Consider the following 56,886-nt stretch of genomic DNA (forward strand, 5'->3'; position numbering starts at 1 on the left):
AGGAGGCGGCCCGCCGGTTTGCGGGGACTTCATGCGCTATGCGATGGCCTCGCTCCCCACGGTGTAGTCCCCCCAGGACCCGTCGGCGGACTGGAGGGCGGTGCAGTCGAGGAGGAAATAGGCCCCCAGGCCGCTGCGCCACTTCTCCGCGTCGAAGGTGACGGGGAGCAGGGAGTAGGAACCCTCCATGGGCTGCTCCGCGATGGAGAAGAGGCAGCCGTCCGCCCAGCTGTAGAACAGGGCGTCGGTGCCCTCCAGGGGCTCGCCGGTGATGTACCCCTGCTGCACCAGCTCCTCGTAGGTCCCCTGGATCGGGAGGGCGCCGTGGGCCTCGCCGAAGGCCCAGGCCACCGCCGCCCGCTCGCTCTCCGGGAGGCTGGTCTGGGACAGGTCCACTCCCACCTGGGTGACGTCCGCGTTCAGGCCCTCGTCCACCGCCCACAGGTCCGCCAGCACATCCAGGTACAGGCGGCACCGGTCGTCAAAGCCCCAGGAGAGGGCCGTCACGGAGGAGACATCCCCCAACTGGGCGGGGAAGGTCTCCTGGATGTTGCCGTTGTAGCCCACCTCCACCAGCGCCCCGTCCCGCAGGTCCTCCGATTCCCAGGCCAGGCGGTACACCCCGGGGCCGTCCAGCTCCGCCAGCAGGAGATGGCCCTCCGCCGCGCCGGAGACGATGCGGCAGACCGTTGACGCCTCGGACGGAGAAACCTCCCCGCCGGACGGGGGCGCTTCCGGCGGCGCGCCGCCGGGGGCGGGATCGCTGCCCGCCGCCCCGCAGGACGCCAGCAGGCAGAGACAGAGAGATACACTTAAGAATAGACACCATTTTTTCATAAAAACCGCCTCCTCTACCCGGTTAGTCGGCAGGGGAGGCGGTTTGGTTCCCTTTCAGGGCATTTTTTCCACCGGCGGAGAAGGGACAGGCGGTTGAAACCCGGCGGATTTTTTGCGGCGGGGACTTGACTTTTGGCGGAAATGGGGTATGATAAGCACAAGATTACAAATGCTAACTTTTGCTTAGAAGGAGGCGGTTCCATGACCCAGCGGGAGCGGCAGCTGCTGAACTGGATTGAGGAGAATCCCCTCATCTCCCAGCAGGAGCTGGCGGACAAGGCGGGCATCACCCGCTCCTCCGTGGCGGTGCACATCTCCAACCTGATGAAAAAGGGCTACATCACCGGCAAGGGCTACATTGTCCACACGGCGCCCTACGTCACCGTGGTGGGGGGCGTGAACATGGACATCGGCGGCCAGCCGGGGGAGGACCCGGTGCCCCGGGACTCCAACCCCGGCACGGTGCGGATGAGCCTGGGGGGCGTGGGGCGGAACATCGCCCACAACCTGGCGCTGCTGGGGGTGGACACCCGGCTGCTGACGGTGTTCGGGGACGATCTGAACGCCCAGAAGATCGCCGCCAGCTGCGGGGAACTGGGCATCGACATCTCCCAGTCCCCGGTGGTCCCCGGCGGGCGGACCTCCACCTACCTCTTCATCAACGACCGGCGGGGGGACATGGCCCTGGCGGTCAGCGACATGGACATCTACCGCCACCTGACGCCCCAGGTCCTGGCCCAGCGGCAGAAGCTGCTGGGGGCCAGCCAGGCGGTGGTGCTGGACACCAACATCCCCGAGGAGAGCATCCGGTACCTGGCGGAGAACTGCCCGGCCCCCCTCTTCGCCGACCCGGTGTCCACCGCCAAGGCGGGGAAGCTGCGGCCCGTGCTGGGCAGGCTCCACACCCTCAAGCCCAACCGCATGGAGGCGGAGCTGCTCTCCGGCGTCCCCATCACCGACGGGCAGAGCCTCCGCCGGGCGGCGCAGACCCTGCTGGACACGGGGCTGCGGCGGGTGTTCATCTCCCTGGGGGCGGAGGGCGTGTTCGCCGCGGACCACAGCGGGGAGGTCCACCTGCCGGTGCTGGAGGCGGAGATGGTGAACACCACCGGCTGCGGGGACGCCTTCATGGCCGCCATCGCCTGGGCCTATCTCCAGGGCACGGACCTCGCCGGCACCGCCCGGGCGGGGCTGGCGGCCAGCGCCGTCGCCATGGAGGGGCGGGAGACCATCAACCCCGCCATGAGCGCGGACATCCTGAAAACCCGGGCGGGCCTGGCCCTGTGAGGGCGGAGGCCCGTCGCCGGAACCATATCAAACAAGCGGAGGAAGACAGTATGGCTTTGCAGAACTATTTGGACGTTGCGCCGGAGGTGCGCCGGGCGCTGGAGGAGGGCCGCCCCGTGGTGGCGCTGGAATCCACCATCATCTCCCACGGCATGCCCTATCCCCAGAACGTGGAGACGGCCCTGAACGTGGAGCGGATCGTCCGGGAAAACGGCGCCGTGCCCGCCACCATCGCCGTCATCGGCGGGCGGCTGAAGGCGGGCCTCAGCCCCGAGGAGATCGACTACCTGGGCCGGACCGGCACCGCCGTGGCCAAGGCCAGCCGCCGGGACCTGGCGGTGCTGGCGGCCCGGGGGGCGGACGGCGCCACCACCGTCACCACCACCATGATGATCGCCCACATGGCGGGCATCTCCGTGTTCGCCACCGGCGGCATCGGCGGCGTCCACCGGGGGGCGGAGACCACCATGGACATCTCCGCCGACCTGGAGGAGCTGGCCCGCACCCCCGTCATGGTGGTGTGCGCCGGGGCCAAGTCCATCCTGGACCTGGGGCTGACCCTGGAGTATCTGGAGACCCACGGCGTGCCGGTCATCGGCTACGGCACGGAGGAGCTGCCCGCCTTCTACACCCGGAGCAGCGGCTTCCGGGTGGACTACCGCATGGACACCCCCCGGGAGCTGGCCAGGGCCTTCTTCGTCCAGCAGGACCTGGGCCTGGGCGGGGGTATGCTGGTGACCAACCCCATCCCGGAGGAATACTCCATGGATGCGGACGTCATCAGCCGGGCCATCGACGCGGCGGTGGCGGAGGCCGGGGCGCTGGGCATCCACGGCAAGGAGACCACCCCCTTCCTGCTGGCGAAAATCAAGGATTTGACCGGCGGGGACTCCCTTGCCAGCAACATCCAATTGGTGTACAACAATGCCCGCCTGGCGGCCCAGACCGCCGGGGAGCTGGCGGCCCTTGCCAAAGGCGGAACCATCTGATAAACTGGACTGGCCGGGGCGGACCCCGGCCAGTCTTTTTTGCGGGAGTGCATGACGATGAACGAAAAGACCCTGTATCTGCCGGAGGCCTCCGGGCCCACCGTGCTGTTTGCCGCGGTGGGCTCCCCCTGGGGGCTGCTGGCGGCGTGGCTGGCGCTGGTGAACCTGGCGGCGTTTCTGGTGTTCGGCCTGGACAAGTGGAAGGCCAAGCGGAAGGAGCGGCGGGAGCGCGTGCGGCGGGTGCCGGAGAAGACGCTGTTTCTGCTGGCGGCCCTGGGGGGCGGCGCGGGGGCGCTGCTGGGGATGCGGGTGTTCCATCACAAGACGCTGCACAGGAGCTTCCGCTATGGCATCCCGGCGATTTTGATCGGGGAGACGCTCCTGGGGCTGGGGCTGTACGTGTACTGGAATTTCATACGATAGGGAAAAAGGACCGCCGGAAGGCGGTCCTTTTTATGGGTATTTTATCCTCTTTTGAAAAATTTTGTTCACCGCATTTTCACCACTGTGCCACCATTTTTGTTATGGAACAAAAAAATCAGTACAATAGGGGAGAACATAGATGGTTTCAGGGTGGTGAACATATCGTGGATGACATTTTGAGATACACATTGCGCGTGAACCGCACGCTTTTTGCAAAATTTCGTTATATTGCAGAATCGGAGGGACGATCTGCAAATAAGGAAATTGAGCAGTTCATAAAACGGAGTGTTCGGAATTTTGAGGAAGAACACGGCAAAATTGTGTTGACCGATGATGAAGCCATCGCTTTTGGTCAGAATCGCATTAGGAGGATATAGCCATGCCGAAGGACGTCTTTCAACCCATGTACAAAAAAATGTACATCCACCTGTTCAACGCGCTGCTGGATGCCCAGGATGAGCTGGAGGGCCGCAATTACGGCCAGGCGGCGAGCACCCTGCGGGAGGCCCAGCTCTGGTGCGAGGACCAGTATATGAAATGGCCGGAGACGGACTGCATCCGGTTAGACGAGGACGAGGACGAAGACGAGGAGTAACGGGAAACTGTCCCCTTGACAGGGACAAATCCAGGTGATATGATCTAACGGAATGAAAAAAGGCATCGAAAAGGACACTGCCCGGGAAAGACACCAGAGAGAGGCCGCCTATGGCTGGAAGCGGCGTTTGCCCCCTCCCGGGACCAGTCACCGCCTTGGAGCCGCCCACCGATATGTAGGCTGGGACGGGACCTCCCGTTACAGAGGACACGAGCGGCGCCCGCAGGGGCGCAAGCAGGGTGGAACCGTGGAATACGCATGCCGTATCTCACCCCTGATACCGTCAGGGGTGGGATTTTTTTCTGCCCCTCAATACAAGGAGGAATCAACATGGCGGACGAAAACAACCAGTATACCTTTGAAAACGAGACCTACCGCAAGACCTATTGGCACACCTGCTCCCACGTCCTGGCCCAGGCCGTGAAGCGGCTGTGGCCGGAGGTGAAGCTGGCCATTGGCCCCTCCATCGACAACGGCTTCTACTACGACATGGACGCCCCCTTCGCCTTCACCCCGGAGCACATGGAGAAGATCGAGGCGGAGATGCGGAAGATCTGCAAGGAGAAGCTGAAGCTGGAGCGGTTCGAGCTGCCCCGGGCGGAGGCCGTCCGGTTCATGGAGGAGAGGGGCGAGCCCTACAAGGTGGAGCTGATTCGGGACCTGCCCGAGGACGCCCGCATCTCCTTCTACACCCAGGGGGAGTTCACCGACCTGTGCGCCGGCCCCCACCTGGACTCCACCGGCCGCATCAAGGGCAACGGCATCAAGCTCACCGCCTGCAACGCCGCCTACTGGCGGGGCGACTCCAACCGGGAGACCCTCCAGCGCATCTACGGCGTGGCCTTCCCCAAGAAGGAGGAGCTGGACGCCTATCTGGAGCGGCTGGAGGAGGCCAAGCGCCGGGACCACCGGAGACTGGGCAAGGAGCTGGGTCTGTTCACCCTGATGGAGGAGGGCCCCGGCTTCCCCTTCTTCCTGCCCAAGGGCATGGTGCTGCGCAATACCCTGCTGGACTACTGGCGCCAGGTCCACAAGAAGTACGGCTACGTGGAGATCGCCACCCCCATCATCCTCAACCAGGAGCTGTGGCACCGCAGCGGCCACTGGGACCACTATAAGGACAACATGTACACCACCGTCATCGACGGCGAGGACTACGCGGTGAAGCCCATGAACTGCCCCGGCGGCATGCTGGTGTACAAGACCGAGCCCCACTCCTACCGGGACCTGCCCCTGCGGATGGCGGAGCTGGGCCTGGTCCACCGCCACGAGCTCTCCGGCGCCCTCCACGGGCTGTTCCGGGTGCGCTGCTTCACCCAGGACGACGCCCACATCTTCATGACCTGGGACCAGATGGAGGCGGAGATTCAAAATGTGGTGCGGCTGTTTGACGAGGTGTACTCCGTCTTCGGCCTCAGCTATCAGATCGAGGTCTCCACCATGCCCGAGGACCACATCGGCGAGAAGGAGACCTGGGACTTCGCCACCGAGACCCTGAAGCGGGCCATTGAGCACATGGGCAAGACCTACGTCATCAACGAGGGCGACGGCGCCTTCTACGGCCCCAAGCTGGACTTCCACCTGGCGGACTCCCTGGGCCGGACCTGGCAGTGCGGCACCATCCAATTGGATATGCAGATGCCGGAGCGGTTCGACCTGGAGTACGTGGGCGAGGACGGGCAGAAGCACCGCCCCGTCATGATTCACCGGGTGGTGCTGGGCTCCATCGAGCGGTTCATCGGCGTCATCACCGAGCATTTCGCCGGCGCCTTCCCCGCCTGGCTGAACCCCGTCCAGGTGAAGGTGCTGCCCATCACGGACCGGGCCGCCGGTTACGCCAAGGAGACCGCCGCCCGCCTGGACGCCCTGGGCTTCCGGGTGGAGGTGGACTACCGCAACGAGAAGATCGGCAAGAAGATCCGGGAGGCCCAGCTGGAGAAGATTCCCTATATGCTGGTGATGGGCGACCGGGACGTGGAGAACCAGACCGTCTCCGTCCGGCACCGCTCCGGCGAGGACCTGGGCGCCATGGGGCTGGACGCCTTCGCCGCGCTGCTGCGGGCGGAAGTGGACGCCAAGGAGCGCAAATAAGAGCAAAGAGCCAAGCCGCCGGGGGATGCCCCGGCGGCTTTTTGCCCGGGAGTGGCCGCTGATGACGGACATTAGTCCTGCTTAAATAGACAAATGGATAACTAAATTTACGCAAAAAAACTGGAGGCTTATCCGAATTTGCAAATCCGGTGGCAGAAGCCATTGCATCCGGCAAATTCCGGGGAGTATACTATGTAGAACAAGGGAACGTATCATCCCGCGGAAAGAGGAGGATATCCTATGAGCAAGACATTTAAGAAGGTACTGGTGGCCAACCGGGGGGAGATCGCCATGCGCATCTTCCGGGCCTGCCACGATCTGGGGCTCCAGACCATCGCCATCTACTCCAACGAGGACATGTACAGCGCGTTCCGAACCGCTGCCGACGAATCCTATCTCATTGGTGAAAACGAGAGCCCCCTGGGGGCCTATCTGAACATTCCCCGCATCATCCAGCTGGCCCGCAAGCACGGCGCCGACGCCATCCACCCCGGCTACGGCTTCCTCAGCGAGAACGGGGACTTTGCCCGGGCCTGCGAGGAGGCGGGCATCCAGTTCATCGGCCCCAGCTCCCGGGTGCTGGACCTGATGGGCGACAAGCTCTCCGCCAAGCAGATGGCGGTGGAGTGCGGCGTGCCCACCACGCCGGGCACCACCGAGCCGCTGAAGAGCCGGGCGGAGGCCCAGCGCCTGGCCCAGGAATTCGGCTTCCCCGTGATTTTGAAGGCCGCCGCCGGCGGCGGCGGGCGGGGCATGCGCCGGTGCGACACCGTGGAGGAGGTGGGCGTCAACTTCGACCTGGTGAAGGCGGAGGCCAAGAAGGCCTTCGGCAACGACGACATCTTCATGGAGAAGTTCCTGGTGGAGCCCAAGCACATCGAGGTGCAGGTCCTGGGCGACGAGCAGGGGAATGTGGTCCACCTCTTCGAGCGGGACTGCTCCCTCCAGCGGCGGTATCAGAAGGTGGTGGAGTTCACCCCCGCCTTCTCCGTGGCCCAGGAGGTGCGCCAGGCGCTGTACGATGACGCGGTGAAGATCGCCAGGCAGGTGGGCTATGTGAACGCCGGCACCCTGGAGTTCCTGGTGGACCGGGAGGGGCACCACTACTTCATCGAGATGAACCCCCGCATCCAGGTGGAGCACACCGTCACGGAGATGGTGACGGGCGTGGACCTGGTGCGCTCCCAGATTCTCATTGCGGAGGGCCGCCCCCTCAGCGACCCGGACATCGGCATCACCAGCCAGGCGGACGTCCGGCTGAACGGCTACGCCATCCAGTGCCGCGTCACCACCGAGGACCCGGCCAACAATTTCGCCCCCGACACCGGCAAGATCACCGCCTACCGCTCCGCCGGCGGCTTCGGCATCCGGCTGGACGGCGGCAACGCCTACACCGGCGCCGTCATCTCCCCCTACTACGACTCGCTGCTGGTGAAAATCACCACCTGGGACAACACCTTCCCGGGGGTCTGCCGCAAGGCGGCCCGGGCCATCAACGAGGTCCACGTCCGGGGGGTCAAGACCAACATCGCCTTCATCACCAACATCCTGAAAAACCCTGTCTTCATGGCGGGGAACTGCCACACCAAGTTCATCGACGAGACCCCGGAGCTGTTCCAGCTGGACGAGAGCCAGGACCGGGCCACCAAGATGCTGAAATATATCGGCAACATCGTGGTGAAGGAGCGGGAGGGCCACAAGTTCTACGACGCGCCCCGCTTCCCCCCCGTCACCGGCCAGCGGCCCGACGGGCTCAAGCAGCTGCTGGACGCCAAGGGCCCCAAGGCCGTGGCGGACTGGGTGAAGGACCAGAAGAAGCTCCTCATCACCGACACCACCTGCCGGGACGCCCACCAGTCCCTCCTGGCCACCCGGGTCCGCACCCGGGACATCGTGAAGGGCATGGACGCCACCAGCGAGATTCTGGCGGACGCCTTCTCCCTGGAGTGCTGGGGCGGCGCCACCTTCGACGTGGCCTACCGCTTCCTCCACGAGTCCCCCTGGGAGCGGCTGGACCTGATCCGTCAGAAGGCCCCCAACCTCCTGCTGCAAATGCTCCTCCGGGGCGCCAACGCCGTGGGCTACACCAACTATCCGGACAACGTGATCCGGGAGTTCATCAAGGAGGCCGCCCGGTCCGGCATCGACGTGTTCCGGGTGTTCGACTCCCTGAACTGGCTGCCGGGCATGGAGGTGGCCATGGACGAGGTGCTCCAGCAGAACAAGATCTGCCAGGCCACCATTTGCTACACCGGCGACATCCTGGACCCCAAGCGGGACAAATACCCCCTGACGTACTATGTGAACCTGGCCAAGGAGCTGGAGCGCCGGGGCGCCCACATGCTGTGCATCAAGGACATGTCCGGCGTGCTGAAGCCCTACGCCGCCAAGAAGCTGGTGGCGGAGCTGAAGCAGGAGATCGGCATTCCCGTCCAGCTCCACACCCACGACACCTCCGGCAACCAGGTGGCCGCCTACCTGATGGCGGCGGAGGCCGGGGTGGACGTGGTGGACTGCGCCATCAGCTCCATGGCGGGCCTCACCAGCCAGCCCTCCCTCAACGCCGTGGCGGCGGCCCTCCAGGGCACGGAGCGGGACACCGGACTGGACCTCCAGCGCCTCCAGAGCCTGACGGACTACTGGGAGGACGTGCGCAAGCGCTACGACTCCTTCGAGGCGGGCATCCAGTGCTCCTCCACCGACATCTACCGCTATGAGATTCCCGGCGGCCAGTACACCAACCTCAAGCCCCAGGTGGAGTCCCTGGGCCTGGGCAGCCGCTTCCAGGAGGTGCGGGAGAACTACCGCAAGGTCAACGACATGCTGGGGGACATCGTGAAGGTGACGCCCTCCAGCAAGATGGTGGGGGATCTGGCCATCTTCATGACCCAGAACGGCCTGACGCCGGAGAACATCGTGGAGAAGGGGGAGAGCCTGGCCTTCCCGGATTCCGCCGTCAGCTACTTCTCCGGCATGATGGGCCAGCCCGCCGGCGGCTTCCCCAAGGACCTCCAGCGGGTGGTGCTGAAGGGCAAGACCCCTATCACCTGCCGCCCCGGCGAGCTGCTGGAGCCGGTGGACTTTGAGGAGATGAAGCGGAAGATGGCCGCCTTCGACCCGGACCCCTCCTGGCGGGCGGTGCTCAGCTACTGCCTGTACCCCAAGGTGGTGGAGGAGTTTGTGAAGAGCCGGAAGGAGTACGGCTATATCATGCGCCTGGGCAGCCACGTGTTCTTCCACGGCCTGGCGGTGGGGGAGACCAACAAGGTCAACATCGCCGACGGCAAGACCCTCGTCATCAAGTACCTGGGCCTGGGCGAGGTGGACAGCGAGGGCATGCGCACCGTCAGCTTTGAGCTCAACGGCATCCGCCGGGACGTGCAGGTGCCCGACGAGGCGGCCCAGAAGAACATTGTCAAGGTGCCCATGGCGGACCCGGAGGACAAGAGCCAGGTGGGCGCCTCCATCCCCGGCGCCGTCAGCAAGGTCAACGTGAAACCCGGCGACCGGGTGGAGAAGAACGACACCCTGGTGACCATCGAGGCCATGAAGATGGAGACCGCCGTCACCGCCCGGATGGGCGGCACCGTGGCCTCCGTGGAGGTCCGGGAGGGCGACACCGTGAAGGGCGGCCAGCTGCTGCTGACCATCCAGTAACCGGAAGAGGACCGGTTCCCCCGGCGTTATGGCCAAATCCGGGCCGGGACGCCGGGGGAAGTTTTATGCACAATACCGCCTCCCCGGCCCTCCGGGGCGCCTGAAGGGGGGAACCCCCGGGCAGAAATGCAAGCTGCGATTCAGGGACTTGCAGAAACCATCGGATACAGGAAAAATAATACTTGAAAAATGACGGGCAATCCTGTATGATATGCAAGTAAACTTTGATAGCCAAGCGGAAAAACAAGAGGAAAAGAGGATGTAACATCATGAAAAAGTATTTGTCTTTGCTGATGGCCGCCCTGATGATGGCCAGTGTGCTGGCCGGCTGCGGCGGCAGCAAGAAGAGTGAGCTGAAGTTCACCACCGGCGGCGACCAGGGCACCTATTACGGCTTTGGCAGCGTGCTGGCCGGGCAGATCAGCAACGCCACCGATACCACCGTCACCGCCATCACCTCCGGCGGCTCCCAGGCCAACATCGAGGCCATGGAGAGCGGCGACGCCCAGCTGGGCTTCGTCCAGTCCGACGTGATGAGCTACGCCTATGAGGGCACCAACCTCTTCGCCGAGAGCGGCAAGGTGGAGGGCTTCTCCACGGTGGCCGCGCTGTACATGGAGCAGGTGCAGATCGTGACCCTGGATCCCTCCATCCAGAGCGTGGCGGACCTGGCGGGGAAGACCGTCTCCGTGGGCGACGCCGGCTCCGGCGTGTTCTACAACGCCGTGGACGTGCTGGGCGCCTACGGCCTGGACGTGGAGAAGGACATCAACCCCGTGTATGAGTCCTTCGGCACCAGCGCCGAGAGCCTCCAGGACGGCAAGATCGACGCCGCCTTCGTGGTGGCCGGCGCTCCCACCACCGCCATCACCTCCCTGGCCGCCACCAAGGACGTGTACCTGGTGAGCCTGGACGACGCGCACATCGACGCCCTGATCGCCTCCTCCCCCTACTACAGCAAGTACGTCATCACCGCCGACACCTACGGCATGGCCGCCGACGCCACCACCGTGGCGGTGGGCGCCGTGGTCATCGCCCGGGACGACGTGTCCGAGGACGACGTGTACAACGTGGTCTCCGGCATCTTCGAGAACCTGGAGACCATCACCAACTCCCACGCCAAGGGCGCCGAGCTGAGCCTGGACTTTGCCGCCAGCGTGAAGTCCGTGCCCTACCATCCCGGCGCGGCCAAGTACTTCTCTGAGAAGGGCCTGGAAGTCCCCGCGAAGTAACCGGCACCAAGACGAGCCACAGACTGCGGCGGGCGGAGCCCGCCGCAGTCTCAAACCGTTTTGCGGGGCGGATGCGTCCCCCTGCCGCCGGCTGGGGAGGCATGCACGCCGCAGAAAAACTACGGAGTAAGGGAGAGAGAAAACGCACATGAGCTTTTGGAAAAAAAGCCTGAAGCCGGAGGCGGCGGAGGATACCGGCGTCGGCACGGCGGCGGACGTGGAAGCCGTCATGAAAAAATACGACCGGGAGTCCAACACCCGCATCTGGGAGGGCACGCCCAAAACCGTGATCCGGGTCCTGATGGCCCTGTTCTCGGTCTACTGCATCGTCATCACCCTTACCTTCCGGGGCATGAAGGAGATCACCCTCACCGCCTTTTTGGCGCTGATCCTGGTGATCGGCTACCTGACCTACCCCGCCCGGAAGAACACCACCCGGGTGAACTACATGCCCTGGTACGACATCGCCATCATGGTCCTGGGCGCCGGATCTTTGCTGTTCTACACCTTCAACGCCAAGTCCATCGTGGACCAGGCCACCAAGATCACCGACAATCTGCTGATGGTGGCCATGGCGGTGATGGCCATTCTGGCGCTGATGGAGCTGTGCCGCCGCAGCGTGGGGCTGCCCATCCTGGTGGTGGTGGGGCTGCTGCTGGTCTACACCTTCTACACCACCCGCTTCGGCAAGGTCATCTACGACCTCTACTACGCCAAGACCGGCATCATGAACACCCCCATCGACGTGTGCGCCAAGTACATCGTGGTGTTCATCATCTTCGGCGCCTTCCTGGAGCGGACCGGTATCTCCAACTTCTTCATCAACCTGGCCAACTCCCTGGCCGGCGCCTCCGCCGGCGGCCCCGCCAAGGTGGCGGTCATCTCCTCCGCCCTGTGCGGCATGGTGTCCGGCTCCTCCGTGGGCAACACCGTCACCACCGGCTCCGTCACCATCCCCATGATGAAGCGGACCGGGTACAAGGGCGAGTTCGCCGGCGCCGTGGAGGCCGCCGCCTCCACCGGCGGCCAGATCATGCCCCCCATCATGGGCGCCGCCGCCTTCCTGATGGCGGAGTACATGGGTATCAGCTACGCCCAGGTGGCCCTCACGGCCATTCTGCCCGCCGTGCTGTACTTCACCGGCATCTACATCGCCGTCCACCTGGAGGCCCGGAAGCTGGGCCTGCGGGGCATCCCCCGGGAGGAGCTGCCCCAGTTCCGCCACCTGGTGAAGAAGATCTACCTGCTGCTGCCGCTGGTGGTGCTGGTGGTGCTGGTGTCCACCAGCACCCGCTCCATGGCCTACTCCGCCGCCATCGCCATTCTGGTGACCATCATCGTGGGTCTCTTGAACGGCCTGTTCTACAAGGAGGAGAAGCTGACCTTCGGCAAGTTTGTGGACGCGCTGGAGGCCGGCAGCAAGGGTGCCATCACCGTGGCCGTGGCCTGCGCCATGGCGGGCATTGTGGCCGGGTGCATCACCTCCACCGGCCTGGCCTCCAAGCTCATCACCGCCATTGTCTCCGTCTCCGGCGGACAGAAGATGATCGCCCTGGTGCTGACCATGCTGTGCTGCATCGTGCTGGGCATGGGTGTGCCCACCACCGCCAATTACTGCATCATGGCCGCCACCTGCGCCCCCATCCTGACCAACGAGGCCATCGGCATCCCCATCATGGCGGCCCACTTCTTCGTGTTCTACTTCGGCATCGTGGCGGACATTACCCCGCCGGTGGCCCTGGCGGCCTACGCCGGCAGTGCCATCGCCAAGGCGCCGCCTATGAAAACGGCCTTTAACGCCACAAAGCTGGCCATCGCGGCCTTCATCGTGCCCTACATCTTCGCCCTGAACCCCGCCATGCTGCTGGTGAACACCCAGTGGTTCGAGGTGGTGCAGATCGTCATCAGCGCCCTTATCGGCCTCTTCGGCGTGGCGGCGGCACTCAACGGCTTCCTGTACTGCAAGATCAATCCCATCTTCCGGCTGCTGCTGGCCGCCGGCGGCCTGGGGATGATGATCCCCGGCGTCTGGAGCGATGTGACGGGCCTGGTTGTGGTGGGCGGCATCGTCCTCTTCCAGCGCGCCGCCGCCCGGCGCCGCGCCCAGGCGGACTGACCGCGCCCTCTGCCGCTCCCCCCTTCGGGGAGCGGCATTTTTTTCACCTGGACGCATCTTCCAGGAACCATTTGCCGTTCTGAGCCGTCTATATAGTAAATGTGCAGCCCCTGCATCCGAATCGCCGGAATTTGTAATCATTTTGTTGTTGCTTTGCGCGGATGGCTGTACTAGCATAGTTCATACAGTTTACATATGGGATAACCGAGAAGAAGGAGAAGCAATCATGTCTGAAGTCATGGAACACGAGGGCCTGGCCGGTGAGCAGGCGGAGGCCGCGGCGCCTGAGGCGGCCCCTGAGAAGCCGTCTCTGGGCGCAAAATGGAAGGCCATGCCCCGGAAGAAGCGGCGGAAGATCATCCGCTGGACCATTCTCTTGCTGGTGGTGCTGGCGGCGGTTGTCATTCTCGCCAAGCTTCTGGGGGGCAAGGGGGAGGCCCAGGCCCAGGTGGTGACGGATATCGTCCAGTACGGGTCCATCACCTCCACCGTGGAGGGCAGCGGCCTCACCAAGTCCAAGAACAGCGAGACCATCACCCTCACCACCTCCGGCACCGTCCTGGACGTGCTGGTGGCGGAGGGGCAGCAGGTCACCGCCGGCACGCCCCTGTTCGTCATCGAGTCCGAGGCGGCCCGCACCGCCGTGGACAAGGCCCGCAAGGACGTGGAGGGCTATGAAAAGCAGCTCAACACCCTGTACAAGGACATTGCCGGGCTGAACCTGGCGGCGGGGTATCCCGGCAAGCTGATGGAGTGCGTCACCCTGAACCCGGGGGACACCATCTCCAAGGACCAGAAGGTGGCCACCCTGGCGGACGACACCCGGCTGCGGCTGGAGCAGTATTACAGCTACGCCTACGCCGGGGACCTGAAGGCGGGTCAGACCGTCAACGTCTCCGTTCCCGCCCTGATGACCTCCATCCCCGGCACGGTGGAGGCGGTCCATATGGTCAGCCGCATCACCCCGGAGGGGTCCAAGCTCTTCTCCGCCGACATTCTCATCAAGAACGACGGGGCCCTCACCGCGGAGATGATGGCCTCCGCCACCGTCACCGTCAACGGCGAGACCGTCTATCCCTATGAGCCGGGCAAGCTGGAGTACTACCGCACCGGCGATTTGAAGTCCACCGTCAACGGCACCGTCATCTCCAGCGACCTGGTGGACTACCTCCAGGTGTCCCAGGGCCAGGTGCTGGTCCGCATCGACGGCGAGGACAGCGAGAGCGAGATTTTCACCGTGGAGCAGAGCCTGGAGGATGCCCGCAAGACCCTGGAGACCGCCCAGAAGAACCTGGACAACTGCAACGCCGTGGCCCCCATCGACGGCACGGTGATCGGGCTGATGCTCCAGCAGGGCCAGGAGGTGGAGGCCAACACCGCCGTCATCACCATTGCGGACACCTCCACCATCACCGTGGACGCCACGGTGGACGAGCGGAACGTCAGCTATGTGAAGGCGGGCATGATGGTCAGCATCGACCAGTGGGGCAACTCCTTCATGGGCACGGTGGAGTCCGTCAGCCTGAACTCCAAGGCGGAAAACGGCGTGGCCAGCTATCCCATGGTCATCACGGTGGACAACAGCGACGGCACGATGATGACCGGCAGCTACGTGAACTACACCCTGACCGCCAGCGAGAACGACAATTGCCTGGTGCTTCCCATCCAGAGCGTGAAATCCGTGCCTCTGGAGGACGGTACCTCCGCCAGCGTGGTCTTTGTGAAGGCGGACGCCCGGCCGGACAACGCCGTGGACCTGGCCGTGCCGGTGGACGGCGTGCCGGAGAAGGGCTTCTGGCCGGTGGTTGTGGAGATCGGCATCTCCGACGACTACAATGTGGAGATCAAGACCGGGGTGGAAGAGGGTATGGAGGTCTTCACCACCGCCCAGACCACCGTCAATTGGTAAGGGGACGCCATGCTGATACAGATCAAGGACGTCTATAAAATTTACGGCGAGGGACTGGAGAGCGAGGTCCGGGCGCTGGACGGCGTGAGCCTGTCCATCGACCGGGGGGAGTTCGTGGCCATTGTGGGCCAGTCCGGCTCCGGCAAGTCCACCATGATGAACGTGCTGGGCTGCCTGGACATCCCCACCCGGGGGGACTACTTCCTGGACGGCACCGACGTCCGGGAGCTCAGCGACAAGGAGCTCTCCCACATCCGCAACAAGCAGATCGGCTTCATCTTTCAGCAGTACAACCTGATCCAGTCCCTGACGGTTCTGGAGAATGTGGAGCTGCCCCTGATCTACCAGGGCATCGGCGCCGACGACCGCCGCGACATGGCCCTGGACGCGCTGGAGCGGGTGGGGCTGGCGGGCCGCACGAAGCACCGGCCTCCGGAGATGTCCGGCGGCCAGCAGCAGCGGGTGGCCATCGCCCGGGCCATCGCCACCAAGCCCCCCATCATCATGGCCGACGAGCCCACCGGCGCGCTGGACTCCCACACCGGCCACGAGGTGCTGCAATTTTTGCAGCAGCTCAACAAGGAGGGCAGCACCGTCATCCTCATCACCCACGACAACGGCATCGCCGCCACCGCCCGCCGGTGCGTCCGGCTGCAGGACGGGAAGATCGTCCAGGACCAGGAACAGGAGGTGGACTGGCTGTGAATATCCGGCAGGCCATGAAAATGGCGTGGAAATCCATTCTGGGCAAAAAGGGCCGGTCCTTCCTCACGATGCTGGGCATCATCATCGGCATCGCCTCCGTCATGACCATCGTCTCGGTGGTCAACGGGCAGAACCAGCAGTCTTTGAAGCAGTTTGAGGCCATGGGCACCAACCGGATCGACGTCTCGCTGTACATGTTCGACGGGCGGGACAGCTTTCAGGACCTCTACAACTACTGCAACGGGCTGGGAAGGGACCTGGTGCTGGGCGTGACGCCCTCGGGCTACGCCAACGCCACCGTGGTGTACGGCACCAAGAGCAGCAAGGCCATGGAGAAAAACCAGGAGATGCTCTGGAACAGCAGCGACGGCACGGTGCGCACCGACCTGGAGCTGCCGCCCGACCTGTACTACGGCAGCGACCAGTACGCCGTCTGCAACAACTTCCAATTGGAGCGGGGACGGGACCTGAGCTTCCTGGACATCCAGAAGTACAACCAGGTCTGTGTGCTGGGCGCCCGGGCCGCCCGGAACTTCTTCGGCTACGCGGACCCGGTGGGCCAGGATCTGCTGGTAAACGGCTATCCCTACAAGGTGGTGGGCACGTACGCTGAGAAGGACCCGGACAGCCCCTATTCCCAGGACAATCTGATCGTGTTCCCCTATACCGCCAGCCGCCTGCTGAGCCCCGGAAACACCATCAGCGAATTCGTGGTGAAGGCCGCGTCCAGCGAGGCCACGGATGAGGCGGTCTCCCGCCTCAACAGCTTCCTCACCGGCCTGACCAACAACCAGGAGCGGGGCTGGGGCAATGCGTACAGCAACAACCAGTGGCAGAACTCCATCAACGAGCAGTCCGCCATGATGAGCATGGTCCTGGGCGGCATCGCCGCCATCAGCCTGCTGGTGGGCGGCATCGGCATCATGAACATCATGCTGGTGACCGTCACGGAGCGGACCCGGGAGATCGGCATCCGCCGGGCCATCGGCGCCGAGCGGAGCTCCATCGTCACCCAGTTCCTCATTGAGGCGGCCATGCTCTGCGGCATCGGCGGCATCATCGGCATCGCCGTGGGCACCGTGGTCACGCGGCTGGCGGGCCTGCTGCTGGTACATATGGATATCTGGCCATCCGCCGCCATCACGGCGGGCGCGTTTTTGCTGTCGGTGGTGCTGGGCATCGTGTTCGGCATCTACCCCGCGGCCAAGGCGTCCAAGCTCCAGCCTGTGGAAGCGCTGCGGGCGGATTGAGAAGGAGAAGAGTGTATGAGAAAACGGATGTTAACCTGGCTGACGGCGGTGTGCATGGCGGTTGCCATGCTGCCGCTGCCGGCGCTTGCCGCTGAGACGGTGACGTTTGCCGACGTCTCCGACCGGACCACCGCCACGGCGGTGGAGACGCTGCGGCTGATGGGCGTGGTGGACGGCTACGGCGACGGCAGCTTCCGCCCCGACGCGGTGCTGAACCGGGCCCAGTTCTGCAAAATGGCGGTGTACGCCATGGCGGGGGAGAACGAGCTGGGGCTCTACCGCACCGTCACCGTCTTCCCGGACGTGAAGCCCTCCCACTGGGCGGCGGGCTATATCAACATGGCCGCCAAGGGCAAGGGCATCATCGCCGGCTACCCCGACGGCAACTTCCATCCGGACCGGACCGTGACGGTGGGCCAAGCCGTCACGATTCTGCTGCGCCTGCTGGAGTACAAGGATGAGAACGTGGGCGGCGTGTGGCCGGACAGCTACATGGCCGTGGGCGCCACCGCCGGCCTCACCGACGGGGTGGGCACCAACGGCAACGTCCCCCTGACCCGGGGCGCCGCGGCCCGGCTGTTTTTGAACCTGCTCCGGGCGGATAAGCGGGAGGGCGGCAGCTACCTGGCCACCCTGGGCACGCCCATGGCCAACACCATGCTGGTCTCCGCCACCGCCACCGGCAGCGACGGGCGGAACAACGCCCTTCAGACGGCGGACGGCAGCGTGTACCAGCTGGCCTCCGGCAAGACCTCCAACGGCATGCTCAACGGCAGCCGGGGCACCCTGGTGGTGAACGGGGACGGCAAGGCCGTGACCTTTGTGCCGGACGCCGTGGAGGCCACCCGGACGGTGACGCTGGCCTCCAGCACCGCCACCCAGATCACCGACAGCAACGGCGTGAAGTACACCGTCAAGAGCGGCACCAAGACCTTCTACAACGGCGAGGAGACCACCTGGGGCAGCGCCGCCAGCTGGGTCCACGCCGGGACCATGGTGACGCTGTATCTGGACGGCGCCGGCAGCGTGGACTATGTGTTCATCGGCGGCGGCGGAGACGCCTCTGCGGCGGTGGTGGTCTATGAGGACTACTCCGGCGCGGGCTTCGACAGCCTCACCAGCGGCGCGGGGAACTATGCCATCTACAAAAACGGCGCCCCCGCCACCCTGGGCGATCTGCGCAAGTACGACGTGGCCGTGTACTCCGCCTCCACCAACTCCATCCGGGTCTGCGACACCCGGGTGACGGTGTACTACGAGAAGTGCTACCCCAACCCCAAGGAGCCGGAGACCATCACCGCCATGGGCCGGGAGTTTGACGTCCTGCCCACGGCCAAGGACAGCCTCTCCAACTTCAAGCCCGGCGACCAGATGACCCTCCTCCTGACGGACGGCGGCCAGGTGGCCGGGGCCGTGGAGGCCAGCGGCAGCGCCGCCCGGGGCAACGCGGTGGGCATCGTGTCCGACAGCGGCACCGTGCAGATGCTGTGCGGCACCGCCAAAATTGAACTCTCCGCCACCAACGCCTCCAGCTTCAAGGGGCAGGTGGTGCGGATCACTGCCGGCAAGAACGGCGTGGTCCTCTCCCGCCTCACCGGCGGCCCCAGCGGCGACCTGAACGTGACCGCCCGGAAGCTGGGCAGCATCGCCCTCAGCGGCGGCGTGATGGTCTTCCGCGGCGGCGAGGACGTGGCGCTGTCCCAGTTGAGCAGCGGCATCATCCCCTCCACGCAGATCACCTACGCCCGGACCAACTGGGCCGGAGAGGTGGACCTGATCGTGCTCAGCGGCAGCCTCAAGAGCGACACCTTGTACTTCGGCCGGGTGGTCATTACGGAGAACACCTGGTCCTGGAAGTCGGGCTGCGGCCCCTACGCCGACCATGTGGAGGGCAAGAACGGTTACAAGGACAAGGACGGCAACTGGGTCTGGAACGACGACGCAGGCGAGAACGAGCGGAAAGAGGACGGCGTGAACGGCTCCTATAAGCGGGGCATTGCCGTGGAGTACGGCAACGGCATGCGCTCTCCCTCCATCGCCACCGATTCCCTGGTCTCCTCCGGCGACTATGTGGGCATGGAGCTCAAGAACGATTTGCTGGTGAGCCTGGATAAGCTGACGCGGATGCAGAACGTCTCCAACAGCGCCTGGAACGGCCAGGGCCTGGTCACCATCGGCGGCCGGGGCTACACGGTGAGCGACGACGTGCCCTGCTACAACGCGGACTCCGGCACCTGGATCACCCTCAGCGAGGCCCATGCCTACGCGGATACGGCGGATGTCTATGTGTCCGACGGCGTGGTGCGGGTCATTGAGGTGAAGCACTGAGCCAAAGCGGCAAAAAAAGATTCGGACTTTCGTCCGAATCTTTTTTTGCCGCCGTCAGATCACCTGGAACAGGTAGAATTTGAGGTAGCTGGTCTCCTCCACGCCCCAGAGGATGGGGTGGTCGCAGCTCTGCTGCCGGGCCTCAATCTGCCGCAGCTGCACGCCGGCGTCCCGGGCGGCGTCCCGGAGCATGGCGGTGAAGGCCGCCTCCGTGGCGAAGTGGGAGCAGGAGCAGGTGGCCAGATACCCGCCCCGGGGCAGCAGCCGCATGGCCCGGTAGTTGATCTCCTTGTAGCCGGTGATGGCGTTGGCCACGGTTTTCCGGGACTTGGTGAAGGCGGGCGGGTCCAGGATGATGAAATCGTACCTGGGCGGCTCCTGCTCCAGCCGGGGCAGCAGGTCGAAGACGTTGGCCGCCACGCACTCCACCGTGCCGGAGAGGCCATTGCGCGCCGCGTTGGCCCGGGCCATCTCTACCGCCGCCTCGGACACGTCCACGGCGGTGACGTGGCTGGCGCCGCCCCGGGCGGCGTTCAGGGCGAAGGAGCCGGTGTGGGTGAAGCAGTCCAGCACCGTCCGGCCCCGGGCCAGGCGGGCCACCGCCTGGCGGTTGTACTTCTGGTCCAGGAAGAAGCCGGTTTTCTGTCCGTTTTCCACGTCCACCAGGTAGCGGATGCCGTTCTCCGTGATCTCCGTCACCGGGGAGGCGGGGGGCGTCTCGCCGGGGAGGGGGAACCAGCCCTTGTACTGGGGCAGGCCCTCCTTGTCCCGCAGGGCGGCGTCGTTGCGCTCGTAGACGCCCCGGACGGCCTGGCCGTCCTCCCGGAGGATGCGGACCAGGGCGGGCAGCAGCAGGCTCTTGATGGCCTCCATCCCCACGGACAGCACCTGGACGCTGAGGAGGTCGTGAAACTTGTCCACCGTCAGGCCGGGGAAGGCGTCCGCCTCCCCGAAGAGGACCCGGCAGCAGTCCAGCTCCTCCGGCGCCATGACGGTCTTCCGGTAGTCCCAGGCCCAGCGGAGCTTCCGCTCCCAGAAAGCCTGGTCAAAGCGGTCGTTGGCGTTCCGGGAGAGAAGGCGGACCCGGATTTTGGACTGCTCCGAGAGGAAGCCTGTGCCAAGATATCGGCCTTTTTTGCTTACTATATCCACCAATCCGCCGTTTTCGGCGGTGCCCTCGGCGGAGAGAACCTCCGCGTCGTAGACCCAGGGGTGGCCCCGGAGGATGGCGGCCTCCGCCTTGGGGGTGACGGTGTATCTGGGGTAGGTTCGCTCTGCTTTCATAAAGGTGTTCCTCCCGTCGGTTTTGGATCAGTGTATCACACTTTTGCCTCCGGCGCCATAGGTATAAGAAGAAGGAGGGAACGCCATGCCCAGCATCTATCTCAGCCCGTCCACACAGGAGTGGAACGATTACGTCACCGGCAGCGGCTCCGAGGAGTACAACATGAACCTGCTGGCGGATGCCCTGGTCCCCTATCTGCTCTCCAACGGGATTCAGTACCGGAGGAACCGGCCGGACATGACCGCCGGCTCCTCCATCCGGGAGGCCAACCGAGGGGACTACGATTTGTACCTGGCCCTGCACTCCAACGCCGCGCCGGAGGGCCACTACGGCGAGGAGCGGGGCATCATCGCCTTTTACTACCCCGGCAGCGCCCAGGGCCGCCGGGCGGCGGAGCTGATCGCCGAGGAGCTGCGGCAGATTTATCCGCTGCCCAACCGGGTCACCACCCGGGACACCACCACCCTGGGGGAGGTGCGCCAGTCCCGGGCCCCGGCGGTGCTGGTGGAGATCGGCTACCACGACAACTACGCCGACGCCGTGTGGCTGGAGAGCCACTGGGACGCCATCGCCCAGCAGCTGGCCCGGGCGCTGACCCGGTTTTTCGGCCTGCCCTTTATCTACCCCATGGACCCGGTCACCGGCACCGTGGCGGTGTCCGGCGGCACGCTGAACCTGCGGAGCTACCCCTCGTCCAGCGGCACGGTTCTGGCCAACATGCCCGGCGGCGCCACCGTCACCATCTACGGTGAGTGGCAGGGGTGGTATGTGGTCCACTACGGGGACCTGGTGGGCTACGCGGCGGTGGCCTATATCGACACCTGAGCCTCCCGGGGAGGCGGGGCCGGCAGCGGAGCTCTGCGCCGGGCGGGCAGTGCCCGTCCGGCGCTTGTTTGCATCCCGGCGCGGGAAAGGGCGCCCCTCCGGCCCTTTTTGCGGCGGAGAGCCGGGAAATTTCCAGATTTGGCCGGGAGGCCTTCGATATTTTGTGGAAGAACCGAGGGGACGACCCGCATATTTTGGGTAAATATACGGTTTTTCCTTGACAGCGCCCCTGGAAATGATTAAACTGGAACAAGATAATCATCGAACGGCAAAAGGGGAGTCCGTCCGATCGTTTTCTGCATATGCGAGTCCCGCTGCCTGCGGGATGTCTGCGGATACAGCGACCAATACCGAAAAAACAGGAGGAATATTGAATCGTGGAGCTTTGGACCATTGTAGCGGCCCTGATTGGGCTGGTGGTCGGCGGCGCGGTTTGCTTCCCTCTCGGTATTCGCTATCGGAAAAATGTTTCTGAGAAGGAAATCTCAAGCGCGGAAGAAGAAGGAAAGCGCATCGTCAACGAGGCCATCAAGAGCGCCGAGACCAAGAAAAAAGAGGCACTGCTGGAAGCCAAGGAAGAGATTTTAAAGAATCGAAGCGAGTATGAGAAGGAAGTAAAGGAGCGCCGGGCCGACCTGCAGCGGCAGGAGAACCGCCTGCAGCAAAAGGAAGAGACCCTGGACCGCAAAACCGAGACCATCGAGAAAAAGGAAGAGTCCCTGGCCCAGAAGCACGCGGCCATCGACAAGGAGACCGAGGAGATCCGGACCATCAAGCGCAGCCAGACCGAGATGCTGGAGCGTATCTCCGGCTTCACCGCCGATGAGGCCAAAGCCTACCTCATCGCCCAGGTGGAAGCGGAAGTGACCCATGAGACTGCCCTCAAGATCAAAGAGGTGGAGTCCCGGATGAAGGAAGAGTGTGAAGCCCGCGCCCGGGAAGTGGTGGCTCAGGCCATCCAGCGCTGTGCCGCGGACCAGGTGGCCGAAATGACCGTCAGTGTGGTTCCCCTGCCCAATGACGAGATGAAGGGCCGCATCATCGGCCGGGAGGGCCGCAACATCCGCACCATCGAGACGCTCACCGGTGTGGACCTCATCATCGACGACACGCCGGAGGCCATCACGGTCTCCTGCTTCGAGCCGGTGCGGCGGGAGATCGCCCGTCTGGCCCTGGAAAAGCTGATCGCCGACGGCCGCATCCACCCCACCCACATCGAGGAGATGGTGGAAAAGGCCCGCCGGGAGGTGGACGCCACCATCAAGGCCGAGGGGGAGCGCGTTGTCTTCGAGTGCGGCGTGCGGAACCTGCACCCGGAGCTGGTGAAGATGCTGGGCCGCCTCCACTACCGCACCAGCTACGGCCAGAACGTGCTCCAGCACTCCGTGGAGGTCTCCCACATCGCCGGCATGATGGCCGCCGAGCTGGGGGCCGATGTCCAGGCCGCCAAGCGGGCGGGCCTGCTCCACGACCTGGGCAAGTCCGTGGACCATGAGATGGAGGGCACCCACGTGGCCCTGGGTGTGGAATTTGCCCGGAAGTACAAGGAGAAAGAGGACATCATCCACGCCATCGAGGCCCACCACAACGATGTGGAGCCCCGGACCATCGTCGCCTGCCTGGTGCAGGCCGCGGACGCTATTTCCGCCGCCCGCCCCGGTGCCCGCCGCGAGAATCTGGAGAACTACATCAAGCGCCTGGAACAGCTGGAGACCATCACCGGCACCTATCCCGGCGTGGACAAGGCCTTTGCCATCCAGGCCGGCCGCGAGGTGCGGGTCATGGTGAAGCCGGAGCAGGTCAGCGAGGACCAGATGGTGATTCTGGCCCGGGACCTGGCCAAGAAGATCGAGGAAGAGATGGAGTATCCCGGTCAGATCAAGGTCCACGTCCTGCGGGAGACCAAGGTCGTGGAATACGCCAAGTAATCAGGAATACCCAAAAATCCTCCGGGGAATCACCCCGGAGGATTTTTTCGCGCTTGGGAGCCCGGCGGCCCGGAGCAGGGGGGAGCGGCGAGGGACTGTCCGGGCGCCGGAGGGGGCGTCGGATTTCCAGGCCGCGTTCCACGGCGGTTCCGGCGGCCCCTCCGGGCGGCGATCAGAGGGCGCCGCCGTAGATGGTCCAGCCGTCCCGGCCCCGGGCCTTGGTCTCGTACAGGGCGGTGTCCGCGTGGCGGTACAGGGTCTCAAAGTCCCTGCCGTGGTCCGGCGCCAGGGCGATGCCGATACTGACGGTGATCTCCCAGGTGCCGCCGCCGTCGGCGGTGTGGGTGCGGCGCAGGGCGCGGACCAGCGATTCCGCCTGCTGTTCCACCCACTGCCGGTCCGGCACCGGCAGAAAGACGGCGAACTCGTCGCCGCCGATGCGGCCGATCAGCTCCCCCGGCGGGAAGGCGCGGCGCAGGAGGTCCGACAGGGCGGTGATGACGGAGTCGCCGAAGGCGTGGCCGAAGCGGTCGTTGGCGCTTTTGAACTGGTCGATGTCCAGGATGAAGAAGGCGAAGCGGCCGCTGGGGGCGTTGGCCAGCAGGCGGTCGATGTACCGCCGGGTGGCGGTTTTGGTGAGCAGGCCCGTCATCTCGTCGGTCCAGGCCATGGCCTGGAGCCGCTCTTCCTGCCGCTTCTCCGCGTCGATGTTCTGGCGGTAGACGAACATCCGCAGCGAGCCGTCGCTCTCCAGCCGGACCAGCCGGGCGGTGACGCGCATCCAGCAGTCGGTCTGCCCGTCTGGGGAGGAGAGGAACTCGTAGCGCAGGGAGTCCTGGCCGTTTTCATAGGCCTGCTGCACATGGTCCGGGGAGAAGGTGTTCAGATAGCCCTGGCGGAAGGGCTCGTTGATCTGCCGGGCGGCGATGAGGCGCAGGCTCTCGTCGTAGGGGATCTTCGGCGGCAGGCCCAGGCTCTCGAAATAGGCCTCCGCGGCGGGATCGGCGGGGCGGTTGTGGGTGATGTCCAGCTCGTAGATGTCGTCGAACATCTCCTGGGTGGCCTGGGCGAAGACGGAGCGCCGCTCCGCCTCCCTGGACTGGGTCAGGGAGATGATCTGGCGGTTGAAGGAGCGGATCACGTGGGTGATGATGAAGAGGATGACGGCCACGATCAGCAGGATGATCGAGAGCGTGGCCAGCACCTGGGCCCGGAGGGTGTGCATCAGCTCCTCGGTGGACTCCTCCACCACCAGGTGCCACTCCAGGTCCGGCAGGTAGCGGGTGACCACGAAGCTCTTCCGCTCCGGGGTCCAGAAGCTGCGGGGGGTGTCCTCCGTCTGCCAGTCCAGAATCTGGTCCAGAATGGCGCCGTCAAAGCCGCTGACCTCCAGGAGGGACACCCCGTCGTAGCCGGTGTGGTCCGGGGAGATGGCGATGGTGCCGCTGCGGTCCGTCAGGTAGGTGTTGACGCCGAAGGTCTCCTGGTAGCCCGCCAGCAGCTGCTGGAGGCTGTCGATCCGCAGTCCCACGCCCACCACGCCCAGCAGCCGCCCGTCCCGGCCGCGGATTTTGCAGTTGACGAACACGGTGATGTCGTTGTCGGCCCCGGCCACCTCGTCGTTGTCCACCACCACCTCGTAGTCCGTGTTGTCCGCCAGCAGGCGGAAGTACCAGTCGTTTTCCGGGTTCTCCGGCGTCAGCACCCGGTCCAGGCCGTTGAAATTGTAGTAGCGCCGGGTGGCGCAGGACACCAGGAATATGGAGTCGTAGCCGTATTTCTGCCGGTAGGTGTCCAGATAGTTCCGCAGCAGCTCCAGATAGTCCTCCGGCGGGTTCTCCGCGGTCTCCTGGCGTAAAAGGCCCTTGAGCAGGCTGTCGTTGGCCATGGTGAGAGAGGTGGTGAGGGGGCGGGAGAAGGTGGTGTACATCTGATAGTAGATGCTTCCGGAGGTGAGGGAGGAGACCTGCTCAATGGTTTCCAGGGCGCTGTCGTAGTTGGCCCGGTAGCTGAGCACCGCGGTGAGCAGGAAGCCGACGACGATGATGCCGCAGACCAGCAGGTTCGTTCGCAGCAGGATGTTTTTCTTCAAGGGAGAGCCCTCCTTCCCGGGGCTTCATTATATGCGCTTTTCTGCGGGAATGCAAGGCGGCCTCCCCCGGAAAGACGGAAAACCGGCGCGGCAGATGGTCTGCCGCGCCGGTTCAAAAGCGGGAAGCTCAGGCCAGGAAGCCCTTCAGGATGCAGTCCTCGGCCTCCTCCTCCGTCAGGCCCAGGGTTTCCAGTTTCAAGAGCTGGTCCCCGGCGATTTTGCCGATGGCCGCCTCGTGGACCAGCTGGGCCTCGGTGCAGTTGGCGGTGATGGCGGGGATGGACTTGATCTTGGCGTCCCCCATGATGATGGAGTCGCACTGGACGTGGCCGAAGCACAGGGCGTTGCCCACCATTCGGGGGTAGAAGACCTGGCTGGACGCGTCCTGGGCCACCGATCGGGAGATGACCCGGCCCCGGGAGTCCTCGCCGTCCAGCACGATCTCCATGTCGCTCTCCGCCACCTGCTCGCCGTGGGTCAGCAGCCGCTCCGTGATGACGGCCTCGGCCCCCTTGCCGCAGACGATCTTGGTGTAGCGCTTGGTGGAGTCGATGCCCCGGATCTGGGTGGTCTCCATCTGGATGGAGGCCCCCTCCTCCAGGTAGACGATGGTCTGGGGGTTCATGATCCTGCCGCCCCTGCCATCGCCGTCGCCGTAGTGCTTTTCCGTGTAGCGGACGTGGGAGTGCTTGCCCACGTAGAAGGTGTGGATGCCGTCGTGGCGGGAGGCCTGGTCGCCGCAGTTGTGGATGCCGCAGCCGGCCACAATGTTCACATCGCAGTGTTCCCCGATGTAGAAGTCGTTGTAGACCATCTCCTCCACGCCGGGCTTGGTGATGATGACGGGAATGTGGCAGGTCTCGCCCACGGTACCGTCCTTCACCCGGATGTCGATGCCGGACTTGCCGTCGCTCTTGCCGGTGATCTCAATGTGCTCCGTGGACTGGCGGCCGTCGCAGCCGCTGTCCTTGCGGATGTTGAAGGCACCCACCGGCTTGCCCAGCAAATCCGCGATTTTCTCCAGCAGCGCCCGGTCAACCTCGTTTTCCATCATTGGGCCTTCGCCTCCTTCGTCAAAACCGGGCAGGCGCCCGTGGTGTCCGCCAGAATCTGGGGCAGAATCTCCGAGGCCGAGCCCCGGTGGCGGATGGCGCCGTCGCCCACCACAATGACCTCGTCCGCCAGGGAGATGATGCGCTCCTGATGGGAGATGATGATCATGGTGGCGGTGCCGGCGGCGTGAATCTGCTCAAAGGTCTCCGTCAGCCGGGCGAAGCTCCACAGGTCGATGCCCGCCTCCGGCTCGTCGAAGATCATCAGCTGGCTGTTCCGGGCCAGGATGGAGGCGATCTCAATGCGCTTGACCTCGCCGCCGGAGAGGGACACGTCCACCTCCCGGTCCAGGTAGTCGTTGGCGCACAGGCCCACCTTGGTGAGGTACTGGCAGCACCGGTCCTTGGAGAGCTGCTGGTCCCCGGAGGCCAGGGTCAGCAGGTCCCGGACCGTCAGCCCCTTGAAGCGGGGGGGCTGCTGGAACCCGTAGCTGATGCCAAGGCGCGCCCGCTCCGTGATGCCCAGGTCCGTGATGTCCCGGCCGTTCCAGAGAATCCGGCCGGAGGTGGGGGTCACCAGGCCCATGACCGTCTTGGCCAGGGTGGTCTTGCCGCCGCCGTTGGGGCCGGTGAAGACCACCAGCTTGTGGTCGTCGATGGTAAGGGAGATATCGTTCAAGATTCCCAGCTCCCCGTCGCCCTCGCGGACGGAGTAGCTGATTGACTGCAGTTCCAACATGTGATCGGAACCTCCTTTGATGGCAAAAATGCTCACAGCTTGACTATTTTAACAGAATGTGCAGCAAAATGCAACGCGGGGGCGGGACTTTCCAAGAGTATTTTACCCGGTTTTGGAAGAGTTACCTGTTGCCGCGGCAACAGGTACGATTTTTTTGTCCCACGCATAGACTGAAGGGAAAAGGAGGGACCGTTTATGGATCAACCAATACATAGTCCTGAGGTGTACGATTTCCGGCAGTATGACCAGGTGTGGCAGCGGGTGGCCCCGGGCCTGGAGCCCTATCCCGGCGCGCGGCGGGAGGAGCTGACGATGCCCGCGGCCACCGCCCCCACGCCTGCGGAGCCCACCGTCTCCGCCCTGACGCCCGTCCAGACCCGCCAGGAGAGCCAGCTGCCCGGCGCGGAGCCGGACCCCTGCTGCATGGGCAGCGCGGCGGCGGAGATGCTCTCCGTGCTCACCGGCTTCATCGAGGAGGAGCTGGGGGACCGGCGCTACTACCTGGCCCTGGCCCGCCAGGCCCCCACCTGGGCCCGGCAGCGGCTGCGGGACATCGCCGCGGACGAGGGCGGCCACGCCCGGCGGCTGATGGCGGTGTACTATCTCATCACCGCCACCTGCTACCGGCCCAACGTCAGCTGCGAGCGCATCTACATCGGCCGGTGGTGCCCCGCCCTGCGGGAGCGGTACCACGCCGAGGCCTGCAACGGCCTCAACTACGCCCGGGCGGCGGACGGCACCACGGACGTGTGCCTGGCGAAGCTGCTCAAGGAGCTCAGCGCCGACGAGTACCGCCACGCCGGGGAGCTGATGAGCCTGCTGGAGCGGGGGCTGCAAAACGGATGAGGCGGAGCCGGGGCGCGGGGCGCCCCGGACCGCCGGGATCGGGAGGGGAGGCCGGGCGCCGCGGCGCCCGGCCCCTTTTTGCCCTTGCCGGACGGGAACGGATGTGCTATACTTGCCTCAATTTGAATGACCGACGGAGGGCGCCATGTTTACCGGATTTACCGACGAGACCGTGGATTTCATGTGGGGCATCCGCTTCAACAACGAGCGGACCTGGTTTGAATCCCACAAGAACCTCTACCTGGAGCACTTCTACCGCCCCATGGTGGAGCTGGGAGACGAGATTTACGAATTTTTACAGGAGAAGCGACCGGACTATGGCCTGATCCGCAAGGTGACCCGCATCTACCGGGACGCCCGCCGCCTCCACGGCCGGGGGCCCTACAAGGAGAGCCTGTGGTTCTCCGTGGAGCAGCCCTCGGAGCAGTGGACCGCCCACCCCACCTTCTGGTTTGAGCTGATGCCGGAGGGGTGGACCTACGGCATGGGCTACTACCTGCCGAGGCCCCTCACCATGGCCAAGCTCCGCGCCCGCATCGACCGGGACCCGGCGGCGATGGAGCGGCTGACCCGGGCGCTGGAGCGGCAGGAGGAGTTTGTGCTGGAGGCGGAGGACTACAAGCGCCCCCGGGCCCAGGCCCCCTCCCCGCTGCTGGAGCCCTGGTACCGGATGAAGTCCTTCAGCATCTGCCACAGCGAGGAGCTGACGGACGAGCTCTTCGGCCGGGGGATTGTGGACCGGCTGAAGCGGGGGTACGACTTCTTGCTGCCCTACTACGACTACTTTGTGACGCTGGACGGGGATCCGGATCCCCGGGAGGCGGTGTGACGTGAGACGGTTGCCGGTCCTGCTGGCGGTCTGCCTGCTGCTGGCGGGCTGCGGGGCGGTCCCCCCGCCGGCGCCCGTTGCAGAGGCGTCTTTGCCGCTGGAATTGATGGAGGATCCCGGCGCGGAGACGGCGGTGGAATCCGCCGCAGCCTATGGGGACGTGACGGCCTCCGCGGTCCGCTGCCGCATGGAATAGGCGGACGTTCAGCCGGGACGCACGGTATCCGTCGCCGACCTGGACCTCCGGTTTCCCCGGATCTCCGGCGTGCCGGAGGCGGACGCGGTGAATCTGATGCTGCTGGACACGGCGCTGCAGACGGTGCGGTGGGATGCGACCGCCGCCAACGCGGCGGAGAGCTTCCGGCAGGAGGAGCGCATATGCGAGGAGATGGGCAGCGATTCCAAAGCGTTTTATCGGATGGCCTGGTCGGGGAGATGGAGTTCACCCCGCTGCTGTGCGATGGGCGCTATCTCTCGGTGCTGTACGCCGGGAGGAATGCGGACGGCAACGGCGTAAATCTCCAGACGTATCCCCTGACCATCGACCTGGAACGGGCGGCCTGGACGGCGGGGCCCTCTCTCTCCGGTTTTGCTTTTTCAATTCCCTGGACGGGTACGGCCTTTGGAAAGTCCCCGGCGCCGGGGCTTGAAAAGCGCGCGAAATGCGGCTATACTGGCAGAAACGGATTTTGAATACAAAAGGAGAGATCGCCATGAAAACCTGCCCCCACCGCGCGGCGGCCCTGGCGCTGCTGCGCAAGTATAACGGAGAGCCCTTCCACATCCAGCATGCCCTGACGGTGGAGGGCGTGATGAGCTGGTACGCGGAGGAGCTGGGCCACGGCGCGGACCGGGACTTCTGGGCCACGGTGGGGCTGCTCCACGACGTGGATTTTGAGCGGTGGCCGGAGGAGCACTGCAAAAAGGCCCCGGAGCTGCTGGCGGAGATCGGCTGCGGCGAGGAATTCGTCCGCGCCGTGTGCTGCCACGGCTACGGCCTCTGCTCCGACGTGGAGCCGGTCCACGAGATGGAGAAGGTCCTCTTTGCGGCGGACGAGCTGACGGGCCTCATCGGCGCGGCGGCCCTGATGCGGCCCAGCAAGAGCGTCTGCGATATGGAGGTCAGCTCCTTGAAAAAGAAGTTCAAGGACAAGAAGTTTGCCGCCGGCTGCTCCCGGGACGTCATCCGGGAGGGGGCGGAGCGCCTGGGCTGGCCGCTGGAGGAGCTGATGGAGAAGACCATCCTGGCCATGCGGTCCTGCGAGGAGCGGATCAACGCCGAGCTGGAAGGGCTGTAAGACCATCTCCCCGCGTTTTCCTTTGGAAAACGTGGGGAGATTTGCATTCTGCCGCCCTCCAAAGGCCTTTGGGCGGTACAGGCCTTGCCCAACCCGCCGGAAACCGCTATGCTCAGGGTGTCGGCCGACAGAGGAGGGATTTATGAAGATCACAGTGGAACACAGAGACGTGCCGGAGAACGAGGTGGTCCTGCGCTGCCGGGAGCTGGACGGGGAGATGCTCCACATCCTCTCGCTCCTGCGCTCCGGCATGCAGACCCTCTGCGCCTGGACGGAGGAGCGGGAGCCGGTGTTCCTCCGGCCCGGGGAAGTGCTGTACGCGGAGTCGGTGGAGGAGCGGACGTGGCTGTACTGCGAGGAGGCGGTGTGGCCCACGGCCCTGACCCTCTTGGAGCTGGAGAGCCGGTACGAGCCCCTGGGCTTTTGCCGGGCCAGCCGGTCCATGGTGGTGAATCTCCACGGCATCCGAAAGCTGCGCAGCTGCGCCGCTGGGCGGATTGAGGCCACCATGCGCAACGGCGAGCGGGTGTTGATCTCACGGCACTACGCGCCGCTTCTGCGGGAGCGGCTGGGCATGTAAAGGAGGCGGCTATGAGCGAATTTTTACAGGCGTACCGGTGGGGAATGGATGTGAAGCGGTACATGGGACTGTACTTTTTGTCCCTGGTGGGCGTCCGGGGGGCGGTGAGCCTGCTCCAGGGCAGCGGGCAGATGGCGGTTTGGACCGTCTTTCAAATGATGGCGGCCTGTCTGCTGCTGGCGCTGGCGGAGATGCCCCTCTTCCCGGACCGGGAGCTGAGCCGGAGGGCGCTGGCGGGGCGCACCGCCGCGTGGGCGGCCCTGGCCAACGGGCTGTTCGCCGGGGGGGGCCTGGCGCTGGGGTGGTTTTCCGGCGTCCCCCTTTGGGGAGGGGCGGTGCTGGCGGCGCTGCTGGAGCTGGGCCTTTTGGCCGTGTGGGTGGGACGGCACGCCGCCCGGCGGCGGGACACCCGGACCCTGAACGAGAACCTGCGCCAGTTTCAGGGGGAGCCGTGAGCTATTCCCCGCTTCGGCGGGGCATAAAAAAGAGGCCGCCGTTTCAAACGGCGGCCTCTTTGGGTCATTCCATGGAGATGATATAGTAATAGACGGGTTGGCCGCCGGAGAGGACAGCCACCTCCGCGTCGGGACAGGCGGCCTCGAAGAGCTGTCCGGCCCGCTGGGCCTCCTCCTCGGTCACGTCCTCGCCGAAGTAGAGGGAGAGGAAGGAGGCGTCCCGCGCCACGGCGTCCGCCGCCAGCTGCTCCAGCAGGGCGTCCAGGGAGCTGCCGGTGCCGAAGAGTTTGCCCTCCTCCAGGGCCAGATAGTCCCCCTCCTTGATGGCGAAACCGTCAAAGTCGGAGTCCCGGGCGGCGTAGGTGATCTGGGCGGTGGTGACGGTGGAGAGGCTCTCGGTCATGGCGTCGGTGATGGCCTGGGCGTCTGGGGCCTCGAAATCCACGTTCATCATGGCGGTGATGCCCTGGGGCACCGTCTTGGTGGGGATGACCACCACGTGCTTCTCCGTCAGGGCGCTGCACTGCTGGGCGGCCATGATGATGTTGCTGTTGTTGGGCAGAATGAACACAGTCTCGGCGGGGATTTTCTCCACCCCCGCCAGCAGGCTCTCGGTGGAGGGGTTCATGGTCTGCCCGCCGGAGACCACGCCGTCGGCGCCCAGGTCCCGGAACACGGCGGCCAGGCCCTCCCCGGCGCACACCGCCAGGAAGCCGTAGGCCTTCTCCGGCTGGGCGGGGGCCTGGGGCGCCTCCTGGGCCGCCTCCAGATCGTCCACGCTCTGGGCCGCCCTGCCGGCGGCCAGGTCGTCGGCCTGGGTGCGCATGTTCTCGATCTTGGCCAGCTCCAGGGTGCCGTACTTCTGGGCCTCGCTGAGGGCGCTGCCGGGGATGTCGGTGTGGACGTGGACCTTGAAGGCCTCGTCGTCCTCGCCGATCACCAGGCTGTCGCCGATGCCGGCGAGATAGGCCCGCAGCGGCTCCAGGGACTTCTCCACCGTCTTGCGGACAATGAACACCGTGTCGAAGGTGAAGGTGATGTCCTCGCCGGAGAGGGCGGCGAAATCCGCCTTCTCCTGGGCGGGGGCGCTCTCCGCCTCCGCTGTCTCCGGCAGCGGCTCGCCCCGCAGGGCCGCCAGCATCCCCTCCAGGATCAGCAGGTAGCCCTTGCCGCCGGCGTCCACCACCCCGGCCTTTTTCAGCACCGGGTTCATCTCGATGGTCTGGGCCAGGGCCTCGTAGCCCTCCCGGATGGCCTCCGCCAGCACGGCCTCCACGTCGGTCTCCCCGGCGGCGGCCGCGTCCACGGCCCGCTTGGCCGCCAGGCGGGACACGGTGAGGACGGTGCCCTCGGCGGGCTTCATCACCGCCTTATAGGCGGAGGAGACGCCCTCCTGCATGGCGGCGGCGAAGGCGGCGGCGTCGGCGCTCTCCCGGCCCTTCAGGCCCTTGGAGAGGCCCCGAAACAGCAGGGAGAGGATGACGCCGGAGTTGCCGCGGGCGCCCCGCAGCAGGGCGGAGGCGGTGAGGTCGGCGGCCTTGGTCAGCGTGGGGGGCTCGGTTTTGCGCAGCTCCGCCACGGCGGCGCCGATGGTCATGGACATGTTGGTGCCGGTGTCGCCGTCGGGGACGGGGAACACGTTCAGGTCGTTGATGGCCTGCTTCTGGCCGGTGATAACGGCGGCGCCGTGGAGCATCATCTGCTTGAACAGCGCGCCGGTGATTTGTTCGTTCATTCCTTCTGTTCCTCCCTTACAGGGTCATGGAGTCGACGCACACATCCACCGCTTTCACGGGGACGCCGGTGTTCTTGGTCACCACGTAGCGGACCTCGTTCATGATGGAGCGGCATACTGCGGGGAGGTTGACGCCGTTTTCCACAATGATGTGGAGCTCGATGGAGATGGAGTTGTCGTCGTGGTACGTGATGCTGACGCCCTTGCTCATGGCCTCCCGGCGCAGCAGGTGTACCAGGCCGTCGGTCATGGAGCGGTAGGCCATGCCCTTGACGCCGAAGCAGTTTGTGGCGGCCATGCCCGTGATGTTGGAGAACACGGCGCTGCTGACGGAGACCTCGCCCTGATCAGACTTAAATTGAATCATGAGAACATCCTTTCTTTCCTGGTATAGATGGAGGGAACCGGAGGCCCCTTGGTAACTGCGTACTTTTGAGTACTTATTATATACGATTCTTCGGTAAAGCACAAGTGGAAAAAGGGACAGAGGGGGAAGGGGGACGTTCGCGCAGTGGCGCGGGGCGGGGGACTCCGCGCCCCCGCGCCGGGTGCGCAGGTACCCCCGCTCCCCCACAGGGAGCGCAGCATCTCCTGCTCCGCGCTGCGCGCGGACGCCCCCGCCCTCACAGGGCGGACATCCCCCGCCCCCGCGGAGTGGGCCATCCCGGACAGGCGGAAGACCGCCGCCGGTCTCCATCCCCACGAATCCGCGCTTTGCAGAAGGAAAGTATTGAAATGCGCCGCAGATTGCCGTAAAATAGACAAAACGCCCTTCCGGCCGGGCCGGGAGAAGAAGAGGGAGACATGTATGCGCGTGATCACAGGCTCCGCCCGGGGCCGCAGACTGAAGGAGCTGGAGGGGATGGAGACCCGTCCCACCACCGACCGGGTGAAGGAGGGCATGTTCAGCATCCTCCAGTTCGACATTGAGGGCCGCCGGGTGCTGGACCTGTTTGCGGGCACCGGCCAGCTGGGCATCGAGTGCCTCAGCCGGGGGGCGGCCTCCGCCGTGTTTGTGGACCGGCGGCCCGACGCGGTGAAGCTCATCCGGGAGAACCTGCGGGTGACGCAGCTCCAGGACCGGGCCCGGGTGGTCCCCGGGGACTCCATGGAGTACCTGGCCTCCCTGCGGGAGAAGTTCGACCTGGTGTTCCTGGACCCGCCCTACGCCGCGGGACTGCTGGAGCCGGCGCTGACCCGCCTCGCGGGGTTTGACATTCTGGCGCCCCATGGTATAATTGTTGCGGAACACCCGGCGGACAGGGTCCTTCCGGCCCTGGCGCCGCCCTACCGCCTCCGCCGCACCTACCGGTACGGCAAGATCGGCCTGAGCGTGTACCGCCGGGACGCAAACCAAGAGAACGAGGAACAAGCCCCATGAAAACAGCCATTTGCTCCGGCAGCTTCGACCCCATCACCCTGGGCCATCTGGACATCATCCGCCGCACCGCCGCCTCCTTTGGCCGGGTGTGCGTTTGCGTCAGCCCCAATGCGGAAAAGCGGAACCAGATGTTTACGCCGGAGGAAAAGCTCCTCCTGGTGCGGACCGCCGTGGCGGACCTGGGAAATGTGGAGGCGGAGCTGTGGCCGGGACTGCTGGCGGACTTTGCCGTGGCCCACGGGGCCGGCGTCATCGTCCGGGGCGTCCGGAACGTGACGGATTTTGATGTGGAATACCAGATGGCGCTCATCAACCGGGGCATTTACCCGGAGCTGGAGACGCTGCTGCTGCCGGCCAGCCCGGCGTATCAGCACTTCAGTTCCTCCATGGCCCGGGAGATGATCCGCTACGGCCAGCCCCTGGAAAAATACCTGCCCGCGTCCATCATCTCCCTGGTGCGGCGCATGGCGGAGGAGAGGAAGGAACAAAGCGATGGCAAATGATATCAGCCGCCTGATCGATATGCTGTATGAGCGGATTGAGGACGCCAAGGCCCCGGCCCTGAAGCCCAACATGAGCATGGTGGACCGGGACGAGATGCTGGACCTGCTGGACGAGCTGCGGGCCCAGCTGCCGGTGGAGATCAAGCGGGCCCAGGAGCTGCTGGCCGCCCGGGAGAAATTTGTGGACGACGCCAAGCGGGACGTGGAGCGCATGATGCGCCAGGCGGAGCTGGAGGCCAAGACCAAGGTCTCCGAGAGCGAGGTGCTGTACGCCGCCAAGGAGAAGGCCCGGCAGATCGTGGCCCAGGCGGAGGAGCGCTCCCGCAAGCTCTACCAGGTGGCCAACGAGTACGCCGAGGACGCCCTGGCCCGCACGGAGGAGGCCGTCCAGGCCGCCCTGGACGAGGTGAAGCAGTCCCGGGTCCAGTTCCGCACCGCCTCCGCCGCCAAGATGCAGGCCCAGCGGGACAAGCTGGACGGAAAGACCGCCCCCGCGGCGCCCGCCGGGGAGGAGTGACCCCCTCCGCCGGGGCGGGGTGACCGTAATCGCGGAAAATTTGTAAAAAACGACGAAAAATCCGGTGGAACTTTTTGGCGAAACCCAAGATTTTGAGATACCGATGGGAATAGAACACCCGACGGCACAAGATGTTGTGCCGTCGGGTGTTCTTGATTTTACGTAAACCGGGGGAGGAACCTCGAACGCCTGTTTTATTCCTGCCGATTTTGCCGATTTTTGCGGATTTTCAGCCGTTTTTGCGGGTTTCCTGACCGAAAAAAATCCTTGCAATTCCGGGAATATTTTCGTATACTCAAATCATTGGTGGGGAAAAGTGGGTAAAAGGTGCAACCGGGTGCCAGACGAGTCCCATTCAAACCCAAAAAGCGGGGAAAAGGGGGGCGGATCCATGGCGCGGCTGCTGGGGAAATCCAACAACAGCATCGACTCCAAGGGCCGCCTGGTCATTCCCTCCGCCATGCGGGAGGCACTGGGGGACACCTTCACCATCACCATCGGCGCGGAGCACTGCCTGACCATCTATCCCCAGGCGAAGTGGGAGCAGATGTCCGACGAGATGGACGAGCTCAGCTACACCGAGGCCCGGGCGCTGACACTGCTGTACGCCAACGCCGTCCAGTGTGAGCCGGACGCCCAGGGGCGGGTGCTGATCCCCGCCAATTTGCGCGCCCATGCGGGACTGAAGAAGACGGCGACCATCGTGGGACTGAACTCCTTTGCGGAAATCTGGGACGAGCAGACCTGGACCGAGCGGGAGCGGCGGATGCTGGAGAGCGACGACATGGCGGCCGCCATGGACGCCCTGGCCCGCGCCCGCAGAAACCGGGGGTAAGGGACCATGGAATACACCCACAAGCCGGTCCTTTTGGACGCGTGCATCGAGGCATTGGCAATACGGCCCGACGGGGTCTATGTGGACGGTACACTGGGCCGGGCTGGGCACTCCAGAGAGATCGCCCAAAGGCTCGCCACCGGCCGGCTCATCTGTATCGACAGGGACATGGCGGCCATCGACGCGGCCAGAGAGCGTCTGGCGCCATGGATGGACCATGTGACGCTGGTCCATCAGAATTTTGCGGAGCTGGGCGGCGTCCTGCGGGAGGCAGGCGTCGCCGGCGCCGACGGGATGCTCTTCGACCTGGGGGTTTCCTCCCCCCAGCTGGACGACGCCTCCCGGGGCTTTTCCTACATGCAGGACGCGCCGCTGGACATGCGGATGGATACCCAGGCGCCGCTGACGGCCTACGAGGTGGTCAACGACTGGAGTGCCGATCAGCTCCGGCGGATCTTCTATGAATACGGGGAGGAGCGGTACGCCCCCGCCATTGCCCGGGCCATTGTCCGGGCCCGGGAGGAGCGGGCCATCGCCACCACGCTGGAGCTGGTGGACGTCATCAAGGGGGCCATGCCCCCGGCGGCGCTGCGGGAGAAGCAGCACCCCGCCAAGCGCAGCTTCCAGGCCATCCGCATCGCCGTCAACGGCGAGCTGGACGCCCTGCCGCCCATGCTGCGCTCCGCGGTGGACGGCCTGCGGCCCGGCGGGCGGCTGGCGGTTATCACCTTTCACTCCCTGGAGGACCGCATCGTGAAGCGGACGATGCAGGACCTGTCCCGGGGCTGCACCTGCCCACCGGAATTCCCGGTGTGCGTGTGCGGGAAAAAGCCCCAGGTGAAGCTGCTGACCCGAAAGCCCATCGTGGCCGGGCCGGAGGAGCTGGCGGAGAATCCCAGGGCGAGAAGCGCCAAGCTCCGGGTGGCGGAGCGGTGCGAGGACGCCGTGCTTTGATTCAAAAAGGGGACAGCCCCTTTTGACGTGTGTGTGTGTACCAATGGACGGAGGGAGGAGTTTCATCGTGGCATCCGCAGCGCGGGAACTGCGCTATCGCAGCCAGCACGCCGTCAGCGGCAGTCTGGCGTATGACCTGGATTGGGAGCTTCGGGAGCGGGAGCTGCGCCACGCCGGGGAGGCACCCCGCCGCCGGGAGGCGGTCCGGGAGCAGCCGAAGGTCCGCAGCGTGGAGAAGGTGCAGGTCCGGGAGCGGCAGAAGGTCTCCCCCCTGACCGTTTTGGGCTTCGGCGCCGTCATCGGCCTGGCGGTGCTGGTGCTGATGAGCTACATCCAGCTGATGGTGCTCTCCGCCGGCACGGTGGAGCTGAAGCAGCAGCTCTCCGTCCTGGAGACGGAGAACGTGCGCCTCACCACCCAGTACGAGCAGATGTACGATCTGGCCACGGTGCGGGAGGCGGCAGAGGCCTCCGGCATGAGCAAGCCCAGCGGCAGCCAGATCTACTATATCGATCTCAGCGAAGGGGACAGCGCCGTGGTCTACCAGAAGAAGGAGCCCAGCGTGCTCAGCCGGCTGCTGGCGTCTTTGAACCACGGGATCTATGCGGTGGTGGAATATTTCGACTGACCGCCGCACTATATATGGGATGGACTGGAACGCGGGGAGTAAGAAGACGTCTTCTTGCTCCCCCGTTTCGGTCACAGCAACAGGAGGCGGACCGCCCGCCTGAAAGGGAGAAGGATCATGGCAAGCAATCCCCGCAGAAAAAGTGACGCCGCCCGCCGGGCCAACCAGGTCATCCGCAGCCGGACGGTTTTGGTGATGGTGCTTCTGGGCGTGTGCACCTTTTTGGCGCTGTTCTGGAAGCTGTACGATCTGCAGATCCGCCAGCACGACAAGCTCCAGGAGCAGGCGGTGGCCCAGCAGACCCGCTCCACCGTCATCACCGCCTCCCGGGGCACCATTTACGACCGGAACCTGACCCCCCTGGCCATCTCCGCCACGGCGGAGACGGTGTTCGTCTCCCCCCAGGAGATCAAGCAGTACGTGGAGAGCCAGGAGGCCAAGCAGAAGGACGCCGCCGGCAAGGCGGCGGAGAAGGGCGAGACCTACGTCCCGCCGGCGATCCGGGACGGGGACTACATCGCCCGGGGACTGAACCGCATTCTGGGCGTGGACGTGGGCACCATTGAAAAGAAGATGGAGCGCACCTGGTCCCAGTACGAGATTGTGAAGCTGCGGGTGGAGCAGGACGTGGCCGACGAGGTGCGCCGCTTCATCAACGGCCAGATCGACGACGCGGGAAGCGAGGTGCCCGAGGGCCAGCGGCAGAAGCTCCGGGGGGTGTACATGGAGCCAGACTCCAAGCGGTATTACCCCTACGGCTCCCTGGCCTCCAACATCATCGGCTTCGTCAACGGCGAGAACAAGGGCGGCGTGGGCCTGGAGGCCAAATACGAGAGCGTGCTGGAGGGGACCTCCGGTCTGACTGTCACCGCCAAAAACGCCCGGAACACCGACCTCCTCTACCAGTATGAGCAGTATTACGACGCCCAGAACGGCGACAGTCTGGTGCTGACGCTGGACACCACCGTGCAGCACGCCCTGGAGAAGAACATGGAGAGCATGTTGGAGCGGTTCGACGCGAAAAACGGCGGCACCGGCATCGTCATGGAGGTGAACACCGGCGCCATTGTGGGCATGGCCTCCTACCCCAACTACGACCTCCAGGACTACGGCAGCATTTACGACGAGAAGCTCCGGGCCCAGCTCAATGCCAAGCTGGCGGAACTGGAGAAAAACCGGAGCAGCTACGCCACGGAGGAGGACTACCAGGCGGCGGTGAGCGCGGCCACCGGCAGCATGGTGCAGACCCAGTGGCGCAACAAGTGCATCGACTCCACCTATGAGCCCGGCTCCACCTTCAAGCCCATCACCCTGGCGGCGGCGCTGGAGGAGGGGCTGGTGAACCTGAACAGCACCTTCCAGTGCTCCGGGTCCATCAAGGTCCAGGGCTGGGGAAAGCCCATCAACTGCTCCAAGAAGGGCGGACACGGCAGCCAGACCCTGGAGCAGGCGGTGGGCAACTCCTGCAACCCCGCCTTTATCAACATGGGATTGAAGATCGGCACGGAGAAATACTACCAGTATCTGAAGGCCTTCGGGCTGATGGAGCCCACCGGGGTGGACATGATCGGCGAGGTGACGGGCATTTTCGCCAGTGAGAAGAACTTCAACAGCAACGTGGTCTCCCTGGCGTCCTACGCCTTCGGCCAGACCTTCACCGTCACCCCCCTGCACCTGATCCGGGCCCAGGCGGCCTGCATCAACGGCGGCTATCTCTACACCCCCTACGTGGTGGACCAGGTGCTGGACGACGGCGGCAACATCGTCAGCCAGCACGACACCACCCCCGTCCGCCAGGTCATCAGCGAGGAGACCTCCGCCACCGTCCGCCGGTGCCTGGAGTACGTGGTGGCCAGCGGCACCGGCAAAAACGGCCAGGTGGTGGGCTACCGCATCGGCGGCAAGACCGGCACCGCCGACAAGACCGGCACCCGCACCGAGAGCAACCCCCAGGGCGACGTGGTGGTGTCCTTCATGTGCTTTGCCCCGGCGGACAATCCGAAGTACATCATGCTGCTGACCATGGATACCCCCAGCCGGAACACCGGCGTCTACGTCTCCGGCGGCAACATGGTGGCCCCCACCGCCAGCAAGATCATGGGCGAGATTCTGCCCCACCTGGGCATCGAGCCGGACTTCTCCGCCGAGGAGCTGGTGGGCGCCGACGCCGCCGTGCCCAACGTGGTGGGCATGACCCTGGCCGACGCCAAGGCGAAGATGGAGGCCTCCGGCTTTGACTGCCGCACCCTGGGCGCCGGGGAGACCGTCACCGACCAGACCCCGGCGGGGGGCGCCATCGTCCCCAACAACGCCGCCATCATCCTCTATCTGGGCGGCCAGCGGCCGGACACCCCCTGTACCGTGCCCAATGTGGTGGGCCTCACCGCCTCGGAGGCCAACAAGGCGCTGACCAACGCGGGGCTCATCATGAAGGTGGCGGGCGCCGTCACCTCCACCTCCGGCAACGTCCACGCCATCTCCCAGTCCCACGGGGAGGGGACGCTGCTGGCGGCGGGCGACGTGGTCACCGTCCAGTTCGGTGACAGCTCCGTGCTGGACTGAGGGCAGGATTTGCAAGGTTTTGGGCACCATTCCCTGTATACGCCGCGTTTTGCCCTGTCTATAATAAAGGGAAACGGGCATCACAGGTGCCAGAACGAGAAAAGGGGCGCGTACGGATGAAATTGAGAGAATTGCTGCGGGGGCTGGAGGTCCTGTCCGCCACGGCGGATTGGGAGATGGAGGTCCCCGGCGTCAGCTACGACTCCCGGACCACCCGGCCCGGGGAGCTGTTTGTGGCCATGACCGGCTTTGCCTCCGACGGCCACGCCTTCATCGGCAGGGCCGCGGCGGCGGGGGCCGCCGCGGTGCTGTGCGAGCGGCCGCCGGAGGAGGCGGTGCCCTACGTCCAGGTGGCGGACTCCCGCCGGGCCCTGGCGGTGGTGGGCGCCAACTTCTTCGGCCACCCGGCCGAGGCGATGACCATGGCGGCGGTCACCGGCACCAACGGCAAGACCACCACCACCTACCTCCTCAAGGCCATTTTGGAGCAGGAGGCCGGGGCCAAGGTGGGCCTCATCGGCACCAATCAGAACATGATCGGCGGCGAGAGCCTCCCCACGGAGCGGACCACGCCGGAGTCCTTCGAGGTCCAGCGGCTCTTCGCCCAGATGCGGGACGCGGGCTGCACCCACGTGGTAATGGAGACCTCCTCCCACGCCCTGGCGCTGGACCGGGTCTACGGCGTGCACTACGCCGTGGGCATCTTCACCAACCTGACCCAGGACCACCTGGATTTTCACGGCACCATGGAGGCCTACTGCGACGCCAAGGCCATCCTCTTTCAAAACTGCGACCGGGGCGTGGTGAACGCCGACGACCCCTGGACGCCCCGGCTGCTGGAACAGGCCGCCTGCCCGGTGCTCACCTACGGGGAGCGGGCGGCGGCGGACCTGCGGGCGGAGGACATCCGCCTGGCGGCGGACCATGTGGCCTTCACCGCCGTGACAAAAGACGAACGGGTGCCCGTCCGGGTGCATATTCCCGGCGGCTTCATGGTATATAATACCCTGGATGTACTGGGGGCCGCCCTGGCCCTGGGCATCCCCCTGGAGAAGAGCGCCCAGGCCCTGGCCCGGGTGCCCCACGTGAAGGGCCGGGTGGAGGTGGTGCCCACGCCGGGGAAGGACTACACCGTCCTCGTCGATTACGCCCACAGCCCCGACGGCCTGGAAAACGTCCTGGGCACGGTGAAGGGCTTCGCCAAGGGGCGGACCATCGCCCTCTTCGGCTGCGGCGGCGACCGGGATAAGACCAAGCGGCCCAAGATGGGGGCCATCGCCGCCCGCATCGCGGATCTGGTGGTGGTCACCTCCGACAATCCCCGCACCGAGGTCCCCGGCGACATCATCGCCGACATCCTGCCGGGGCTGGCGGGGACAAAAACCCCCTACGTGGTGGTGGAGGACCGGGTGGAGGCCATCCACTACTGCCTGGATCACGCCAGGCCGGGGGATGTCATCGCCCTGTGCGGCAAGGGCCACGAGACCTACCAGGAGGTGGGCCGCGTCAAGCGCCACATGGATGAGCGGGAGATCGTGGCGGACTATCTGGCCCAGGGCCGCTGAGAGACACAAAAGCGCCGGGGCGGGAACCCGGCGGCAGAAAAGGGAGAGGGAGAGACCAATGGATTTGTCAATTTGGATCGCGGCGGGCGTCAGCTTTGTGCTGACGCTGGTGATCGGACGGTTTTTGATTCCGGAGCTGCGGAAGCTGAAGGCGGGGCAGGAGATTCGGGCGGACGGCCCCACCTGGCACGCCGGCAAGGCCGGCACCCCCACCATGGGAGGCATCATGTTCATCATCGGTGCCGGGGTGACGGTGTTTGTCCTGGGCTGGGAGCGGATGCTGGCGGGGGAGTTCACCCACCTGTACGTCTACCTCTTCGCCCTGATCTTCGGGCTGATCGGCTTTGTGGACGACTACCGCAAGGTCCGCCAGCACCAGAACGAGGGCCTCACCGCCCGGCAGAAGTTCGTGCTGCAGCTGGCGGCGGCGGTGGTGTTTTTGTGCCTGATGCGCTATGAGGGCCTGCTGACCAACCGGCTCTACCTCCCCTTCGCCAACGTGACGGTGACCATGAACTGGGTGGTGTACCTGGTGTTCGCCGCCTTCGTCATCGTGGGCTGCGTCAACGCGGTGAACCTGACGGACGGCATCGACGGCCTGGCCGCCAGCGTCACCTTTGTGGTGATGGCGTTCTTTACCGTTACCGCCGCCGTGTGGCGCATGACGGCCCTGGCCCTGTTTCCGGCGGCCCTGGCGGGGGGGCTGGCGGCCTTCTTCGTCTACAACCACCATCCCGCCAAGACCTTTATGGGCGACACCGGCAGCCTCTTTCTGGGCGGCGCGGTGGCGGCCCTGGGCTTTGCCATGGATATGCCCCTGATTCTGATTCCCGTGGGCGTCATCTACATCGCGGAGACCGTCAGCGACATCATTCAGGTGGGCTATTTCAAGGCCACCCACGGCAAGCGCTTTTTCAAAATGGCGCCGCTGCACCACCACCTGGAGCTGTCCGGGTGGAGCGAGGCAAAGCTGGTGGCGGTGTTCTCCGGCATCACGCTGGTGTGCTGCGCGCTGGCCTATTGGGGAATTCAGGGGCGGCACTGACACCGCCGAAGCAAGTTTGAGAGAGGGGAGGGAGCCGCATGGCCCAGAGACGGCGCAGGCCCATGTCCAGGGAAGAGGCCCTGGCCCGGCAGGAGCGGCAGCAGCGGCTGCGGGAAAAGGAGCAGGAGAGCCGGGAGTTGGCCCGGGGACCCATCGACCTGCCCTTCTGCCTGCTGGTGATTCTCCTGTCCGGCATCGGCCTGGTGATGCTGCTGTCCGCCAGCTTCCCCTCCGCCTACTACATCAACAGCGACCCCACCCACTACTTCGTCCGCCAGGGCATCTTCGCCGTGGCGGGCATCGCGGCCATGTTCCTCATCAGCCGCTTCAACTACCAGCGGCTGCGGGGCCTGGCGAAGCCCCTGCTGTACCTCGCCATCTTTTTGCTGTTGCTGGTCATCATCCCGGGGAATCCCCTGGCGGTGACCCGGAACAACGCCACCCGCTGGCTGGGCATCGGCGAGCTCTTCACCATTCAGCCCTCGGAGATTGCCAAGATGGCGGTGGTGATCTACTTCTCCGACAGCATCTCCAAGAAGAAGGACAAAATGTACACCGCCCGGTACGGCATCGCCCCCTATCTGCTGATTCTGGGGGTCATTTCGGTGCTGATGCTGCTGGAGCCCCACCTGTCCGGCACGGTTTTGATCCTGGGCGCCGGCGCGGTGCTGATGCTGGTGGGCGGCATCCACCTGGGCTGGGTCCTGGCCGCCGTGGGCGGCGCCGGCGGCGTGGCGTTTTTGATGCTCTCCGGCATCATCAAATACGGCCAGTCCCGCATCGCCATGTGGCACAACCCCTGGCTGGACGCCCAGGGCGACGGCTACCAGCTGGTCCAGAGCCTGATCTCCATCGGCTCCGGGGGGCTGCTGGGAGTGGGACTGGGCAGGAGCCGGCAGAAGTACCTGTACCTGCCCGAGGAGCACAACGACTTCATCTTCGCCATCATCTGCGAGGAGCTGGGCCTCATCGGCGCCACCATCATCATGCTGCTGTTCGCGGCGCTGATTCTCCGGGGCTTCTGGATCGCCCTCCACGCCCGGGACCGGTTCGGCAGCCTCCTGGTGGTGGGCATCACCACGCTGATCGCCCTCCAGACCTTTTTGAACATCGGCGTGGTGACGGGACTGCTGCCCACCACCGGCATCTCCCTGCCCTTTTTCAGCTACGGGGGCACCGCCCTGTCCATTCAGCTGGCGGAGATGGGAATCGTGCTGTCGGTGTCCAGGCAGATGAAGCCCACCCGGGCGGGGTAGCGATTTTTGGAAGAATTTCGGGGAGACCGCCGGTCTCCCCTCCGCCCCGTTTTGGGGGAAGCAAGCGAGGTTGGTAGAATGAGGAAAGAATTGAAGCGGGTCATTTTCACCTGCGGCGGCACGGCGGGGCACGTGAACCCGGCCATTGCCCTGGCCCAGGCGGTGCAGGAGCGGAACCCGGGGGCGGAGGTGCTCTTCGTGGGGGCGGAGCGGGGGCTGGAGAAGGACCTGATTCCCCAGGCGGGCTATCCCTTCCGCACCGTGCACATCTCCAGCTTCCACCGCTCCTGCAAGCCCCGGGAGCTGCGGCACAACCTGATCTCCCTGTTCAACCTGCTGCGGGCGCCGGGGGAGGCCCGGGCGCTGCTGCGGGAGTTCGAGCCGGACATCGTGGTGGGCACCGGCGGCTACGCCAGCTTTCCCATGGTGAAGGCGGCGGCCCGGGCGGGCGTCCCCACGGTGGTCCACGAGTCCAACATGGTGCCCGGCCTCACCACGGAGATGCTGGAGCCCTTCGCAGACCGCATCCTGGTGGGGTTTGAGGCCTGCCGGGCGCACTACAAGCACCCGGAGAAGGTGCTGGTCACCGGCACGCCGGTGCGGGGGGATTTCTTCACCCTCACCAAAGCGGAGGCCAAGCGGGCGCTGGGGGTGGACGACGGGCGGCCCCTGATCGTCTCCTTCTGGGGGTCCCTGGGCGCCTCCGGCATGAACCGGCGGATGGCGGACTTCCTGGCCCTGGAGGCGGCGAAGGAGCCCTTCCACCACATCCACGGCGCGGGGAAGAACGACTATCCCATGCTGACGGCGCTGCTGGCGGAGAAGGGGGTGGACTTGGCGGCCCACCCGGCGCTGCGGCTGCGGGAGTATATCTACGACATGGCCCCCGTCATGCGGGCGGCGGACCTGGTGATCTGCCGGGCCGGGGCCTCCACCATCAGCGAGCTGACGGCCCTGGGGGTCCCGGCGCTGATCGTGCCCTCCCCCTACGTCACCAACAACCACCAGGAGAAAAACGCCCGGGTGCTGGAGGAGGCGGGGGGCGCGGCGGTGCTACTGGAGCAGGACGCCACCGGCCAGGCCTTGTTCCAGGCCGCCTGCGGCATCCTCCACGACGGCGGCCGCCGGGCCTCCATGGAAAGGGCCATGGCGTCCCTTGGCATCCGGGACGCCACGGAGCGGATCTATCAGACGGTGCTGGCGCTTGCGAAGTAACCACCCGGCGCCTCCGCCCATAGGATGGGGCATGAAACCATCTTGGGTACGGAGGGGAACAATATGAGTCAGCTTTTGATCAGCGGCGGAAAGTGCCTGGAGGGAGAGGTGGCCATCCAGGGAGCGAAGAACAGCGTGCTTCCCATCCTGGCGGCCACCATTCTGACCGGCAGCCAGGTGGAGCTGCGGGGCTGCCCCCGCCTGCGGGACGTGGAGGCCTCGGTGCGGATTCTGGAGGCCCTGGGCTGCGGTGCCCGCTGGGAGGGGGACAGCCTGGTGGTGGACACCGCCGGCTTGAACGGCTGCGCCATCTCTGATATACTGATGCGGGAGATGCGGTCCTCCGCCATTTTCCTGGGGGCCATCCTGGCCCGGTGCGGCCAGGCGGAGCTGAGCTATCCCGGCGGGTGCGAGTTGGGCCCCCGGCCCATCGACCTCCATTTGGCGGGACTGCGGGAGCTGGGGGCGGAGATCGGCGACGCCGGCGGCATCCTCCACTGCCGGGCGCCCCGCCTGGAGGGGCGGGAGATCGTGCTGAGCCTGCCCTCCGTGGGGGCCACGGAGAATTTGATGCTGGCCGCCTGCGGGGCGGAGGGCACCACCGTGATCGCCAACGCGGCCCGGGAGCCGGAGATTGTGGACCTCCAGGCGTTTTTGCGCGCCTGCGGGGCGGAGGTCTCCGGCGCCGGCGGCTCGACGGTGACGGTGACGGGCGGGCGGCCGCTACACGGCTGCGCCTACACGGTCATGCCGGACCGCATCGCGGCGGCTACTTACCTCTGCGCGGCGGCCTCCGCCGGGGGCGAGGTGTTTTTGCGGGGGGCCCGGGAGGCTCACCTCTCCACCGTCACCGCCGTGCTGCGGGAGGCGGGCTGCGCCATCCGCTCCGACGAGGCGGGCATCGCCTGCCGCTGCCGGGAGCGGCTGCGGGCGGTGCGCCCGGTGCGGACGGCGCCCTACCCCGGCTTTCCCACCGACGCCCAGGCGGTTTTGATGGCGGCGCTGCTGCGCAGCCGGGGCGCCACCGTGTTTGAGGAGAACATTTTTGAAAACCGCTACCGCCACGTGGATGAGTTGACCCGCATGGGGGCGGAGATCCGGGTGTCCGGCCGGGTGGCGGTGGTCACCGGGGTGGAGACGCTGCGGGGCGCGGCGGTGCGGAGCACCGACCTCCGGGGCGGGGCGGCGCTGTGCGTGGCGGCCCTAGCGGCGGAGGGGGAGACCCGGGTGACGGAGATCGGCCACATCGACCGGGGCTACCAGGACATCGCAGGGGACCTGCGGGCCCTGGGGGCGGAGATCCTCCGGACGGAAGAAACAGAGTAGGAGATGACAAGGTATGCCCAGACGCAGAAATTCCAACCGGCGGAGAAGGGGAAGCTTCGGCTTTCTCTATAAGCTCCTGTCCGTGCTGGTGATCTGCGGGGCCATCGTGGCGGCGCTGACGCTGTTTTTCCGGGTGGACACGGTGGTGATCACCGGACAGCAGCGCTACACCCAGGAGGAGATCTGGGCGGCCACCGGCGTGGAGCTGGGCGACAACCTGTTTTTGCTGAATAAGTACGGCATGGCGGACAGCATCGCCACCGCCCTGCCCTATATCAACATCGAGGATGTCTGGATTCGGCGCAAGCTGCCGGACACCCTGCTGATCGACGTGAAGGAGTGCGGCACCCCCATGGCGGTGTTCCAGGGGGACAGCGCCTGGCTGGTGAGCGCCTCCGGGAAGATTGTGGAGCAGAGGACGGCTGCCGCCGCGTCGGAGTACGGCGTCATCGACGGCTGCCTCCTGCTGGCCCCCTCCGTGGGGACCCGGATCGCCCTGGCCTCGGAGTACGCCGGCCAGCAGCGGAGCCTGCTGGCGCTGCTGGCGGCGCTGGAGGAGGCGGGGGAGCTGGAGCAGGTGGACGCCATCCACCTGGCGGACGTGTCCACCCTCACCATGGACTACGGCGGGCGGTTCACCGTCCGGCTGCCCTATGACGCGGACTATCCCCGGAAGCTGCGGATGCTGCGCCAGAGCCTGGACAGCGGCGCCATCCAGGACAACATGACCGGAACCTTTGACATGCGCAGCGACAACGGGGAGGTCCACTTCATTCCCCGGGGAAGGTGAGGCGAAAACCGAGAGCTTTTCATTTTTTTCGCAAAAAGGCGGCGAAAACCCGGAGGGGCACTTGACCGGAGCGGGAAAGTGTCATACAATGAGTGAAATACTGTGAGATACAGGATATTGGGTCTTATGAAGGGCGGCGACGCCCTTTTACACAAATGATAGCAGGAGGCACCACTATGGCATTTGGATTGGAAACCGGTCCCGATACCGTTGTCAATATTAAGGTCATCGGTGTGGGCGGCGGCGGAAACAATGTGGTCAACCGCATGGTCCGCTCCGGCACCAAGGGCGTGGATTTCGTGGCGGTCAACACCGACAAGCAGGCGCTGAACGTCTCCAGCGCCACTTACAAGATTCAGATCGGCGAAAAGCTGACCCACGGGCAGGGCGCCGGTTCCGATCCCGAGGTGGGCCGCAAGTCCGCCGAGGAGAGCCGCAACCAGATTGCCAAGGCCCTGGAGGACACCGACATGGTGTTCATCACCGCCGGCATGGGCGGCGGCACCGGCACCGGCGGCGCCCCCATCGTGGCGGAGATCGCCAAGGAGATGGACATTCTCACTGTGGCCGTGGTGACCAAGCCCTTTGGGTTTGAGGGCCGCCGCCGGATGCAGCAGGCGGAGTCCGGCATCGCCGAGTTGGAGGACAAGGTGGACTCCCTGGTGATTATCCCCAACGAGCGGCTCAAGCACGCCACCGACCAGAAGATCACCTTCGCCAACGCCTTCGAGATCGCCGACGATGTGCTGCGCCAGGCGGTGCAGTCCATCTCCGACCTGATCCGGGACACCGGCTTCATCAACCTGGACTTTGCCGACGTCACCGCCATCATGAAAAACGCCGGCATGGCCCACATGGGCGTGGGCCGGGCCGCCGGCAAGGGCAAGGCCGAGGAGGCCGCCAGAATGGCCATCTCCAGCCCCCTGCTGGAGACCTCCATCGAGGGGGCCAAGGGCGTGCTCATCAACGTCACCGGCTCCATGGACATCGGGCTGGAGGAGGTGGAGCAGGCCGCGTCCCTGGTCCAGGCCGCCGTCCACCCCGACGCCCTCACCATCTTCGGCGCCACCTTCGACGAGACGCTGGACGATGAGATCCGGGTCACCGTCATCGCCACCGGCTTTGACAAGGAGCCGGGCCAGCTGCCCAAGATGGCCGCAGCCCAGTCCGCCCAGGCGGAGCAGCCCGTCCCCACGGCGCCCGCGCCGGAGCCGCTGAAGGAGGAGGACGTGCCCAAGCCCGAGGAGGACGACCCCTTCGATGACATTTTCAAAATCTTCAACCGCAGGGACGATTGAAAAAATTTGGAAACCCCCGCAGGTTTTTGCCTGCGGGGGTTTTCGCACCGTCCCAAACCCCGGAGCTGGAACACCCTGCCATGGAGATGCTGCCGCTTTTTGCTTCGTCTGCTTTCGCCCCTTCGGCAGATGATAAGAGCGCCGGTATGTGCCGGCTGATTTTTTGAAAGGGGTGATTGGATTGTATGGACCCTTGCAAAACGCGAAGCGGCTGCTGCGGTGCGGCGCGGCGCTGGCTCTGGCGTTCCTCCTGTGCGCCGGACCCAGGTCGTTTGCCGCCGAGGTGAGCGGCACAGGCCGGATGCTGGTTCCCGTGGGTCATACGGTGGGCATCAAGCTGTTTTCCCGGGGGGTTTTGGTGGTGAAGCTGTCCGACGGCGGCACGCCGGCGAAGGAATGCGGCCTTCAGACCGGCGATGTCATTGTCAAATGCGGCGGCGTCACCGTCCGCTCCACAGAGCAGTTTCAGTCTCTATTGCAAAAAACAGGAGAGGAGCCCACGGACCTCCAGGTGCGCCGCGGCAGCCAGAACATGACCCTGTCCGTCTCGCCGGAGCCCAATGAGCAGGGCGGCTACTCCATCGGCGCCTGGATTCGGGACAGCATGGCGGGTATCGGCACCGTGACCTATTACGACCCCGACACCGGGGACTTCGGCGCCCTGGGCCACGGCATCACGGATGTGGACACGGCGCTGCTGATGCCCTTCTCCTCCGGCTCCATCCTGCCCTCCACGGTGAAAGCGGTGAAGAAGGGCGCGGCGGGAGACGCGGGAGAGCTGCGGGGCGATTTTGACCTGACCCAGGATTTGGGAGACCTTAGCGCCAACACGGAAAGCGGTATTTTCGGCACGGTGGAGGAGAGCCCCGCGGTGTGGCAGACCTCCCAGGCCCTGCCCGCGGCGTCCGCCGGGGAGGTCCGGCCGGGCCCGGCCACCATTTTGTCCAACGTGGAGGGGGACGAGGTCCGCTCCTATGACATCGAAATTTTGAAGGTGGTGCCCGGCGCTGCCGACAGCCGGAACATGGTCCTCTCCGTCACGGACCCGGAGCTGATCGCCGCCACCGGCGGCATTGTCCAGGGCATGAGCGGCAGCCCGATTCTGCAAAACGGAAAGCTGGTGGGCGCCGTGACCCATGTGCTCTTGAACGATCCAACCAAAGGATATGGAATTTTCATCGAAAATATGCTGAACGCGGCGAAATAGGAAATGCCCCGGCGGGCCATTGGCCCGCCGGGGCGGAGCTGGGGTCATTCTTCTACCTGGCGCTCTCCGGAGACCACGGTGGTACTTCCCGGCTCCCGGTAACGGGTGAAGGCCACGGCGCTGAGCAGAAGCAGCAGCAATTGGAGGGCCACCAGGCCGGCCACCACTCCGGCCACCACCTGCCACACCCGCCGGGCCCGGCGGTTTTTCACCGCCAGCTGTTCGTTGATCCGGGAGAGCTGCTCCGCCACCGGGTCCAGTTCGCCGCCGGGGGGAAGCTCCGCCCCCAGCAGGGTGCTCACTGGCGTCTCCAGAAGCTCCGCCAGGCGGACCAGCAGCGCCGCGTCGGGGACCGAGAGGCCCTTTTCCCACTTGGAGATGGTCTGGCGCACCACGTGGAGCCGGGTGGCCAGCTCCTCTTGAGAGAGGCCCCGGGCCTTGCGAAGAGTTTTGAGATTGTTGGAAAACATGGTTCGTCCCTCCTTTACCGCCTCCATGGTACCCCGGAACGCCCCGTTGCGGCAAGCAACGCAGACTTACATCCCCGCCAGCTTTGCATTGAGCTTTCGATAAATCCGCTCCCGGAACCAGGGCTCCGACGAGGCGCGGACGGCGTCCTCCAGAGGGAACCAGCCCACCCGGCTGTTTTCGTCGGGTTTGCAGCGGATGGGGGCCGCCGGGTCCGCCTCCAGCAGATAGGTTACATTTAAGTGGAGATGGGAGGAGACATAGGCTCCCCGCTTCTCGTGACCGTCCACGGTCAGAATCTCCAGGGAGTAGATGTCCCGGGACACCGGGCGGACCGCCTCCAGGCCGCTCTCCTCCCGGACCTCCCGCAATGCCACCGCCAGCAACTCCCGCTCCCCGTCGGCGTGGCCTCCCAGCCAGGCCCAGGAGCGGTAGAGGTTGTGATAGGCCAGCAGCACCTGGGTCCGGTCCGGACTCACCACCCAGGCGGAGGCCGTCCAGTGGGCGGCAGCACTGTCCCGGGTGTAGAGGTCCTTGCCGCCCCGCAGCAGCTCCAACAGGGTGTCCCGGTCCCGGGCCTCCTGCTCGTTCCAGGGGGAATAGGCACTCAATTCCGCAAAAAGATCCATGGCACGCGCTCCTTTTATACAGCTTTTTCCCATCATACCACACCGCCCGCGAAAAGGGAAGAAACGGCGCAAAGCGTTGGGGGACGGGGCCTTCTGGTGTCACGAAAAAGCTGTCGAATGATTTATGGAATAATTTGGGAAAATGACCTTGAAAAAAGTGTAATTTTATGCTAGTTTATAGAAAACGCAATGCAAAGTTTTGCAAAACCGTCGCAAATCGAAATTTCTGGGAAAAGGACAGGGTAAGTATGGACAACAGAAGAACGGTGTTGTTGGCAGATGCCAATGAGGGATTCCGCGTCATGCTGCGGGAGGCCATCGAAAAGTCGGAGGAGTTCGCCGTGGTGGGCGCCACGGGAGATGGGGCTGAGGCGCTGCAGCTGGTGCATCAGTTGAAGCCGGAGCTGCTGGTGATGGATGTCGCTCTGCCGGGTCTGGACGGCATGGGGGTGCTGCGGCAGCTGAAAACCCAGGGCGGACAGCAGCCGAAGGTGATTGTGCTGTCCGTTTTCTGCACGGACCAGGTGCTGGTGGAGGCCCGGGAGCTGGGCGCCAGCTATTTTCTGCCGAAGCCCTGTACGGTGGACGCCCTGCTGGACCGGATGCAGATGGCCTTCGGAGAGCCCGCCGCGCCGGAGGAGCGGGCGGCGGCGCTGAAAAATCTGGTGACGTCGGTGATCCATGAGATCGGCGTCCCCGCCCACATCAAAGGCTATCAGTACCTGCGGGAGGCCATCATGATCGCCGTGAATGACATGGACGTGATCAACGCGGTGACCAAGGTGCTGTATCCGGAGGTGGCCAAGCGGTTTGCCACCACGCCCAGCCGGGTGGAGCGGGCCATCCGCCACGCCATCGAGGTGGCCTGGGACCGGGGGGATTTGGAGACGCTGCAGAAGTACTTCGGCTACACCGTCTCCAACGCCAAGGGCAAGCCCACCAACTCCGAGTTCATCGCCATGATCGCGGACCGGCTGGTGCTGGAGCTGCGGGACGGCCGGGGCATGACGATGTGAAAAAAGGGAGAGGCGCCGCCTCTCCCTTTTTTCACGCCGTTTTCAAAACCTCCGCCGCCGCGGCGATCTGGCCGGGGGTGGGGGTCCAGCCGAGGCGGATCTCCACGACGCGGCCCGGCCAGCGGACCAGCCAGGTGTCCGCCATGTCCTCCCCCCGCCGGAAGCGGTAGACCTGCTCCGCCTGCCAGGCCTCCGCCGCCTCCGGCACCCAGCCGTAAAACAGGCCCAGTTCCTCGTTGCTGTACCGCTCCCCCTCCGCCAGGTAGTCCCGCAGGGCCAGGTCCAGCAGGGGGGTGAAGGCGCTCTCCACGATCTCGTAGCGGAGGTGCGGCACCCCCACGGCGTCCATCCGGGGGTCCTGGGAGAAGGTCCGGCGGCTCATGAAGAAGGATCGGTCCATCCCGGCCACGGTGGACCAAGCAGTATAGTCCGTGTCCGTCAGGTCCTGGACAGTGAGGGGGATGGGGTCGTGGTAGACCTCCCACTCCATGTTGTGGTAGACATAGGTCTCCGCCGGGGGATGGTCGTCCAGGAGGCCGGACCGGGTCATTTGGAGGAGGAAGAAGACCATCCCGCCCATCAGAGCGAAGGAGAGCACAAAGCAGGCGCCCAGGGTGACGGTGCGGTTGACGCCGGCGGAGACGCCCCGCCGCTTGAGCAGGGCCTTGAGGAGGTTGACGAGGGCGATCAGCGCCGCCATCATGGCGATGCTGCAAAAGGCGATGACAGTCTGCCGCCGGGAGCCCAGAGAGAGCAGCCACACCGCCATGCCCAGCCCCAGGCACAGCAGGGTGAAGGTCTGGAGGCCCCGGTGGCTCCGGGGCGGCACCAGGCGGCCCTCCGCCGCAGCCGCCTCCCTGGCCCGGCGGTACCAGCGGAGGTAGGTGCCGGACTCCGTGACGCACACCGCCAGCACCACCAGCCAGCAGGGCAGGGTGAAGAAGGTGGTGGGATCCGTGAGAACGGTGACGGCGTCGGTCCGGAGCCGCCAGGCCATCATGCCCAGCTGGAACAGGGCCAGGACCATCAGCAGGAGGTGGCTGGGGAGGTAGTTCTTCCGCATGGCCCGGTGGATGTTCTCCACCTGCACCGCCGCGTCGGTCTCCATGGGGACGGGGTCCGCCGCCTCGTTGCGGAAGATCTGCATCTGGGCGGACTGGGCCACCGGCTCCCACCCGGCCTCCGCGCAGTAGTCCGCCAGTACCTGCTGGCCCTCCAGGGGCCGGGGGTCGAACTCCGAGGCCTGGGGGAAGTAGGTGACGGCGAAGCGGACCTGCCGGGGCGTCTCCCGCCGGTAGCGCCAGAACCAGGTACCCACGGCCTCCAGCATCCAGCCCCGGGCCGCCATGGCCTCCAGATGGGCCTGAATGCCGGCGAAGTCGTAAAAGGAAAAGAACTTATATTCCCGTTTCGTCTCTCTCATTGGGGGTCCTCCTTCTCTGCCATACAGGCCTCATAGTCCGCCGCCAGGGCCAGCAGGCGGTGGTATTCCTCGTCCAGGGCGGCCTGGCCCGCCGGGGTGATGAGGTAGCTCCGCTTCCGCCCCTCCACCTTGGTCTCCGCAATCATCCCCGCCTGGAGAAAGCTCTCCAGCAGATTGTATAGGGTGCCTGGCCCCACGCTCACCCGGCCGCCGGTGAGGGCGCCCACCCGGGCCATGATGTCGGCGCCGCACTGCTCCCGCCGCAGGCACAGGAGAATGTAGAACATCTGCTCCGTCAGGGTCTGAAATTTTTCCCGGGCCATGAGGGACCTCCTCTCCAATATCGAATATCGCTGTTGTCAGTCTCAGTATAATATCGAATATCGTGTATGTCAAGAAAAATATCGAATATCGCTAAACTTTTTGGGGCCAGGGGCTTGCGTCCTGGGCCCCGCCGTGGTATTCTGGACCAAGTTACAATCAGGAAAGAGGAGAATTGCGATGACATATTCCTTTCGGCCCCGGGGCGTCTGCTCCCAGGAGATGCGGGTGGAGCTGGACGAGGAGGGCATCATCCGGGACTTGCAGGTTCTGGGGGGATGCAGCGGCAATTTGCAGGGCATCTCCGCCCTGGTGCGGGACATGCCCGCCCGGGAGGCCGTCCAGCGTCTGAAGGGTATCCGCTGCGGCTTCAAGCCCACCTCCTGCCCCGACCAACTGGCCCAGGGGCTGGAGCGGATTCTGGCAGAGAGATGATGCGGAGGAGGGACCGTGCCCCGGCACGGCCCCTTTTCTCTGCGGCCACCGGGTTTTCCAGGAAATGGAGATGGAGCGGCGGGGGGACAAACGTTTTTCGGTGGACAAACTAGGGGAATGATGGTAAACTAAAGAATTGCCGGACCCACCGGCAGAAAACCGAGGAAAGAGCGGTCATATACATGAAAATCGTATTGGTCATCGACCAGTTTGACGACGCCAATAACGGCACCACCATCAGCGCCCGGCGCTTTGCCGCCGCCCTGAGGGAGCACGGCAACGAGGTGCGGGTCATCGCCACCGGCAAGCCCGCCGACTATAAGTACGCGGTGCGGCAGATGCGGTTTTTCCCGGTGGTGGAACACTTGATTACCAGCCAGGGGATGCGCCTGGCCATCCCCAACCGGCATGTGTTTGAAAAGGCGGCGGCCTGGGCGGACGTGGTGCATTTCCTGATGCCCTCCCCCCTGGCGGTGATGGGCCTGCGGCACGTGGAGAAGCTGGGCATCCCCCACACGGCGGCCTTTCACTGCCAGCCGGAGAACATCACCTTCACCCTCCACATGGGCAACAGCAAGCGGGTGAATGACTTTGTGTACAACCGCTTCCGGGATACCTTCTTCAACCGCTTCACCCACATCCACTGCCCCAGCAACATGATCGCCGAGCAGCTCCGCCTGCACGGGTACACCGCCCAGCTCCACGTGATCTCCAACGGCATCAGCCCCCAGTACGTCTACGGCAAGCGGCCCAAGGAGGACTGGATGGCGGATATGTTCAACGTGCTGATGGTGGGCCGCTACGCCGGGGAGAAGCGCCAGGACGTGCTGATCGCGGCCTGCGCCAAGAGCCGCCATGCCGAGGACATCCAGGTGATTCTGGCGGGGAAGGGCCCGCTGGAGAAGAAGTACCGCCAGCTGGCCGAGCAGCTGCCCAATCCCATCGTCATGGACTTTTACGACCCCGCCCGCCTGCTGGACATTCTCCACATGGCGGATCTGTACGTCCACACCTCCGACGCGGAGATCGAGGCCATGAGCTGCATGGAGGCCTTTGCCTGCGGCCTGGTGCCCGTCATCGCCAACTCCCCCCGCTCCGCCACGCCCCAGTTCGCCCTGGACGAGCGGAGCCTCTTCCCCGCCGGGGACGCCAGCGCCCTGGCCGAGCGGATCGACTGGTGGATCGAGCACCCGGAGGAGCGGCGGGAGATGGAGCTGCGCTACGCCGCGCACGCCAAGCAGTACGCCCTGGACGAGTCCATCCGCCAGACGGAGGAGATGTTCCGCCAGGCCATCGCGGAGCAGAGGGGATAACTTTCTTGAAAAAACACCCGCCGCCGGTGGTACCGGCGGCGGGTGTTTTTTCGGGGGTGCGCGGGGTTTTCCGGCGACGGGCATTTCGCCGAGAGCGCCTGGGGCTTTTCCAGCGGCAGGCGTTTTGCCGAGAGTGCCTGGGGCTTTTCCAGCGGCAGGCGTTTTGCCGAGAGTGCCTCCCGGAGTGTGTGCCGGGAGGCGAGGAAAAGGGCGCTTGGGGCGTCTGCGGCGGTGTGCGTGCCGAGGGAGACCCGTCCAGCCTGGATCGTTGACTCCCACTGGGCGTCTGGGGCGCGGCGGGCCGAAGCTCCCCCACACAGGCGGACTCGTCTGCGTCCCCACCCCGCCCGCCGCCGGTATCACCGGCGGCGGGCGCTCTGCATAGGATGGGTCAGCGACGAAGGAGGCATGAAGGATGGCTTATTCCGACCGGGAGCTGCTGGCGCGTCTGATCCAGTGTGAGGCGGGAGGCGAGGGGGAAAACGGCATGAAAGCGGTGGCGGGCGTGGTGATGAACCGGGTCCACGCCAGGGGCGGGGAGTATGCCCGGGTGGGCCAGGGCAGCATCCGCAATATCATCTTTCAGCCGTATCAGTTCGTCTGTGCCAGCGAGACGGAGGGCGGCGCCTATAACCCCCAGAATATTTACAATATGCGGCCCGAACAGATTCACTACGACATAGCCGACTGGGCCATTGCGGGAAACCGGCTGCCGGACGTGGCGGAATCCCTGTGGTTTTACAATCCCTTTGGCCCCAAATGCCGGTCCCGCTTTCCGTCGGACGTGGGATACTGGCAGACCCGTATCGGCGACCACTGTTTCTATAATCCTACCGATGCATACTATAAAACTTGAGAGGTGTCATTATGCTGCAGTTTCAAAATCAGTATGGGTCCGCCGCCCCGATGCGCACGGCGGCGGGCGGTCCCCCGGCGGGCCAGACGGATTGGTCCCGGGAGGTGGTCCGCGGCGCCCCGGTGCCCAGCGGAGCCAATGTGGTGGCCTACAACGACCCGGTGGCCATCAGCGAGGGCGCGGCGGGGACGCCCCGGCTGGAGATGCAAAACGGCCTGCCCGCCGACGTGATCGAGTCCCCCGTCTCCCTGGCGGAGGCC

General features: G+C 65.3%; 53 protein-coding genes (1 of these 53 only partly in view). 42 read left to right on the forward strand and 11 right to left on the reverse strand.

Going from position 1 to position 56,886, the window contains the following annotated elements:
- Positions 1-36 precede the first annotated feature (36 nt).
- Positions 37-837, reverse strand: coding sequence for a hypothetical protein (locus QZS21_RS03235; protein WP_295580229.1), 801 nt, complete (start codon positions 835-837; stop codon positions 37-39).
- 201 nt (positions 838-1,038) lie between these two features.
- Between QZS21_RS03235 and QZS21_RS03240 the strand changes: the two genes are divergently transcribed.
- From QZS21_RS03240 to QZS21_RS03300, 13 genes are all read left to right on the forward strand, one after another.
- Positions 1,039-2,124, forward strand: a complete 1,086-nt coding sequence (locus QZS21_RS03240; RefSeq protein ID WP_295580230.1) for a PfkB family carbohydrate kinase — start codon at positions 1,039-1,041, stop codon at positions 2,122-2,124.
- Between the two features lie 50 nt (positions 2,125-2,174).
- Entirely contained in the window at positions 2,175-3,113 is a 939-nt protein-coding gene (locus tag QZS21_RS03245) for a pseudouridine-5'-phosphate glycosidase (RefSeq protein WP_295580232.1), read from the forward strand.
- Between the two features lie 57 nt (positions 3,114-3,170).
- A complete protein-coding gene (locus QZS21_RS03250) occupies positions 3,171-3,536 on the forward strand; it encodes a DUF1294 domain-containing protein (protein WP_295580234.1) in 366 nt (121 codons plus the stop codon).
- Positions 3,537-3,568: 32 nt separating this feature from the next.
- Positions 3,569-3,913, forward strand: coding sequence for a hypothetical protein (locus QZS21_RS03255; protein ID WP_295580236.1), 345 nt, complete (start codon positions 3,569-3,571; stop codon positions 3,911-3,913).
- Between the two features lie 2 nt (positions 3,914-3,915).
- Complete coding sequence (locus tag QZS21_RS03260) at positions 3,916-4,131, forward strand: hypothetical protein (RefSeq protein ID WP_295580238.1); 216 nt, start codon at positions 3,916-3,918, stop codon at positions 4,129-4,131.
- Between the two features lie 330 nt (positions 4,132-4,461).
- On the forward strand, positions 4,462-6,222 hold the full coding sequence (gene thrS, locus QZS21_RS03265; protein WP_295580240.1) for a threonine--tRNA ligase: 1,761 nt from the start codon (positions 4,462-4,464) through the stop codon (positions 6,220-6,222).
- Between the two features lie 240 nt (positions 6,223-6,462).
- Positions 6,463-9,879 (forward strand): pyruvate carboxylase, encoded by a 3,417-nt coding sequence (locus QZS21_RS03270; RefSeq protein WP_295580242.1) that lies wholly within the window; start codon positions 6,463-6,465, stop codon positions 9,877-9,879.
- Between the two features lie 269 nt (positions 9,880-10,148).
- Complete coding sequence (locus QZS21_RS03275) at positions 10,149-11,111, forward strand: TAXI family TRAP transporter solute-binding subunit (protein ID WP_295580244.1); 963 nt, start codon at positions 10,149-10,151, stop codon at positions 11,109-11,111.
- Positions 11,112-11,259: 148 nt separating this feature from the next.
- Complete coding sequence (locus QZS21_RS03280) at positions 11,260-13,227, forward strand: TRAP transporter permease (protein WP_295580246.1); 1,968 nt, start codon at positions 11,260-11,262, stop codon at positions 13,225-13,227.
- A 226-nt stretch (positions 13,228-13,453) separates the two neighbouring features.
- Positions 13,454-15,136: an HlyD family efflux transporter periplasmic adaptor subunit gene (locus tag QZS21_RS03285; RefSeq protein ID WP_295580248.1), complete on the forward strand. Its 1,683-nt coding sequence runs from the start codon at positions 13,454-13,456 to the stop codon at positions 15,134-15,136.
- 9 nt (positions 15,137-15,145) lie between these two features.
- Positions 15,146-15,841 carry an ABC transporter ATP-binding protein gene (locus QZS21_RS03290; protein WP_295580252.1) on the forward strand — a complete coding sequence of 232 codons (696 nt, stop codon included), beginning with the start codon at positions 15,146-15,148 and terminating at the stop codon, positions 15,839-15,841.
- A complete protein-coding gene (locus QZS21_RS03295; protein ID WP_295580257.1) occupies positions 15,838-17,091 on the forward strand; it encodes an ABC transporter permease in 1,254 nt (417 codons plus the stop codon). The genes QZS21_RS03290 and QZS21_RS03295 overlap by 4 nt, the downstream gene beginning before the upstream one ends.
- Before the next feature lie 15 nt (positions 17,092-17,106).
- Complete coding sequence (locus QZS21_RS03300) at positions 17,107-19,419, forward strand: S-layer homology domain-containing protein (protein WP_295580262.1); 2,313 nt, start codon at positions 17,107-17,109, stop codon at positions 19,417-19,419.
- Positions 19,420-19,473: 54 nt separating this feature from the next.
- Here QZS21_RS03300 and QZS21_RS03305 read toward each other — a convergent pair whose 3' ends face one another.
- Complete coding sequence (locus tag QZS21_RS03305; RefSeq protein ID WP_295580264.1) at positions 19,474-20,703, reverse strand: class I SAM-dependent rRNA methyltransferase; 1,230 nt, start codon at positions 20,701-20,703, stop codon at positions 19,474-19,476.
- Positions 20,704-20,788: 85 nt separating this feature from the next.
- On the opposite strand from QZS21_RS03305, the gene QZS21_RS03310 reads away from it, so the two are divergent.
- Both QZS21_RS03310 and rny read left to right on the forward strand, forming a co-directional pair.
- Complete coding sequence (locus tag QZS21_RS03310; RefSeq protein ID WP_295580266.1) at positions 20,789-21,529, forward strand: N-acetylmuramoyl-L-alanine amidase; 741 nt, start codon at positions 20,789-20,791, stop codon at positions 21,527-21,529.
- Between the two features lie 374 nt (positions 21,530-21,903).
- Positions 21,904-23,457, forward strand: coding sequence for a ribonuclease Y (gene rny, locus QZS21_RS03315; RefSeq protein WP_295580365.1), 1,554 nt, complete (start codon positions 21,904-21,906; stop codon positions 23,455-23,457).
- A gap of 172 nt (positions 23,458-23,629) precedes the next feature.
- On the opposite strand, the gene QZS21_RS03320 is transcribed toward rny, so the two are convergent.
- From QZS21_RS03320 to QZS21_RS03330, 3 genes are all read right to left on the reverse strand, one after another.
- Positions 23,630-25,549, reverse strand: a complete 1,920-nt coding sequence (locus QZS21_RS03320; protein WP_295580268.1) for a sensor domain-containing diguanylate cyclase — start codon at positions 25,547-25,549, stop codon at positions 23,630-23,632.
- A 127-nt stretch (positions 25,550-25,676) separates the two neighbouring features.
- A complete protein-coding gene (locus tag QZS21_RS03325) occupies positions 25,677-26,603 on the reverse strand; it encodes a SufD family Fe-S cluster assembly protein (RefSeq protein WP_295580270.1) in 927 nt (308 codons plus the stop codon).
- Positions 26,600-27,340 (reverse strand): ABC transporter ATP-binding protein, encoded by a 741-nt coding sequence (locus QZS21_RS03330; RefSeq protein ID WP_295580272.1) that lies wholly within the window; start codon positions 27,338-27,340, stop codon positions 26,600-26,602. Before QZS21_RS03330 ends, QZS21_RS03325 begins: the two co-directional genes overlap by 4 nt.
- 195 nt (positions 27,341-27,535) lie before the next feature.
- Here QZS21_RS03330 and QZS21_RS03335 point away from each other — a divergent pair, with 195 nt between their 5' ends.
- The 7 genes from QZS21_RS03335 (at position 27,536) to QZS21_RS03365 (ending at position 31,348) form a co-directional block, all read left to right on the forward strand.
- The gene (locus QZS21_RS03335; protein WP_295580275.1) at positions 27,536-28,186 is read left to right on the forward strand and encodes a ferritin-like domain-containing protein; all 651 of its coding nucleotides are present in this window, start codon (positions 27,536-27,538) and stop codon (positions 28,184-28,186) included.
- A gap of 145 nt (positions 28,187-28,331) precedes the next feature.
- Positions 28,332-29,015 carry a DUF2461 domain-containing protein gene (locus QZS21_RS03340; RefSeq protein WP_295580278.1) on the forward strand — a complete coding sequence of 228 codons (684 nt, stop codon included), beginning with the start codon at positions 28,332-28,334 and terminating at the stop codon, positions 29,013-29,015.
- Position 29,016: 1 nt separating this feature from the next.
- Positions 29,017-29,211, forward strand: a complete 195-nt coding sequence (locus QZS21_RS03345) for a hypothetical protein (protein WP_295580281.1) — start codon at positions 29,017-29,019, stop codon at positions 29,209-29,211.
- A gap of 87 nt (positions 29,212-29,298) precedes the next feature.
- Positions 29,299-29,532: a hypothetical protein gene (locus QZS21_RS03350; RefSeq protein WP_295580283.1), complete on the forward strand. Its 234-nt coding sequence runs from the start codon at positions 29,299-29,301 to the stop codon at positions 29,530-29,532.
- A gap of 196 nt (positions 29,533-29,728) precedes the next feature.
- Positions 29,729-30,313, forward strand: a complete 585-nt coding sequence (locus QZS21_RS03355) for a hydrolase (protein WP_295580285.1) — start codon at positions 29,729-29,731, stop codon at positions 30,311-30,313.
- A 142-nt stretch (positions 30,314-30,455) separates the two neighbouring features.
- Positions 30,456-30,893 (forward strand): LytTR family DNA-binding domain-containing protein, encoded by a 438-nt coding sequence (locus QZS21_RS03360; protein WP_295580288.1) that lies wholly within the window; start codon positions 30,456-30,458, stop codon positions 30,891-30,893.
- A gap of 11 nt (positions 30,894-30,904) precedes the next feature.
- Positions 30,905-31,348 carry a hypothetical protein gene (locus tag QZS21_RS03365; protein ID WP_295580289.1) on the forward strand — a complete coding sequence of 148 codons (444 nt, stop codon included), beginning with the start codon at positions 30,905-30,907 and terminating at the stop codon, positions 31,346-31,348.
- Between the two features lie 64 nt (positions 31,349-31,412).
- Here the strand turns inward: QZS21_RS03365 and QZS21_RS03370 are convergent, their stop codons facing one another.
- Both QZS21_RS03370 and QZS21_RS03375 read right to left on the reverse strand, forming a co-directional pair.
- On the reverse strand, positions 31,413-33,083 hold the full coding sequence (locus QZS21_RS03370; RefSeq protein ID WP_295580291.1) for a DAK2 domain-containing protein: 1,671 nt from the start codon (positions 33,081-33,083) through the stop codon (positions 31,413-31,415).
- 16 nt (positions 33,084-33,099) lie between these two features.
- Positions 33,100-33,450, reverse strand: a complete 351-nt coding sequence (locus QZS21_RS03375) for an Asp23/Gls24 family envelope stress response protein (protein WP_295580293.1) — start codon at positions 33,448-33,450, stop codon at positions 33,100-33,102.
- Positions 33,451-33,891: 441 nt separating this feature from the next.
- Here QZS21_RS03375 and rsmD point away from each other — a divergent pair, with 441 nt between their 5' ends.
- From rsmD to spoIVB, 15 genes are all read left to right on the forward strand, one after another.
- Positions 33,892-34,464 carry a 16S rRNA (guanine(966)-N(2))-methyltransferase RsmD gene (rsmD, locus tag QZS21_RS03380; RefSeq protein WP_295580295.1) on the forward strand — a complete coding sequence of 191 codons (573 nt, stop codon included), beginning with the start codon at positions 33,892-33,894 and terminating at the stop codon, positions 34,462-34,464.
- Entirely contained in the window at positions 34,461-34,967 is a 507-nt protein-coding gene (gene coaD, locus QZS21_RS03385; RefSeq protein ID WP_295580297.1) for a pantetheine-phosphate adenylyltransferase, read from the forward strand. The genes rsmD and coaD overlap by 4 nt, the downstream gene beginning before the upstream one ends.
- Entirely contained in the window at positions 34,957-35,484 is a 528-nt protein-coding gene (locus tag QZS21_RS03390) for a hypothetical protein (RefSeq protein WP_295580299.1), read from the forward strand. Before coaD ends, QZS21_RS03390 begins: the two co-directional genes overlap by 11 nt.
- A gap of 391 nt (positions 35,485-35,875) precedes the next feature.
- A complete protein-coding gene (gene mraZ, locus QZS21_RS03395) occupies positions 35,876-36,319 on the forward strand; it encodes a division/cell wall cluster transcriptional repressor MraZ (protein WP_295580301.1) in 444 nt (147 codons plus the stop codon).
- A gap of 6 nt (positions 36,320-36,325) precedes the next feature.
- Positions 36,326-37,273: a 16S rRNA (cytosine(1402)-N(4))-methyltransferase RsmH gene (gene rsmH / locus QZS21_RS03400; RefSeq protein WP_295580303.1), complete on the forward strand. Its 948-nt coding sequence runs from the start codon at positions 36,326-36,328 to the stop codon at positions 37,271-37,273.
- A 67-nt stretch (positions 37,274-37,340) separates the two neighbouring features.
- Positions 37,341-37,901 (forward strand): hypothetical protein, encoded by a 561-nt coding sequence (locus QZS21_RS03405; RefSeq protein ID WP_295580305.1) that lies wholly within the window; start codon positions 37,341-37,343, stop codon positions 37,899-37,901.
- Between the two features lie 117 nt (positions 37,902-38,018).
- Positions 38,019-40,463 carry a penicillin-binding transpeptidase domain-containing protein gene (locus tag QZS21_RS03410; protein ID WP_295580307.1) on the forward strand — a complete coding sequence of 815 codons (2,445 nt, stop codon included), beginning with the start codon at positions 38,019-38,021 and terminating at the stop codon, positions 40,461-40,463.
- Between the two features lie 116 nt (positions 40,464-40,579).
- Positions 40,580-42,028 carry a UDP-N-acetylmuramoyl-L-alanyl-D-glutamate--2,6-diaminopimelate ligase gene (locus QZS21_RS03415; protein WP_295580309.1) on the forward strand — a complete coding sequence of 483 codons (1,449 nt, stop codon included), beginning with the start codon at positions 40,580-40,582 and terminating at the stop codon, positions 42,026-42,028.
- A gap of 58 nt (positions 42,029-42,086) precedes the next feature.
- Positions 42,087-43,073: a phospho-N-acetylmuramoyl-pentapeptide-transferase gene (gene mraY / locus QZS21_RS03420; protein WP_295580311.1), complete on the forward strand. Its 987-nt coding sequence runs from the start codon at positions 42,087-42,089 to the stop codon at positions 43,071-43,073.
- 38 nt (positions 43,074-43,111) lie between these two features.
- Complete coding sequence (gene ftsW / locus QZS21_RS03425; RefSeq protein WP_295580313.1) at positions 43,112-44,329, forward strand: putative lipid II flippase FtsW; 1,218 nt, start codon at positions 43,112-43,114, stop codon at positions 44,327-44,329.
- A 78-nt stretch (positions 44,330-44,407) separates the two neighbouring features.
- The gene (murG, locus tag QZS21_RS03430; protein ID WP_295580315.1) at positions 44,408-45,544 is read left to right on the forward strand and encodes an undecaprenyldiphospho-muramoylpentapeptide beta-N-acetylglucosaminyltransferase; all 1,137 of its coding nucleotides are present in this window, start codon (positions 44,408-44,410) and stop codon (positions 45,542-45,544) included.
- Positions 45,545-45,607: 63 nt separating this feature from the next.
- Positions 45,608-46,870 carry a UDP-N-acetylglucosamine 1-carboxyvinyltransferase gene (gene murA, locus QZS21_RS03435; protein ID WP_295580317.1) on the forward strand — a complete coding sequence of 421 codons (1,263 nt, stop codon included), beginning with the start codon at positions 45,608-45,610 and terminating at the stop codon, positions 46,868-46,870.
- Positions 46,871-46,883: 13 nt separating this feature from the next.
- The gene (locus QZS21_RS03440; RefSeq protein ID WP_295580319.1) at positions 46,884-47,660 is read left to right on the forward strand and encodes a cell division protein FtsQ/DivIB; all 777 of its coding nucleotides are present in this window, start codon (positions 46,884-46,886) and stop codon (positions 47,658-47,660) included.
- A gap of 176 nt (positions 47,661-47,836) precedes the next feature.
- Positions 47,837-48,958 carry a cell division protein FtsZ gene (ftsZ, locus tag QZS21_RS03445; RefSeq protein WP_295580321.1) on the forward strand — a complete coding sequence of 374 codons (1,122 nt, stop codon included), beginning with the start codon at positions 47,837-47,839 and terminating at the stop codon, positions 48,956-48,958.
- Between the two features lie 193 nt (positions 48,959-49,151).
- Positions 49,152-50,165 (forward strand): SpoIVB peptidase, encoded by a 1,014-nt coding sequence (gene spoIVB / locus QZS21_RS03450; protein ID WP_295580323.1) that lies wholly within the window; start codon positions 49,152-49,154, stop codon positions 50,163-50,165.
- 44 nt (positions 50,166-50,209) lie between these two features.
- On the opposite strand, the gene QZS21_RS03455 is transcribed toward spoIVB, so the two are convergent.
- Together QZS21_RS03455 and QZS21_RS03460 are read right to left on the reverse strand one after the other, a co-directional pair.
- Positions 50,210-50,635 carry a helix-turn-helix domain-containing protein gene (locus QZS21_RS03455; protein ID WP_295580325.1) on the reverse strand — a complete coding sequence of 142 codons (426 nt, stop codon included), beginning with the start codon at positions 50,633-50,635 and terminating at the stop codon, positions 50,210-50,212.
- 66 nt (positions 50,636-50,701) lie between these two features.
- Positions 50,702-51,262: an NUDIX hydrolase gene (locus QZS21_RS03460; RefSeq protein ID WP_295580327.1), complete on the reverse strand. Its 561-nt coding sequence runs from the start codon at positions 51,260-51,262 to the stop codon at positions 50,702-50,704.
- 248 nt (positions 51,263-51,510) lie between these two features.
- Here QZS21_RS03460 and spo0A point away from each other — a divergent pair, with 248 nt between their 5' ends.
- A complete protein-coding gene (gene spo0A / locus QZS21_RS03465) occupies positions 51,511-52,278 on the forward strand; it encodes a sporulation transcription factor Spo0A (protein WP_295580329.1) in 768 nt (255 codons plus the stop codon).
- A 31-nt stretch (positions 52,279-52,309) separates the two neighbouring features.
- Here spo0A and QZS21_RS03470 read toward each other — a convergent pair whose 3' ends face one another.
- Both QZS21_RS03470 and QZS21_RS03475 read right to left on the reverse strand, forming a co-directional pair.
- The gene (locus QZS21_RS03470) at positions 52,310-53,701 is read right to left on the reverse strand and encodes a DUF2812 domain-containing protein (RefSeq protein ID WP_295580331.1); all 1,392 of its coding nucleotides are present in this window, start codon (positions 53,699-53,701) and stop codon (positions 52,310-52,312) included.
- Positions 53,698-54,024, reverse strand: coding sequence for a PadR family transcriptional regulator (locus tag QZS21_RS03475; protein ID WP_295580333.1), 327 nt, complete (start codon positions 54,022-54,024; stop codon positions 53,698-53,700). The genes QZS21_RS03470 and QZS21_RS03475 overlap by 4 nt, the downstream gene beginning before the upstream one ends.
- A gap of 178 nt (positions 54,025-54,202) precedes the next feature.
- Here QZS21_RS03475 and QZS21_RS03480 point away from each other — a divergent pair, with 178 nt between their 5' ends.
- From QZS21_RS03480 to QZS21_RS03495, 4 genes are all read left to right on the forward strand, one after another.
- Entirely contained in the window at positions 54,203-54,457 is a 255-nt protein-coding gene (locus tag QZS21_RS03480; RefSeq protein WP_295580336.1) for a TIGR03905 family TSCPD domain-containing protein, read from the forward strand.
- A 182-nt stretch (positions 54,458-54,639) separates the two neighbouring features.
- Positions 54,640-55,770, forward strand: a complete 1,131-nt coding sequence (locus tag QZS21_RS03485; RefSeq protein WP_295580338.1) for a glycosyltransferase — start codon at positions 54,640-54,642, stop codon at positions 55,768-55,770.
- 415 nt (positions 55,771-56,185) lie between these two features.
- The gene (locus QZS21_RS03490; protein WP_295580340.1) at positions 56,186-56,626 is read left to right on the forward strand and encodes a cell wall hydrolase; all 441 of its coding nucleotides are present in this window, start codon (positions 56,186-56,188) and stop codon (positions 56,624-56,626) included.
- A gap of 11 nt (positions 56,627-56,637) precedes the next feature.
- On the forward strand, positions 56,638-56,886 hold the 5' portion of the coding sequence (locus QZS21_RS03495) for a hypothetical protein (protein ID WP_295580342.1). Its footprint extends 291 nt past the window's final position; the window shows 249 of its 540 coding nt (coding positions 1-249); the start codon lies at positions 56,638-56,640; its stop codon lies beyond the right edge, outside the window.

This window comes from uncultured Oscillibacter sp. (genome assembly GCF_900544955.1).
GTDB lineage: Bacteria > Bacillota > Clostridia > Oscillospirales > Oscillospiraceae > Oscillibacter.

Excerpts from the sequence above, each read along its gene's own strand:
- QZS21_RS03235 (WP_295580229.1), bottom strand. The coding sequence starts at position 837 with ATGAAAAAATGGTGTCTATTCTTAAGTGTATCTCTCTGTCTCTGCCTG.
- QZS21_RS03240 (WP_295580230.1), top strand. The coding sequence starts at position 1,039 with ATGACCCAGCGGGAGCGGCAGCTGCTGAACTGGATTGAGGAGAATCCC.
- QZS21_RS03245 (WP_295580232.1), top strand. The coding sequence starts at position 2,175 with ATGGCTTTGCAGAACTATTTGGACGTTGCGCCGGAGGTGCGCCGGGCG.
- QZS21_RS03250 (WP_295580234.1), top strand. The coding sequence starts at position 3,171 with ATGAACGAAAAGACCCTGTATCTGCCGGAGGCCTCCGGGCCCACCGTG.
- QZS21_RS03255 (WP_295580236.1), top strand. The coding sequence starts at position 3,569 with ATGGGTATTTTATCCTCTTTTGAAAAATTTTGTTCACCGCATTTTCAC.
- QZS21_RS03260 (WP_295580238.1), top strand. The coding sequence starts at position 3,916 with ATGCCGAAGGACGTCTTTCAACCCATGTACAAAAAAATGTACATCCAC.
- thrS (WP_295580240.1), top strand. The coding sequence starts at position 4,462 with ATGGCGGACGAAAACAACCAGTATACCTTTGAAAACGAGACCTACCGC.
- QZS21_RS03270 (WP_295580242.1), top strand. The coding sequence starts at position 6,463 with ATGAGCAAGACATTTAAGAAGGTACTGGTGGCCAACCGGGGGGAGATC.
- QZS21_RS03275 (WP_295580244.1), top strand. The coding sequence starts at position 10,149 with ATGAAAAAGTATTTGTCTTTGCTGATGGCCGCCCTGATGATGGCCAGT.
- QZS21_RS03280 (WP_295580246.1), top strand. The coding sequence starts at position 11,260 with ATGAGCTTTTGGAAAAAAAGCCTGAAGCCGGAGGCGGCGGAGGATACC.
- QZS21_RS03285 (WP_295580248.1), top strand. The coding sequence starts at position 13,454 with ATGTCTGAAGTCATGGAACACGAGGGCCTGGCCGGTGAGCAGGCGGAG.
- QZS21_RS03290 (WP_295580252.1), top strand. The coding sequence starts at position 15,146 with ATGCTGATACAGATCAAGGACGTCTATAAAATTTACGGCGAGGGACTG.
- QZS21_RS03300 (WP_295580262.1), top strand. The coding sequence starts at position 17,107 with ATGAGAAAACGGATGTTAACCTGGCTGACGGCGGTGTGCATGGCGGTT.
- QZS21_RS03305 (WP_295580264.1), bottom strand. The coding sequence starts at position 20,703 with ATGAAAGCAGAGCGAACCTACCCCAGATACACCGTCACCCCCAAGGCG.
- QZS21_RS03310 (WP_295580266.1), top strand. The coding sequence starts at position 20,789 with ATGCCCAGCATCTATCTCAGCCCGTCCACACAGGAGTGGAACGATTAC.
- QZS21_RS03325 (WP_295580270.1), bottom strand. The coding sequence starts at position 26,603 with ATGATGGAAAACGAGGTTGACCGGGCGCTGCTGGAGAAAATCGCGGAT.
- QZS21_RS03330 (WP_295580272.1), bottom strand. The coding sequence starts at position 27,340 with ATGTTGGAACTGCAGTCAATCAGCTACTCCGTCCGCGAGGGCGACGGG.
- QZS21_RS03335 (WP_295580275.1), top strand. The coding sequence starts at position 27,536 with ATGGATCAACCAATACATAGTCCTGAGGTGTACGATTTCCGGCAGTAT.
- QZS21_RS03340 (WP_295580278.1), top strand. The coding sequence starts at position 28,332 with ATGTTTACCGGATTTACCGACGAGACCGTGGATTTCATGTGGGGCATC.
- QZS21_RS03355 (WP_295580285.1), top strand. The coding sequence starts at position 29,729 with ATGAAAACCTGCCCCCACCGCGCGGCGGCCCTGGCGCTGCTGCGCAAG.
- QZS21_RS03360 (WP_295580288.1), top strand. The coding sequence starts at position 30,456 with ATGAAGATCACAGTGGAACACAGAGACGTGCCGGAGAACGAGGTGGTC.
- QZS21_RS03365 (WP_295580289.1), top strand. The coding sequence starts at position 30,905 with ATGAGCGAATTTTTACAGGCGTACCGGTGGGGAATGGATGTGAAGCGG.
- QZS21_RS03370 (WP_295580291.1), bottom strand. The coding sequence starts at position 33,083 with ATGAACGAACAAATCACCGGCGCGCTGTTCAAGCAGATGATGCTCCAC.
- QZS21_RS03375 (WP_295580293.1), bottom strand. The coding sequence starts at position 33,450 with ATGATTCAATTTAAGTCTGATCAGGGCGAGGTCTCCGTCAGCAGCGCC.
- rsmD (WP_295580295.1), top strand. The coding sequence starts at position 33,892 with ATGCGCGTGATCACAGGCTCCGCCCGGGGCCGCAGACTGAAGGAGCTG.
- coaD (WP_295580297.1), top strand. The coding sequence starts at position 34,461 with ATGAAAACAGCCATTTGCTCCGGCAGCTTCGACCCCATCACCCTGGGC.
- QZS21_RS03390 (WP_295580299.1), top strand. The coding sequence starts at position 34,957 with ATGGCAAATGATATCAGCCGCCTGATCGATATGCTGTATGAGCGGATT.
- mraZ (WP_295580301.1), top strand. The coding sequence starts at position 35,876 with ATGGCGCGGCTGCTGGGGAAATCCAACAACAGCATCGACTCCAAGGGC.
- rsmH (WP_295580303.1), top strand. The coding sequence starts at position 36,326 with ATGGAATACACCCACAAGCCGGTCCTTTTGGACGCGTGCATCGAGGCA.
- QZS21_RS03410 (WP_295580307.1), top strand. The coding sequence starts at position 38,019 with ATGGCAAGCAATCCCCGCAGAAAAAGTGACGCCGCCCGCCGGGCCAAC.
- QZS21_RS03415 (WP_295580309.1), top strand. The coding sequence starts at position 40,580 with ATGAAATTGAGAGAATTGCTGCGGGGGCTGGAGGTCCTGTCCGCCACG.
- mraY (WP_295580311.1), top strand. The coding sequence starts at position 42,087 with ATGGATTTGTCAATTTGGATCGCGGCGGGCGTCAGCTTTGTGCTGACG.
- ftsW (WP_295580313.1), top strand. The coding sequence starts at position 43,112 with ATGGCCCAGAGACGGCGCAGGCCCATGTCCAGGGAAGAGGCCCTGGCC.
- murG (WP_295580315.1), top strand. The coding sequence starts at position 44,408 with ATGAGGAAAGAATTGAAGCGGGTCATTTTCACCTGCGGCGGCACGGCG.
- murA (WP_295580317.1), top strand. The coding sequence starts at position 45,608 with ATGAGTCAGCTTTTGATCAGCGGCGGAAAGTGCCTGGAGGGAGAGGTG.
- QZS21_RS03440 (WP_295580319.1), top strand. The coding sequence starts at position 46,884 with ATGCCCAGACGCAGAAATTCCAACCGGCGGAGAAGGGGAAGCTTCGGC.
- ftsZ (WP_295580321.1), top strand. The coding sequence starts at position 47,837 with ATGGCATTTGGATTGGAAACCGGTCCCGATACCGTTGTCAATATTAAG.
- QZS21_RS03455 (WP_295580325.1), bottom strand. The coding sequence starts at position 50,635 with ATGTTTTCCAACAATCTCAAAACTCTTCGCAAGGCCCGGGGCCTCTCT.
- QZS21_RS03460 (WP_295580327.1), bottom strand. The coding sequence starts at position 51,262 with ATGGATCTTTTTGCGGAATTGAGTGCCTATTCCCCCTGGAACGAGCAG.
- spo0A (WP_295580329.1), top strand. The coding sequence starts at position 51,511 with ATGGACAACAGAAGAACGGTGTTGTTGGCAGATGCCAATGAGGGATTC.
- QZS21_RS03470 (WP_295580331.1), bottom strand. The coding sequence starts at position 53,701 with ATGAGAGAGACGAAACGGGAATATAAGTTCTTTTCCTTTTACGACTTC.
- QZS21_RS03475 (WP_295580333.1), bottom strand. The coding sequence starts at position 54,024 with ATGGCCCGGGAAAAATTTCAGACCCTGACGGAGCAGATGTTCTACATT.
- QZS21_RS03480 (WP_295580336.1), top strand. The coding sequence starts at position 54,203 with ATGACATATTCCTTTCGGCCCCGGGGCGTCTGCTCCCAGGAGATGCGG.
- QZS21_RS03485 (WP_295580338.1), top strand. The coding sequence starts at position 54,640 with ATGAAAATCGTATTGGTCATCGACCAGTTTGACGACGCCAATAACGGC.
- QZS21_RS03490 (WP_295580340.1), top strand. The coding sequence starts at position 56,186 with ATGGCTTATTCCGACCGGGAGCTGCTGGCGCGTCTGATCCAGTGTGAG.